This is a genomic window from Streptomyces sp. NPDC053541 (assembly GCF_044544705.1).
Taxonomy (GTDB): Bacteria; Actinomycetota; Actinomycetes; order Streptomycetales; family Streptomycetaceae; genus Streptomyces.
Window position 1 is genome coordinate 219,577 of the sequence record NZ_JBITXM010000001.1, and the last position, 55,697, is coordinate 275,273.

General features: G+C 74.7%; 52 protein-coding genes (2 of these 52 only partly in view). 28 read left to right on the plus strand and 24 right to left on the minus strand.

The window, feature by feature from the left end:
- Positions 1-454 carry the 5' portion of a HelD family protein gene (locus ACIGW2_RS01175; RefSeq protein ID WP_399840471.1) on the minus strand. It extends 1,580 nt beyond the left edge of the window, so 454 of the gene's 2,034 nt are visible here — the first part of the coding sequence; its start codon is at positions 452-454; its stop codon lies off the left edge, out of view.
- 263 nt (positions 455-717) lie between these two features.
- Between ACIGW2_RS01175 and ACIGW2_RS01180 the strand changes: the two genes are divergently transcribed.
- Complete coding sequence (locus ACIGW2_RS01180; RefSeq protein ID WP_399840473.1) at positions 718-957, plus strand: hypothetical protein; 240 nt, start codon at positions 718-720, stop codon at positions 955-957.
- Between the two features lie 64 nt (positions 958-1,021).
- The gene (locus ACIGW2_RS01185) at positions 1,022-2,386 is read left to right on the plus strand and encodes a hypothetical protein (RefSeq protein WP_399840474.1); all 1,365 of its coding nucleotides are present in this window, start codon (positions 1,022-1,024) and stop codon (positions 2,384-2,386) included.
- A gap of 105 nt (positions 2,387-2,491) precedes the next feature.
- Here ACIGW2_RS01185 and ACIGW2_RS01190 read toward each other — a convergent pair whose 3' ends face one another.
- Positions 2,492-4,132 (minus strand): DNA repair helicase XPB, encoded by a 1,641-nt coding sequence (locus ACIGW2_RS01190; RefSeq protein WP_391652752.1) that lies wholly within the window; start codon positions 4,130-4,132, stop codon positions 2,492-2,494.
- Between the two features lie 102 nt (positions 4,133-4,234).
- Positions 4,235-4,975: a GntR family transcriptional regulator gene (locus ACIGW2_RS01195; RefSeq protein ID WP_391652751.1), complete on the minus strand. Its 741-nt coding sequence runs from the start codon at positions 4,973-4,975 to the stop codon at positions 4,235-4,237.
- Between the two features lie 227 nt (positions 4,976-5,202).
- Between ACIGW2_RS01195 and ACIGW2_RS01200 the strand changes: the two genes are divergently transcribed.
- Genes ACIGW2_RS01200 through ACIGW2_RS01220 form a run of 5 tightly spaced genes read left to right on the plus strand, consistent with a single transcriptional unit; the run spans position 5,203 to position 10,736 of the window.
- Positions 5,203-6,363 carry an ABC transporter substrate-binding protein gene (locus tag ACIGW2_RS01200; protein ID WP_392172903.1) on the plus strand — a complete coding sequence of 387 codons (1,161 nt, stop codon included), beginning with the start codon at positions 5,203-5,205 and terminating at the stop codon, positions 6,361-6,363.
- On the plus strand, positions 6,360-7,298 hold the full coding sequence (locus ACIGW2_RS01205) for an ABC transporter permease (protein WP_399840475.1): 939 nt from the start codon (positions 6,360-6,362) through the stop codon (positions 7,296-7,298). The genes ACIGW2_RS01200 and ACIGW2_RS01205 overlap by 4 nt, the downstream gene beginning before the upstream one ends.
- Positions 7,286-8,119 (plus strand): ABC transporter permease, encoded by an 834-nt coding sequence (locus ACIGW2_RS01210; RefSeq protein WP_399840476.1) that lies wholly within the window; start codon positions 7,286-7,288, stop codon positions 8,117-8,119. Before ACIGW2_RS01205 ends, ACIGW2_RS01210 begins: the two co-directional genes overlap by 13 nt.
- Before the next feature lie 2 nt (positions 8,120-8,121).
- Positions 8,122-9,210 carry an ABC transporter ATP-binding protein gene (locus ACIGW2_RS01215; RefSeq protein ID WP_391652747.1) on the plus strand — a complete coding sequence of 363 codons (1,089 nt, stop codon included), beginning with the start codon at positions 8,122-8,124 and terminating at the stop codon, positions 9,208-9,210.
- 38 nt (positions 9,211-9,248) lie between these two features.
- Positions 9,249-10,736: an HAD-IA family hydrolase gene (locus ACIGW2_RS01220; protein ID WP_399840478.1), complete on the plus strand. Its 1,488-nt coding sequence runs from the start codon at positions 9,249-9,251 to the stop codon at positions 10,734-10,736.
- A gap of 45 nt (positions 10,737-10,781) precedes the next feature.
- Here ACIGW2_RS01220 and ACIGW2_RS01225 read toward each other — a convergent pair whose 3' ends face one another.
- Complete coding sequence (locus ACIGW2_RS01225) at positions 10,782-13,313, minus strand: helicase-associated domain-containing protein (RefSeq protein WP_399840479.1); 2,532 nt, start codon at positions 13,311-13,313, stop codon at positions 10,782-10,784.
- A 41-nt stretch (positions 13,314-13,354) separates the two neighbouring features.
- Here ACIGW2_RS01225 and ACIGW2_RS01230 point away from each other — a divergent pair, with 41 nt between their 5' ends.
- Positions 13,355-14,161, plus strand: a complete 807-nt coding sequence (locus tag ACIGW2_RS01230; RefSeq protein WP_399840480.1) for a hypothetical protein — start codon at positions 13,355-13,357, stop codon at positions 14,159-14,161.
- A 659-nt stretch (positions 14,162-14,820) separates the two neighbouring features.
- Here the strand turns inward: ACIGW2_RS01230 and ACIGW2_RS01235 are convergent.
- From ACIGW2_RS01235 to ACIGW2_RS01245, 3 genes are all read right to left on the minus strand, one after another.
- Entirely contained in the window at positions 14,821-15,651 is an 831-nt protein-coding gene (locus ACIGW2_RS01235) for an ABC transporter ATP-binding protein (protein WP_391652743.1), read from the minus strand.
- A complete protein-coding gene (locus tag ACIGW2_RS01240) occupies positions 15,648-16,763 on the minus strand; it encodes a FecCD family ABC transporter permease (protein WP_391652742.1) in 1,116 nt (371 codons plus the stop codon). Before ACIGW2_RS01240 ends, ACIGW2_RS01235 begins: the two co-directional genes overlap by 4 nt.
- 67 nt (positions 16,764-16,830) lie before the next feature.
- Positions 16,831-17,844, minus strand: coding sequence for a FecCD family ABC transporter permease (locus ACIGW2_RS01245; RefSeq protein WP_391652741.1), 1,014 nt, complete (start codon positions 17,842-17,844; stop codon positions 16,831-16,833).
- Positions 17,845-17,923: 79 nt separating this feature from the next.
- Here ACIGW2_RS01245 and ACIGW2_RS01250 point away from each other — a divergent pair, with 79 nt between their 5' ends.
- Positions 17,924-18,634 (plus strand): HAD family hydrolase, encoded by a 711-nt coding sequence (locus ACIGW2_RS01250; protein WP_361574621.1) that lies wholly within the window; start codon positions 17,924-17,926, stop codon positions 18,632-18,634.
- Here ACIGW2_RS01250 and ACIGW2_RS01255 read toward each other — a convergent pair.
- Positions 18,631-18,909, minus strand: a complete 279-nt coding sequence (locus ACIGW2_RS01255) for a hypothetical protein (protein WP_391652739.1) — start codon at positions 18,907-18,909, stop codon at positions 18,631-18,633. The two genes, ACIGW2_RS01250 and ACIGW2_RS01255, sit on opposite strands and share 4 nt — an antisense overlap.
- A gap of 185 nt (positions 18,910-19,094) precedes the next feature.
- Between ACIGW2_RS01255 and ACIGW2_RS01260 the strand changes: the two genes are divergently transcribed.
- Entirely contained in the window at positions 19,095-19,478 is a 384-nt protein-coding gene (locus tag ACIGW2_RS01260) for a cold-shock protein (protein WP_126886708.1), read from the plus strand.
- Positions 19,479-19,492: 14 nt separating this feature from the next.
- Here ACIGW2_RS01260 and ACIGW2_RS01265 read toward each other — a convergent pair whose 3' ends face one another.
- The 4 genes from ACIGW2_RS01265 to ACIGW2_RS01280 all read right to left on the minus strand — a co-directional run bounded on the left by ACIGW2_RS01265 (position 19,493) and on the right by ACIGW2_RS01280 (position 23,001).
- Positions 19,493-20,347: a 1,4-dihydroxy-6-naphthoate synthase gene (locus tag ACIGW2_RS01265; RefSeq protein WP_361574627.1), complete on the minus strand. Its 855-nt coding sequence runs from the start codon at positions 20,345-20,347 to the stop codon at positions 19,493-19,495.
- Positions 20,335-21,051: a futalosine hydrolase gene (locus ACIGW2_RS01270; protein WP_391652946.1), complete on the minus strand. Its 717-nt coding sequence runs from the start codon at positions 21,049-21,051 to the stop codon at positions 20,335-20,337. Before ACIGW2_RS01270 ends, ACIGW2_RS01265 begins: the two co-directional genes overlap by 13 nt.
- Complete coding sequence (locus tag ACIGW2_RS01275) at positions 21,048-21,530, minus strand: DUF2771 domain-containing protein (RefSeq protein ID WP_356061048.1); 483 nt, start codon at positions 21,528-21,530, stop codon at positions 21,048-21,050. The genes ACIGW2_RS01270 and ACIGW2_RS01275 overlap by 4 nt, the downstream gene beginning before the upstream one ends.
- Before the next feature lie 91 nt (positions 21,531-21,621).
- On the minus strand, positions 21,622-23,001 hold the full coding sequence (locus ACIGW2_RS01280; protein ID WP_399840482.1) for an MFS transporter: 1,380 nt from the start codon (positions 22,999-23,001) through the stop codon (positions 21,622-21,624).
- A gap of 356 nt (positions 23,002-23,357) precedes the next feature.
- Here ACIGW2_RS01280 and ACIGW2_RS01285 point away from each other — a divergent pair, with 356 nt between their 5' ends.
- Together ACIGW2_RS01285 and ACIGW2_RS01290 are read left to right on the plus strand one after the other, a co-directional pair.
- Positions 23,358-24,290 carry a DUF3027 domain-containing protein gene (locus ACIGW2_RS01285; RefSeq protein WP_361574633.1) on the plus strand — a complete coding sequence of 311 codons (933 nt, stop codon included), beginning with the start codon at positions 23,358-23,360 and terminating at the stop codon, positions 24,288-24,290.
- A gap of 119 nt (positions 24,291-24,409) precedes the next feature.
- A complete protein-coding gene (locus tag ACIGW2_RS01290) occupies positions 24,410-27,637 on the plus strand; it encodes a sacsin N-terminal ATP-binding-like domain-containing protein (RefSeq protein WP_391652737.1) in 3,228 nt (1,075 codons plus the stop codon).
- Positions 27,638-27,661: 24 nt separating this feature from the next.
- On the opposite strand, the gene ACIGW2_RS01295 is transcribed toward ACIGW2_RS01290, so the two are convergent.
- The 4 genes from ACIGW2_RS01295 to ACIGW2_RS01310 all read right to left on the minus strand — a co-directional run bounded on the left by ACIGW2_RS01295 (position 27,662) and on the right by ACIGW2_RS01310 (position 31,784).
- A complete protein-coding gene (locus ACIGW2_RS01295; protein WP_399840484.1) occupies positions 27,662-28,537 on the minus strand; it encodes a hypothetical protein in 876 nt (291 codons plus the stop codon).
- On the minus strand, positions 28,534-28,842 hold the full coding sequence (locus ACIGW2_RS01300; RefSeq protein WP_391652734.1) for a hypothetical protein: 309 nt from the start codon (positions 28,840-28,842) through the stop codon (positions 28,534-28,536). The genes ACIGW2_RS01295 and ACIGW2_RS01300 overlap by 4 nt, the downstream gene beginning before the upstream one ends.
- Before the next feature lie 92 nt (positions 28,843-28,934).
- Entirely contained in the window at positions 28,935-31,373 is a 2,439-nt protein-coding gene (locus tag ACIGW2_RS01305) for an HAD-IC family P-type ATPase (RefSeq protein WP_399840485.1), read from the minus strand.
- A gap of 138 nt (positions 31,374-31,511) precedes the next feature.
- Positions 31,512-31,784 (minus strand): DUF2530 domain-containing protein, encoded by a 273-nt coding sequence (locus tag ACIGW2_RS01310; protein WP_391653356.1) that lies wholly within the window; start codon positions 31,782-31,784, stop codon positions 31,512-31,514.
- A 150-nt stretch (positions 31,785-31,934) separates the two neighbouring features.
- On the opposite strand from ACIGW2_RS01310, the gene ACIGW2_RS01315 reads away from it, so the two are divergent.
- Positions 31,935-33,392, plus strand: a complete 1,458-nt coding sequence (locus tag ACIGW2_RS01315) for an NCS2 family permease (RefSeq protein WP_391653354.1) — start codon at positions 31,935-31,937, stop codon at positions 33,390-33,392.
- Here the strand turns inward: ACIGW2_RS01315 and ACIGW2_RS01320 are convergent.
- Complete coding sequence (locus ACIGW2_RS01320; protein WP_391653353.1) at positions 33,362-33,613, minus strand: hypothetical protein; 252 nt, start codon at positions 33,611-33,613, stop codon at positions 33,362-33,364. The two genes, ACIGW2_RS01315 and ACIGW2_RS01320, sit on opposite strands and share 31 nt — an antisense overlap.
- 210 nt (positions 33,614-33,823) lie before the next feature.
- Between ACIGW2_RS01320 and ACIGW2_RS01325 the strand changes: the two genes are divergently transcribed.
- Positions 33,824-34,267, plus strand: a complete 444-nt coding sequence (locus ACIGW2_RS01325; protein WP_356061067.1) for a MarR family transcriptional regulator — start codon at positions 33,824-33,826, stop codon at positions 34,265-34,267.
- A 28-nt stretch (positions 34,268-34,295) separates the two neighbouring features.
- Positions 34,296-35,645 carry an MFS transporter gene (locus ACIGW2_RS01330; RefSeq protein WP_391653352.1) on the plus strand — a complete coding sequence of 450 codons (1,350 nt, stop codon included), beginning with the start codon at positions 34,296-34,298 and terminating at the stop codon, positions 35,643-35,645.
- A gap of 136 nt (positions 35,646-35,781) precedes the next feature.
- Here ACIGW2_RS01330 and ACIGW2_RS01335 read toward each other — a convergent pair whose 3' ends face one another.
- Entirely contained in the window at positions 35,782-36,300 is a 519-nt protein-coding gene (locus ACIGW2_RS01335) for a GNAT family N-acetyltransferase (RefSeq protein WP_399840488.1), read from the minus strand.
- Positions 36,301-36,332: 32 nt separating this feature from the next.
- Between ACIGW2_RS01335 and thpR the strand changes: the two genes are divergently transcribed.
- On the plus strand, positions 36,333-36,905 hold the full coding sequence (thpR, locus tag ACIGW2_RS01340) for an RNA 2',3'-cyclic phosphodiesterase (protein WP_391653351.1): 573 nt from the start codon (positions 36,333-36,335) through the stop codon (positions 36,903-36,905).
- 164 nt (positions 36,906-37,069) lie between these two features.
- Entirely contained in the window at positions 37,070-38,062 is a 993-nt protein-coding gene (locus tag ACIGW2_RS01345) for an aldo/keto reductase (RefSeq protein ID WP_356061075.1), read from the plus strand.
- Positions 38,063-38,126: 64 nt separating this feature from the next.
- Here ACIGW2_RS01345 and ACIGW2_RS01350 read toward each other — a convergent pair whose 3' ends face one another.
- Positions 38,127-38,681 carry a MarR family winged helix-turn-helix transcriptional regulator gene (locus ACIGW2_RS01350; protein ID WP_399840491.1) on the minus strand — a complete coding sequence of 185 codons (555 nt, stop codon included), beginning with the start codon at positions 38,679-38,681 and terminating at the stop codon, positions 38,127-38,129.
- A gap of 46 nt (positions 38,682-38,727) precedes the next feature.
- Between ACIGW2_RS01350 and ACIGW2_RS01355 the strand changes: the two genes are divergently transcribed.
- Positions 38,728-39,129 carry a carboxymuconolactone decarboxylase family protein gene (locus tag ACIGW2_RS01355; RefSeq protein ID WP_399840918.1) on the plus strand — a complete coding sequence of 134 codons (402 nt, stop codon included), beginning with the start codon at positions 38,728-38,730 and terminating at the stop codon, positions 39,127-39,129.
- Here ACIGW2_RS01355 and ACIGW2_RS01360 read toward each other — a convergent pair.
- Positions 39,113-39,865: a GDSL-type esterase/lipase family protein gene (locus ACIGW2_RS01360; RefSeq protein ID WP_399840493.1), complete on the minus strand. Its 753-nt coding sequence runs from the start codon at positions 39,863-39,865 to the stop codon at positions 39,113-39,115. The two genes, ACIGW2_RS01355 and ACIGW2_RS01360, sit on opposite strands and share 17 nt — an antisense overlap.
- Positions 39,866-39,965: 100 nt before the next feature.
- Here ACIGW2_RS01360 and ACIGW2_RS01365 point away from each other — a divergent pair, with 100 nt between their 5' ends.
- On the plus strand, positions 39,966-40,955 hold the full coding sequence (locus tag ACIGW2_RS01365; RefSeq protein WP_399840495.1) for a WD40 repeat domain-containing protein: 990 nt from the start codon (positions 39,966-39,968) through the stop codon (positions 40,953-40,955).
- A gap of 112 nt (positions 40,956-41,067) precedes the next feature.
- Here ACIGW2_RS01365 and serC read toward each other — a convergent pair whose 3' ends face one another.
- Positions 41,068-42,186: a phosphoserine transaminase gene (gene serC, locus ACIGW2_RS01370; protein ID WP_361574696.1), complete on the minus strand. Its 1,119-nt coding sequence runs from the start codon at positions 42,184-42,186 to the stop codon at positions 41,068-41,070.
- A gap of 51 nt (positions 42,187-42,237) precedes the next feature.
- On the opposite strand from serC, the gene ACIGW2_RS01375 reads away from it, so the two are divergent.
- The gene (locus tag ACIGW2_RS01375) at positions 42,238-45,093 is read left to right on the plus strand and encodes an FAD-binding and (Fe-S)-binding domain-containing protein (protein WP_399840496.1); all 2,856 of its coding nucleotides are present in this window, start codon (positions 42,238-42,240) and stop codon (positions 45,091-45,093) included.
- A gap of 37 nt (positions 45,094-45,130) precedes the next feature.
- Here the strand turns inward: ACIGW2_RS01375 and ACIGW2_RS01380 are convergent, their stop codons facing one another.
- Positions 45,131-45,799: a DUF4097 family beta strand repeat-containing protein gene (locus ACIGW2_RS01380; protein WP_399840498.1), complete on the minus strand. Its 669-nt coding sequence runs from the start codon at positions 45,797-45,799 to the stop codon at positions 45,131-45,133.
- 294 nt (positions 45,800-46,093) lie between these two features.
- Here ACIGW2_RS01380 and ACIGW2_RS01385 point away from each other — a divergent pair, with 294 nt between their 5' ends.
- A complete protein-coding gene (locus ACIGW2_RS01385; protein ID WP_399840500.1) occupies positions 46,094-46,837 on the plus strand; it encodes a helix-turn-helix domain-containing protein in 744 nt (247 codons plus the stop codon).
- 37 nt (positions 46,838-46,874) lie between these two features.
- Here the strand turns inward: ACIGW2_RS01385 and ACIGW2_RS01390 are convergent, their stop codons facing one another.
- Both ACIGW2_RS01390 and ACIGW2_RS01395 read right to left on the minus strand, forming a co-directional pair.
- A complete protein-coding gene (locus tag ACIGW2_RS01390) occupies positions 46,875-47,582 on the minus strand; it encodes a DNA alkylation repair protein (RefSeq protein ID WP_356061087.1) in 708 nt (235 codons plus the stop codon).
- Positions 47,583-47,630: 48 nt separating this feature from the next.
- Complete coding sequence (locus ACIGW2_RS01395) at positions 47,631-48,572, minus strand: LysR family transcriptional regulator (protein WP_391653342.1); 942 nt, start codon at positions 48,570-48,572, stop codon at positions 47,631-47,633.
- Positions 48,573-48,779: 207 nt separating this feature from the next.
- Here ACIGW2_RS01395 and ACIGW2_RS01400 point away from each other — a divergent pair, with 207 nt between their 5' ends.
- The 7 genes from ACIGW2_RS01400 to ACIGW2_RS01430 form a co-directional block, all read left to right on the plus strand.
- Positions 48,780-49,715 carry an EamA family transporter gene (locus tag ACIGW2_RS01400; RefSeq protein WP_399840920.1) on the plus strand — a complete coding sequence of 312 codons (936 nt, stop codon included), beginning with the start codon at positions 48,780-48,782 and terminating at the stop codon, positions 49,713-49,715.
- 45 nt (positions 49,716-49,760) lie between these two features.
- On the plus strand, positions 49,761-49,943 hold the full coding sequence (locus ACIGW2_RS01405; RefSeq protein ID WP_356061092.1) for a DUF1272 domain-containing protein: 183 nt from the start codon (positions 49,761-49,763) through the stop codon (positions 49,941-49,943).
- Between the two features lie 205 nt (positions 49,944-50,148).
- Positions 50,149-50,661 (plus strand): DinB family protein, encoded by a 513-nt coding sequence (locus ACIGW2_RS01410; protein WP_399840922.1) that lies wholly within the window; start codon positions 50,149-50,151, stop codon positions 50,659-50,661.
- A gap of 191 nt (positions 50,662-50,852) precedes the next feature.
- Positions 50,853-51,650: a TIGR03084 family metal-binding protein gene (locus tag ACIGW2_RS01415; RefSeq protein ID WP_399840502.1), complete on the plus strand. Its 798-nt coding sequence runs from the start codon at positions 50,853-50,855 to the stop codon at positions 51,648-51,650.
- Entirely contained in the window at positions 51,647-53,347 is a 1,701-nt protein-coding gene (locus ACIGW2_RS01420) for an acyclic terpene utilization AtuA family protein (protein ID WP_399840503.1), read from the plus strand. The genes ACIGW2_RS01415 and ACIGW2_RS01420 overlap by 4 nt, the downstream gene beginning before the upstream one ends.
- Positions 53,344-54,948, plus strand: coding sequence for an acyl-CoA carboxylase subunit beta (locus ACIGW2_RS01425; RefSeq protein ID WP_399840505.1), 1,605 nt, complete (start codon positions 53,344-53,346; stop codon positions 54,946-54,948). Before ACIGW2_RS01420 ends, ACIGW2_RS01425 begins: the two co-directional genes overlap by 4 nt.
- Positions 54,949-55,091: 143 nt before the next feature.
- A protein-coding gene (locus ACIGW2_RS01430) for an acetyl/propionyl/methylcrotonyl-CoA carboxylase subunit alpha (RefSeq protein WP_399840506.1) crosses the window boundary here: on the plus strand, positions 55,092-55,697 show its 5' end (the start). The gene runs 1,365 nt beyond the window's last position; only the first 606 of its 1,971 coding nucleotides appear in the window; its start codon is at positions 55,092-55,094; the stop codon falls past the right edge of the window.

A 55,697-nucleotide genomic window follows, 5' to 3' on the forward strand; every position in this document is an offset into this window, starting at 1 on the left:
TGCGCTCCAGTTCGGCGGGGTCGGAGAGGTGCTCGTCCTCGTACGCGGTGAGCTCGCCGCCGGTGTAGCCGAAGCGGCGGCGCAGGCCGACGTCCTGCGGGTCCTTCTTCGAGGCCTGGTAGTACGGCTGGGAGACCGGCGCGCGCCAGTCGATCACCATCGGGTCGCCCTGGGCGTCGTGGACGTGCCGGCGCCCGATATAGAAGCGTTGGCCCTCCTGCGTGGTGTGCAGGTAGTCGAGCCGGCCGAAGAAGAGCGGGGTGTCGGAGAGGTCGGCGAGGGCCTTGATGCGGTCCTCGATCTGGCGGGTCAGGATGACGGCGTTGACCCAGTTCGCGGTGACGTCCTTGATGTCGAGCGACTCCACGTCCTCGCGCATGGCGCGCAGCGCGGCGCGGGACGCGGAGAGGTGGGCGCGCTCGCGCGCGAGCGGATCGTCGACGTCGACGGACATGCTGAGGCCTCCGGAGGGTACGGCGCGGACACATCACGGTGGCCGCCGGTTTCCGACCGGGCGGCGGCGCTCCACGTACGCGTACGGGCGTGACGGGAGGCGGGAAGCTGGCGAGTGTACGCCGTCGCCGGGGCGGACGCGAATGGATTTTCCTCGGGGGCGACCCGTAGGGGGGCCGGTCCGGGCCGGGTCCGACTCGCGGGGGACCCGGGTTCGGCCCTTGGGGTGATGTGTTCGGAATGTCCGTTTCGGATGATGGATGCATGACCGCCACCACCACCCTCGCCCCCGCCCCCTCGTCCGCCGTCCCCCACCGCCTCGGCCTCGTCCTCCGCGCGATACGGGCCTTCGGCGCGGCTGCCGTCGGCGTCGTCCTGCTCGGCTCGTACCAGGAGGGCGCGGAGCGCGACCGGCGCGCGGGCGTGCGCGACCCGCGCCCGGCGCACCTCGGCCACCGCCCGACCACGGACCGCCCGACCACGGACCGCCCGACCTGCGACTGAGCACAACCATCGCCCGCCCTCGCGGGTCTCCTCTTCGCATCGCCGTTCGATGAACGAGGAGATCATGAAGAAGCCTTCCACCGGCCGCGTCGCGCGGCTCGGTGCCTGTGCCGCCGTGGCGGGTCTGGTCACCGTGGGACTGACCGCAGCCCCGGCCCTCGCCGACAGCGACCAGCTGTGGGTCACCGCGACGCCCTGGCAGCTCGTGCTGCCCAAGGCGAGCGAGACGGGACCGCAGCCCGCGCCCACCACCCTCAGCCTCCGCCTCAACCACGACAACGCGGCCAACCAGGTCGTCGACGGCAAGCTCACCGTCGACGTCTCCGGCCTCGCCGGCATCGCCGACGTCACCTGGCCGGAGAACTGTGCCCCGGCCGACGCGACGACCGCCGTCTGCGCCGTCTCCGACATCCCGCTCAGCGGCGAGGACAGCACCGACAAGGTGCGGGTGCAGGTCCGCGCCGCCGTCGGCGCGGCGGTCGGCGCGACCGGCCGCATCAGCTACCGGGCCACGGCCACGACCACCACCGGCGAGCAGCTCACCGCCGGCGAGAACTGGACCGACGTCCGCGTCGCCACCGGCCCCGACCTCGCGCTGGCCCCCGTCCCCGGGTCCACCGGCGTCGCGCCCGGCGCGACCGTGCCCGTGCCGGTCTCCGCCGTCAACCGCGGCGACCAGCCCGCCCGCGGCGTCCGGGTCACGTACTACGTCACCCGCGGCCTCACCCTGAACGGCCTCGCTCCGCAGTGCGTCAGCGCCCCGGCGGGCTGGGGAGAGGGCCCGATCCACCCGGTGACCAAGGTCGACTGCGCGTACGAGGACGTCGTCCAGCCCGGCGGCACGTTCACGCTGCCCTCGCCGGTCACGGCCACCGTCGCCGCGTACGGCCTCCAGGAGCGCGTGGACATCGGCCTGGAGGCGCTCGACGGCGCCGAGGACCTCCAGCCCGAGGACAACGGCGCGATCAAGTCCGTCGGCGTCACCAACACGGCCGACTTCGCGGTGCGCGGCGCCCGGCTGACCGGCGCGGCCGGCGAGACCGTCACCGCCCAGGTCACCTTCCGCAACCGCGGCCCGGCCTGGGTCGCCAACCTCGGCTCCGGCGACCCGGTCGGCCGCGTCGACGTGACGATCCCGCAGGGCGCGACCGCCACCGGCGTGCCGGACACCTGCCAGCCGCGCACGGCGGACGGCGGCTGGTGGGAGGGCGAGGAGCGCACCGGCGCGCCGCGCTACCAGTGCGACCTGCCGATCTGGGTCGCCGAGCAGCAGACCCTGAACCTGCCCTTCCAGCTGCGGATCGACACCGTGGTGACGGGCGCCAAGGGCGCGGTGGTGGTGCGGCCGCCGTACGGGGACGAGCGTCTGCCGTTCGACCCGAAGGCCGCCAACGACAAGGCGAAGATCGTCCTGAACCCGGCGGCCTGATCCGCCCGGCGGTCCGGCCCTCCCGGGGTCTGACCGGCGTACGGGAAGACGTGGGGCCCGGTCCGTGCGGAGACCGCACGGGCCGGGCCCTGTCCGTGGTCCGCCCTACTCCGCGAGCAGCTCGCTCGCGTCGACGATCCGGTAGGCGTAGCCCTGCTCGGCCAGGAAGCGCTGGCGGTGGGCCGCGAAGTCCTGGTCGATGGTGTCGCGGGCGACGACCGAGTAGAAGTGCGCCTGGTGGCCGTCGGCCTTCGGGCGCAGCACCCGGCCGAGGCGCTGGGCCTCCTCCTGGCGCGAGCCGAAGGTGCCGGAGACCTGGATGGCGACGGTGGCCTCGGGCAGGTCGATGGAGAAGTTCGCGACCTTGGAGACGACGAGGACGCTGATCTCGCCGGTGCGGAAGGCGTCGAAGAGCTTCTCGCGCTGCGCGTTCGAGGTCTCGCCCTTGATCACGGGCGCGTCCAGGTGCTCGCCGAGCTCGTCGAGCTGGTCGATGTACTGGCCGATGACGAGGATCTGCTGTCCGGCGAACTTCTTCACCAGCGCCTCGGTGACCCTGCGCTTGGTCGCGGTCGTGGCGCAGAAGCGGTACTTCTCCTCGGCCTCGGCGGTCGCGTACGCCAGCCGCTCGGAGTCGGTGAGGTCGACCCGCACCTCCACGCAGTCGGCGGGGGCGATGTAGCCCTGCGCCTCGATCTCCTTCCAGGGGGCGTCGAAGCGCTTGGGGCCGATGAGCGAGAAGACGTCGGACTCGCGGCCGTCCTCGCGGACGAGGGTGGCGGTGAGGCCGAGGCGGCGGCGGGCCTGGAGGTCGGCGGTGAACTTGAAGACGGGCGCCGGCAGCAGGTGGACCTCGTCGTAGACGATCAGGCCCCAGTCGCGGGAGTCGAAGAGCTCCAGGTGCGGGTAGACGCCCTTCCGGCGGGTGGTCAGCACCTGGTAGGTGGCGATGGTGACCGGCCGGATCTCCTTCTTGGTGCCGCTGTACTCGCCGATCTCGTCCTCGGTCAGCGAGGTGCGCTTGACCAGCTCGTTCTTCCACTGGCGGGCCGAGACGGTGTTGGTGACCAGGATGAGCGTGGTTGCCTTCGCCTGGGCCATGGCCCCGGCGCCGACGAGCGTCTTGCCGGCGCCGCAGGGCAGCACGACGACGCCGGAGCCGCCGTGCCAGAAGCCCTCGACGGCCTGCCGCTGGTACGGGCGCAGGCTCCAGCCGTCCTCGGCGAGGTCGATCCGGTGCGCCTCGCCGTCCACGTACCCGGCGAGGTCCTCGGCCGGCCAGCCCAGCTTCAGCAGGGTCTGCTTGATCTGGCCGCGCTCGGAGGGGTGCACGGCGACGGTGTCGGGGTCGATCCGGGCGCCGACCAGCGGCTGGATCTTCTTCGAGCGGAGGATCTCCTCCAGGACCGGACGGTCGGTGGTGGTGAGCACCAGCCCGTGGGTGGGGTGCTTGCTGAGCGTGAGCCGCCCGTAGCGCGCCATGGTCTCGGCGACGTCCACGAGCAGCGCGTGCGGCACCGGGTACCGCGAGAACTCCACGAGCGCGTCGACGACCTGCTCGGCGTCGTGCCCGGCGGCCCGCGCGTTCCACAGCCCGAGCGGTGTCACCCGGTACGTGTGGATGTGCTCGGGCGCCCGCTCCAGCTCGGCGAACGCCGCGATCGCCCGCCGGCAGGCGTCCGCCTGCTCGTGGTCGACCTCCAGGAGGAGCGTCTTGTCGCTCTGGACGATGAGCGGACCGTTCATCTACGTGCATCCCCTTCCGCACGACCGGACCACCGGACCGGGTGGCCAGGCCAAACATCCAGTCTGCCTGATGCCCGGCCGTCCCGTCCCCGTCCCGCGGGGTCACCCCGCCGTCGTCCGCACCAGCGGGTTGTGGCCGATCGCGTTGTGGACCGTGAAGCTGACCGCGTCCGGGCGGTAGCGGTCGTCGGACCATTCGACCGGGCGGCCGTCGTGGGTGGTGGTGACGCGGCGGACGCGGAGGAGGGGGCTGGTGCGGCGGACGGCGAGGAGGGCGGCGTCGTGGGCGCCGGCCGCGATCGCGTCGATGACGTGCTCGCCGTGGGCGAAGACCAGGCCCGTGTCCTCGTAGAGGCGCTGGGTGACCGAGGCGCAGTCGGGGTCGAGGGCGGCGACGGCGGGGGAGATCCAGTCGGCGTAGACGGTGCGCTCGACGAGCACCGGCTCGCCGTCGAGGCCGCGCAGGCGCAGCACGTTGAGCAGGGGGGTGCCCTGGGGGAGGTGGAGCCGGGTGGCGTCCTCGGCGGTGGCCGGGCGGTGCTCCTGGGCGATCACCCGGCCGGTGGCGGTGCGGCCCATGGCCTGGGCCCACTGGGCGAAGCTGCGCAGCTCGGCGAAGCTCTGGCTGCGGCGCGGGGCCAGGACCACCCGGCGGGCGCCCTGGCGGGAGCCGATGAGGCCCTCGGCGGCGAGCGCGGCGACGGCCTGGCGGACGGTGCCGCGCGAGACGCCGTACCGCGCGGCGAGCTCGGTCTCGGCGGGCAGGTGCGCGCCGACCGGGTACTCCTCGCGGTGGATCGCGCGCCGGAGCTCCGCGGCGATCTGCTCGTGGCGCGCGGTCATCGTTCCCCCAGGTCACATCGGTCGGGCGCGGAAGGTGTGTGCAGCGCGCTCAGCGTAGACCAGCTCCCAACTGGCTGGAAACGCGCGCCAACAGGCCTGATTGTGCAGGGAATCGCGGGGATCCGTTCCGCCCTCGTTCACCTTCAGGTCATCGAAGACCGGCGTACTGAGGCCGACTTGTTCAGACAAGTTCTCGCCTCAGCGCCCCCCGAGCTCCTGGAGAAGCCGTGCCCGTCCCCGCGACCCTCCCGAGAAGCGCCGCCCTCGGCGGCTCCCTCGCCCTCGTCGCCGCGCTCGCCCTCACCGCCTGCGGTGCCGCCCCCGAGGGCACCACCACCGCCGACGGCAAGAGCGCCGCCACCGCCACCTCCGCCGCCGACCTCGGCGGCCTGGACGCCCTCGCCGCGGCCGCGAAGAAGGAGGGCACGCTGCACGCCATCGCGCTCCCGCGCGACTGGGCCAACTACGGCGCCCTCATCGACGGTTTCCAGAAGAAGTACGGCATCAAGGTCGAGGTCGAGAACCCCGACGCCTCCAGCCAGGACGAGATCAACGCCGTCACCTCCCGCAAGGGCCAGGACCGCGCCCCCGACGTCCTCGACCTCGGCAGCTCCTTCGCGCTGAGCGGCGCCCAGCAGGGCCTGTTCGCCCCGTACAAGGTCGCCGCCTGGAACGACATCCCCGAGGGCCAGAAGGACCCCAAGGCCCGCTGGTACAACGACTACGGCGGCTACGTCTCCATCGGCTGCGACGCCAAGCGGGTCAAGAACTGCCCCACCAGCTTCAAGGACCTGCTCAAGCCCGAGTACAAGGGCCAGGTCGCCCTCAACGGCAACCCCACCAAGTCCGGCTCCGCCTTCGGCGGCGTCTACGCGGCCGCCCTCGCCAACGGCGGCTCCTTCGACGACATCCAGCCCGGCCTCGACTTCTTCGCCGAGCTGAAGAAGAACGGCAACTACACGCCCGTCGAGTCCACCCCGGCCACCGTCGAGAAGGGCGAGACGCCCATCTCCATCGACTGGGACTACCTCAACGCCGGCTACGCCGAGGAGTTCAAGTCCAAGGGCCTCGACTGGAAGGTCGCCGTCCCCACCGACGGCCGCTACGCCCAGTACTACTCGCAGGCCATCAACAAGGACGCCCCGCACCCCGCCGCCGCCCGCCTCTGGCAGGAGTACGTCTACAGCGCCGAGGGCCAGAACCTCTGGCTCAAGGGCTTCGCCCGGCCCGTCCTGATGCCCGCCATGGACAAGGCCGGCACCCTCGACCAGGCCGCCGCCCTCAAGCTGCCCGCCGTCTCCGGCGTGCCGTCCTTCCCGACCGAGGCCCAGCAGGCCAAGGCCAAGACGGCCCTCGCCCAGGGCTGGGGCAAGGCCGTCTCCGGATGACGGCCACCGCCCCCGGCAGCACCGCCCGCGGCGCCGCCCCCGGCACCGCCCCAGCCGTCGCCGCCGCCGAGCCCGCCCGGGCCCGGCAGCGGCGGCGCCGCGCCCCCGCCTGGCTCGCCGCCGTCCCGCTGCTCGCCTTCACCGCGATCGCCTTCGGCATTCCCGCCGTCGCCATGCTCGGCGGCGCCCTCACCGTCGACGACCCGGCCACCGGCGTCAGCACGTACGGCACGGAGAACCTCACCGCCTCCCTCCAGGGCGCCTACCGCACCGCCCTGCTCGGCAGCGTCGAGCTCTCCGCCACCGCCGCCGTGCTCGCCGCCCTCCTCGGCCTCCCGCTCGCCCAGGCCATCGTGTCCTCCGGCTCCCGCGCCCTGCGCGAGGCCGTGCTCACCGCCTCCGGCGTGCTCGCCAACTTCGGCGGCGTCCCCCTCGCCTTCGCCTTCGTCGCCACCCTCGGCAACTCCGGCGTGCTCACCCGGCACCTCGGCCTCACCGAGAAGGGCTTCAGCCTCTACAGCTTCTGGGGCCTGGTCCTCGTCTACCTGTACTTCCTGATCCCGCTCATGGTGCTCACCATCACCCCCGCCCTCGACGGACTGCGCACCCAGTGGCGCGAGGCCGCCCGCAACAACGGCGCCACCGCCCTCCAGTACTGGCGGCACGTGGCCCTCCCGGTGCTGCTGCCCAGCCTCCTCGGCGGACTCGTGCTGCTCTTCGGCAGCGCCTTCGCCGCCTACGCCACCGCCGCCGCCATGGTCGGCAGCGCCGTCCCGCTCGTCACCCTGCAGATCTCCGACGCGATCTCCGGCAACGTCCTCGTCGGCCAGGAGAACGTGGCCCTCGCCCTCAGCCTCGACATGGTCGTCATCGCCGGGCTCGTCATGGCGGTCTACCTGCCCCTGCAACGCCGGAGTTCGCGATGGCTCGCCTGAACCGCACGCACCGGGCCTGGCGCCCGCTCGTCCTCGGGCTCGCCGGGCTGTACTTCCTGGTGCCGCTCGCCGCCTCCGTCGTCTTCACGGTCGACGTGCCCGGGCAGGGCCTCACCCTCGACGCGTACACGACGATCATCGGCACCGAGGGCTTCACCACCAGCCTGCTGCTCTCGCTCGGCCTCGCCGCCGTCACCATCGCCGTCGTCCTGCTGCTCATGGTGCCCGCCCTCGTCGCCCTGCGGCTCGGCGCGCCCCGCCTCAAGCCGCTCGTCGAGGCGGTCTGCTCGCTGCCGCTGGTCGTGCCGCCCATCGCGTTCGTCGCCGGCATCGGCACCGTCCTCAAGTGGGGCCCCGAACACCTCGCCCGCACGCCCCTCTTCCAGACCTTCGTCGCCCTGCAGAACCCGGACTTCCCCGTCGTCCTCGTCCTGGCGTACGTGGTGATGGCGCTGCCCTTCACCTACCGCGCCCTCGACGCCGGACTCCAGGCCGTCGACGTCCGCACCCTCGTCGAGGCCGCCCGCAGCTGCGGGGCCAACGGCACCCAGGCGCTGCTCCGCGCCGTGCTGCCCAATCTGCGCGGGGCGCTGATGAACGCGGCCTTCCTCACCCTGGCCCTGGTCCTCGGCGAGTACACCGTCGCCCAGCTGCTCGGCTTCCGGCCCTTCGCCGTGTGGATCGTCAACATCTCCGGCTCCCAGGCCCAGATGTCCGTGGCCGTCTCCGTCCTCAGCCTCCTCGTCACCTGGCTGCTGCTCCTGGCCCTCTCCGGGGCCGGCGGACGCCGTACCCGTACCTCCAAGGCCTCCAAGGGATGACCATGACCGTGACCGCCCCCCTCGCGCCGCGCACGGACCCGGGCGCCGGCGCCGCCACCGTCGAATTCCGCGGCCTGCGCCGGCAGTTCGGCGCCACCACCGCGCTCGACGGACTCGACCTCACCGTCGCCCCCGGCGAACTCCTCGCCCTGCTCGGCCCCTCCGGCTGCGGCAAGACCACCGCCCTGCGCATGCTCGCCGGCTTCGAGCAGCCCGACTCCGGGGCCGTGCTCGTGGACGGCGCCGACATCACCCGGGTGCCCGCCCACCGGCGCGACGCCGGCATGGTCTTCCAGTCGTACAGCCTCTTCCCGCACCTCGACGTGCTCGACAACATCGCCTTCGGGCTGCGCATGCGCAAGGTCGGCAAGGCCGAACGGCGCTCCACCGCCACCGAGTTGCTGGAGCTCGTCGGCCTCGCCGACAAGGGCGGCCGCTACCCCCACCAGCTGTCCGGCGGCCAGCAGCAGCGCGTCGCCCTCGCCCGCGCCCTCGCGCTGCGACCGCGCGTCCTGCTGCTCGACGAACCGCTGTCCGCGCTCGACGCCAAGGTGCGGCTCGGGCTGCGCGAGGAGATCCGCCGCATCCAGCGCGAACTCGGCATCACCACCCTCTTCGTCACCCACGACCAGGAGGAGGCGCTGTCCATGGCCGACCGGGTCGCCGTGATGCGCGCCGGCCGCCTGGAGCAGTGCGCCCCGCCCGCCGAGCTGTACGGCCGGCCCGCGACCCCGTTCGTCGCGGAGTTCGTCGGCACCATGAGCCGGATCCCCGGGGACCTCGACGGCAGCACCGTCGAGGTACTCGGCCGCCGGCTGCCGGTGGACGGCGAGCCACCCGCCGGCGGTACGGGCCGGGTGGACGTGCTCGTACGGCCCGAGGACGTACGGGTCACGACGGAGGGCGCGTGCTCGGCCCGGGTCGTCGCGACCGCCTTCCTCGGCGCCACCACCCGGCTCACCGTCCGGCTCGCCGACACCACCGAGGTCAAGGCCGACCTGCCCACGCACGAGGCGGTCGCGTACGCCGCGGGGGACGCCGTGACGGTGACCCTCCGGGAGCGCCCGGTCCTCGTCGCACCCCGCCCGTGACACCCGCACCAGCAGCACAGAAAGCGACGCCGACCCACGTGAAGCCCGAACTCCCCGTCCAGGCCGTCCTGTTCGACATGGACGGCACGCTCGTCGACACCGAGGGACTGTGGTGGGAGGCGGTGGAACTGGTCGCCGGCCGGCCGCTCACCGACGCCGACCGGCCCGAGGTCCTCGGCCGGCCCGTCGAGCACACCGCGGACTGGCTCGCCGCGGCCACCGGCGCCGACGCGGGCGAACTGGCGGCGGTGCTGCACCGGGAGTTCGCCGACCGGGTGCGGGCCGGCGTCGTGCCCCGGCCCGGCGCGCTCGACCTGCTGGCCGCGCTGGCCGGCGAGGGCGTCCCCACCGCCCTTGTGACCGCCTCGCCCCGGGCCGTCGCCGACACCGTCGTCGCCGCGCTCACCGAACGCGGCGCGCCCCGGTTCGCGGTCACCGTCACCGCCGACGACACCGGCACCACCAAGCCCGAGCCCGAGCCGTACCTCGCGGCCTGCGCCGCGCTCGGCGTCGAGCCCGCGCGCTGCGTGGCCGTCGAGGACACCCCGACCGGCGTCGCCTCGGCGGAGGCGGCGGGCTGCGCGGTGCTCGCGGTCCCCTCCGTCACCCCGATCCCGCCGGGCCCCGGCCGCACCGTCCGGGACACCCTGACCGGCGTCACCCCGGCCCTCCTGGCCGGGCTCGCCGGGCGCACGCTCACCGTCATGAGCTGGAACCTGTGGCTCGGCGGCGGCATGGTCGACGACCACCGGGCCAAGCAGCTCGCCGCCGTCCGCGCGTCCGGCGCCGACGTCGTCGGCCTCCAGGAGACCGGGCGCACCGCCACCCAGGAGCTGGCCGCCGCGCTCGGCTGGCACCACCACGCGGCCGGCGAGAACCTCGGCGTCCTCAGCCGCCACCCGATCGTCGCCCGCCTCGGCGACCCCGGGGTCGGCTTCTACGGGGCGGCCGGCGTCCGCGTCCGGATCGACGGGACCGGTCGCGAGGTCGACGTCTGGACGGCGCACCTCCACTACACCCCGTACGGGCCCTACGAGGCCGACTTCGACGGCCTGCCGGCCGAGGACCTGGCCGCCCACGAGGAGGTCCGCCTCGCCCAGATGCGGGACACCCTGGCCCGGATCCGCGAGGAGGCGGGCGAAGGCACCGACACGGTCCGGCCCGTCGTCCTGACGGGCGACTTCAACGCCCCCTCCCACCTCGACCGGCCCGAGGTCCCCTGGCCGGTGACCCTGGCCGCCGAGGCCGCCGGCCTGCGCGACTCCTTCCGCGAGGCCCACCCCGACCCGGCCCTGACCCCCGGCCCCACCTGGTCCCCGATCCACCCCGTGCATCCCGAGCCCGGCCCCCACGCGGGCGCCCCCGAGCCGCAGGACCGGATCGACTTCGTCCTCCACAACGCCCACGGCCTGCGCGTCCTCGCCTCCCGCACCCTGGTCACGGGCAGCCCGGCCCCGTGGCCGGACGTCGCGGCGAACCAGTGGCCCTCGGACCACGCGGCGGTGGTGACGACGTTCGCGCTGTAGGCGCCCGGGGGTGCGGCGGGACCCGGAGGGGCTCGGGCAGGCGCTCTAGCCTTCCTCCTCCGCCAGTTCCGCCACGCCCGTGATCCGGTGCAGCGGATAGGTGCGGACCTCGTCGGCCGTGTGGTCGTAGCCGGTGACGAAGCCGCCCTCGACGCGGACCGGGGCGATGACCCGCTGGCTGGCCGCGCCCTCCGCGTTGACGTAACCGATCCAGACCGCCGAGCCCGTGAGGGCCGCGGCCTGGACGGTGGCCAGGGTCTCCGCCGGTGAGGTGCGGGGGAGTTCGCCGGGCGCCAGCGGGGCCGCGGTGGACGGTTCCCGGCGGGCCGCCGTCGCCGCGTGGTCGCCCGCGCGGATCGCCCGGACCGCCGCCTTCAGGAGGGTCGCGTCCGGGGCCGGCGGGCCGTCCGGCACGGGCGCCGGGGCGGTACGGGGCGGGGTGCGGTACGCGTCGGCGCGGGTGACCAGGACGTCGCCCTCGGCGGACTCGGCGGCCGGCGCGTAGCCCATCGCCCGCAGGCCCTCCAGGAGCGAGGCCGGGTCCGCCTGCGCGGCCAGGACCGTCGGGGCGAGGCGGCGCAGCCCCAGCGCCGCCGCGCGCCGGTCGGCGAGGATCTCGCCCAGCACGGCGTCGTCGTCGCAGCGCACGTACGCGGACGCCGCCCCGACCCGCAGGTGCCCGTGCCGGCGCGCCACGTCGTCGATGAGGTACGCGAGCGGCTGCGGCACCGGGGTGCGCGAGTGGGCGGTGAGGAAGTCCTTCAGGTCGGAGGCGCTGCGCCCGGCGTCCAGCGCCCGGCGCACCGACCCGGGCGTGAAGCGGTAGACGGTCGCGCCGCCCTTCGACTCGACGTCCGCGAGCACCGCGAGCACGTCCGCGAGCGGTCGGCGCAGCGGCCCCGGCGCCACGGCCGTCAGGTCCGCCTGGAGCAGCACGTGGTCCACGGCCTCCGGGAGCAGCGGCGCGAGCAGGGTCGCCGCGCGGGAGGCGGCGACCGACGGCTCGCAGTCGTGCCCGTGGAAGGCGTCGTCCGAGGCCGCCTCGGCCAGCGGCAGGTTGAGCAGCGCCCGGGCCGGGGTGGCGAGGGCGCCGCGCCCCGTGACGCCCAGCAACTCGGCCTCGTCCAGCGTCCACACGGCGAGCTGTTCGCGCAGGTCGGCGAGCGGCCCGCCGCTGCGCAGCGGCCGGTCCCAGCGCAGCCGGGCGAGCAGCGCGTCCCGGTCGGCGGCGGCCCCCGGCGGCAGCGCCGCCTGGAGCGCGAGGACCCGGCGGCGCACCTCCGGGGCCTGCGCCCGGTCCAGGCCCGGGCCCAGCGCCGACAGGGTGCGGCCCTTGGTGTCCTGCCCGCCGACCACGCCCGCCGTGCGGGTCGCGGCCAGCCAGGCGGCGGCGAGCGCGGCCCAGCGTTCGGCCGGCGGCAGGTCGAGCCAGTCGTCGTAGGCGGGGGTCGGGGCGTAGCGCTCGTCGGCCTCGCCGTCCGAGGCCAGCAGCCCGGCGCCGTGCGCCAGCTCCAGCCAGAACGCGGCGGTCGGCTCGGGCACGTCCAGGGCGGCGGCGGTGCGCTTGAGGTCCCGTACGGACAGACCGCCCGCCCGCAGCACCTGCGGCCCGCCCTGGTCCCAGGACTTGAGCAGCTCCTCGACGGTCGCGAGCGCGGTGTGGGCCTGACCGGCCGCCGCGTTGTCCACCACCTGTGGACGGTACGTGCGGGCCGCCGTCACCTCCGGCGGCACCGGCTCCGGCACCCGGTGCGCCCGCCCGCCGCGCAGGTGCAGCGCCGCCTCCCGGGGCAGCACCACGGTCCGCGTCGAGACCGGCAGCAGCAGGCCCCGGTCGCGCAGCCAGCGCACCGGCGGCGCCGGATCGGCCGTCACCTCCCCGTACGGCGGCCCCCACACCAGCCGGTCCAGGACCGCGAGCGCCTCGGGCGGCGCGGTGTCGAGCAGCGCCGCCATCCTCGTACGGTCCGTGAACAGCTCCGTCAGCGCCGCCACCGCCGACACCGGGTCGTGCGTCGCGGGCAGCCCGGCGGCCGCGATGATCTCCTGGAGGCGACCCGGTGACATCCCGGCCGTGGCCTCGGCGACGCTCGGACCGAGCCCGGTGGGGGAGGGGTGCTGTGCCGAGGGCGCGAGCAGCTCGCGCGCCGTGCGCACCAGCCGCAGCCGCTCGTCGTCGCCCCACACCAGCGCCTGCTCGCGCAGCACCCCGACCGCGCGCGGCAGCGCCGCCTCGATCTCCGGGTCGGCGCCGTCCCCGGCGAGCAGCCCGAGGAGCACGGAGTACGGGGCGGGGTCGGGGGCCACCGCGAGCGCCTCGGCCGTCTGGAGCGCGAACCGGTCGAGCCGCTCCAGGGCCCGCACGACGGAACCGCGCGTGCCGGCCCGGGTCGCGAGCTGCGTCAGGTCGTTCGGCACCGGCGAGAGCAGATCGGGCCGCGCCCGCAGCAGCGCGGCGAGCCCTTCGTCCCCACCCGCGCGGAGCGCCTCCGCGAGCGTCCGCGGCGCCGCCCCGGCGCCGGTCTCCTTGGGCACGTGCGCCTCCCGGTCGAGCTCACCGATCCCACCGATCCCCATCCGCACCACGTTAGCCCCTGTCCAGGCGCTACCGTCGTGCCGTGGGGATCGAGAACGACCGGTTGGTCTTCGACTATCTGAGCCGAATCGGGGATCTGGCGCAGCAGCGGCGGGTCCCGGCGGCCGAGCGCCGCGAGCTGGTCTCGGGCCTGCGCGACGAGATCGAGCGCCGGCGCGCCGTGAAGGGCGAGGCGGTCCCGGGCATCCTCGGCGACCTCGGTACGCCCGACGAGGTGGTGGACCGGCTGACCCCCGGCGCCGGCGCGCCCGAGGTGCCCGTCGCTTCCGAGGCGCCCGTCGAGGACTCCGTCCCGGCACCGCGGGCGGCGGACTGGTGGCAGGGCGACGCCCCGGACGCGGCCGACCCCACCGGCCGGGTCCCCGGCTTCCTGGGCGGCGTGGAGATCCCGGAGCTCCTGAAGCCCCCGCCGGAGGAGGACGAGGCGGAGCCGGAGGAGGCCGGGGCCCCGGAGGACGGGGCCGAGGACGGGGCGGAGGACGGGAAGCGGGGCCGGCGCCTTCCGCGCCTCGGCAGCCCGCTGCTCCTGGCCGCCGCCGTCCTCCTGCTCGGCGGCGCCGCCGTCGGCTCCGTCCTGCCCGTCGCCGCCGGCTGGTTGCTCGCCTACCTCTCCCGCGAGCGCCGGATGGCCGCCCTCGCCCTGCCGGGCGCCACCTTCGCCGCCGGCGCGCTCTGGCTCTGGGGCCGCGTCGAGGGCCGCTGGGGCACCCCGATACCCCCGGGCGAGGCGGCCATGGGCGCCGCCCTCTCCGCCACCTGGCCCTGGGCCCTCCGCACCGCCGCGATCGTCTCGGCCCTCTACCTCCTCTGGCGGTCGCGCAAACCCTGAACCCGCCGCGGCCCGCCGCCCCGGAGGCCCTGGGTGGGTTTGCCCCCGGGCGCAGCCCCCGCCGCGTCGCGTCTGCCCCCTCGGCCTGGCGGCCGGGAGGTGGCCCACCTCCGCTTGCGATCCTTCTCCCGGGCCATGGCGGGCGCGGGGAGGCCCCGCCCCTGGGGCTTCGCGGGCCGGGCGAGGTTCCGACCTGGGCCCTTGGCGGGCCCAGGGGCCCCAGCCCTGGGTCCTGGCGGGCCTGGGAGGCCCGACCCTGGTCCTGCGGGCCGGCGGAGGTCCTGCCCCCGGGCCGTGGGCGAGGGCCCGGAGAGGCCCTGGGGTGGGGGCGCCCCGGCTGAGCCCCCACCGCTCGTCTCTGCCCCCTCGGCCCGGCGGCCGGGAGGTGGCCCACCTCCGCTTGCGATCCTTCTCCCGGGCCATGGCGGGCGCGGGGAGGCCCCGCCCCTGGGGCTTCGCGGGCCGGGCGAGGTTCCGACCTGGGCCCTTGGCGGGCCCAGGGGCCCCAGCCCTCAGCCCTGGCGGGCCCGGGGCCCCAGCCCCAGCCCCGGCCCCGTGCGCGGGGTGCCGCTCTCGCCCGTAGCCCTTCGGGCACGGGAGGCGGCCCCCCCAGACCCGGCCTGTTCCGGCCTCACCCGGCCTGGTCCGAAGGAGACGCCCTACCCCCGTACCCCTGCGCCCTCCTCCGTCACGTCGTCATCGTCGTCACCCCACGGCGCGCCCGGGACCACCAGCGGGGAGCCGGTCACCGGGTCGGGGACGACCACCGCTTCGAGGCCGAAGACGTCGTGGACGAGGTCGGCCGTGACGACGTCGGCGGGGGCGCCCTCGGCGACGACCCGGCCGGACTTCATCGCGACGAGGTGGTCGGCGTAACGGGCGGCCTGGTTGAGGTCGTGCAGGACGAGGACGACCGTGCGGCCGCGGGCCCGGTTGAGGCGGCGGACCAGGTCCAGGACCTCGACCTGGTGGGCGATGTCCAGGTACGTGGTGGGCTCGTCGAGCAGCAGCAGGTCGGTCTCCTGGGCGAGCGCCATCGCGATCCACACGCGCTGGCGCTGCCCGCCCGACAGCTCGTCCACGGAACGCTCGGCGAGGGCCGTCACGTCCGTGCGCGCCATCGCGTCCACGACCGCCCGCTCGTCCTCCTCCGACCACTGCTTCCACCACGCCTGGTGCGGCTGCCGGCCGCGCGCCACCAGGTCGCCGACCGTGATCGCCTCGGGCGCGACCGGGGTCTGCGGGAGCAGGCCGATCTTCCGGGCGACGTGCTTGGTCGGCAGCTTCGCCAGCTCCTCGCCGTCGAGCAGGACGGCCCCGCCCTGCGGCCTGAGCAGCCGGCCGAGCGCGCGCAGCGTGGTCGACTTGCCGCACGCGTTCGGGCCGACGATCACGGTGACCCGGCCGTCGGGGATCGCCAGGTCCAGCTCGTGGACGACGGTCCGCTCCTCGTACGCGAGGGTCAGCCCGCGGGTCCTCAGCCTGCTCAACGCCCACCTCCGGTGCGCGCGGCGCGCACGATCAGCCAGATCAGATACGGGGCGCCCACCGCCGCCGTCAGGACGCCCACCGGGAGTTCGGTGGGCGCGAAGAGCCGCCGGCCGAGCACGTCGGCGGCGACCACGATCAGCGCGCCGAGCAGGGCCGAGCACAGCAGCGGGATCTGCGCCGTGCGGGTCACCCGGCGCGCGATCTGCGGCGCGAGCAGCGCCACGAAGTCGACCGGCCCGGCCACGCCCGTGGCGACCGAGGCCAGCACCACGCCCACCGTCACCAGCCCCAGCCGCACCCGCCCCAGGCGCACGCCGAGGGCCGTCGCCGTGTCGTCGTCCAGCGACACCGTGCGCTGCGCCCGCGCCGCCCACAGCACCGCGGGCAGCATCACGAGCAGCGTCCAGCGCAGCGGCGCCGCCTCGTCCCAGCCGCGCCCGTTGAGCGAGCCGGTCATCCAGATCTGCGCCTGCTGGGCGACCAGGTAGTCGCCCTTCGTCATGAAGAGGTGGGTCAGCGAGCGCAGCGCGATGGCGAAGCCGATGCCGATCAGCACGAAGCGGGTCGCGTGCAGCCCGCCGCGCCACGCGAACACGTAGACGAGCCCGGCGGCGAGCAGCCCGCCCGCGATCGACACGTACGGAACCAGCTCGTACGAGGCGAGCCCGAAGGTCATCGCGGCCACGGTGACCGCCCCGGCGCCCTGGCTGATGCCGATGACGTCGGGGCTGGCCAGCGGGTTGCGGGCGACGGTCTGGATCAGGGCGCCGGCGACGCCGAAGGCCGCGCCGACCATCAGGCCGGTCTCCAGGCGCGGCAGCCGCAGCTCCTCGACGATCAGCGACTCCTCGGGGCCGAGGAGCACCCGCAGCACCTCGCCGGGGCCGATGAACCGCTCGCCCACGCACAGCGACACCACCGCGACCGCGGCGAGCAGCACCAGCAGGACGACGGCGACGACGGCGGAGCGCCGGTGCACCAGGAAGGAGGCGCGGCCGGCGCGCGCGAGCCCGTAGCCGTGCGGCCGGACCCGGCCCGCGCCCAGGACCGGCACCCGGGGCCCGCCCGCGCCCGCGCCCGAACCCGTACGCGTGTCCGTACCCGCGCTCATGCCGGCACCGCCTTCCGGCGCACCAGCGTCACCAGGTCCGAACCCGTACGCGTGTCCGTACCCGCGCTCATGCCGGCACCGCCTTCCGGCGCACCAGCGTCACCAGGAACGGCACGCCGATCAGCGCGGTCATCACGCCCGCCGGGACCTCGCCCGGCGGGAACAGGATCCGTCCGATCACGTCCGACACGAGCAGCATCACCGGGCCGATCAGCGCCGCCATCGGCAGCAGCCAGCGGTGGTCGGTGCCGACCACGGCGCGCGCGATGTGCGGCACGGCCAGGCCCACGAAGGCGATCGGTCCGGCGGCCGCGACGCCGGCGCCGGTCAGCACGGTCGCGCCGACGCCGCCGACGATCCGCACGGTCGCCACGCGCTGGCCGAGGCCCTTGGCGACGTCCTCGCCGAGCGCGAGCGCGTCCAGACCGCGTGCCACGGCCACCACGAGCACCGCCCCGAGCAGCAGGAAGGGCCAGATCCGGGCCACCACCTCGGCGTCCCGGCCGTCCAGCGAGCCGATCTGCCAGAACCGGAACTCGTCGAGCGCGGAGGCCCGTGTGGTCAGGACGCCGGTGGTCACCGAGAGCAGCAGCGCGTTGACGGCCGCGCCGCCGAGCGCCAGCTTCACCGGCGTCGCCCCGCCCCGGCCGCGCGAGGCGATCGCGTAGACCGCGACGGACGCGAGCGCGGCGCCGGCGAAGGCGAACCACACGTACCCGGTGAGGGTGTGCACCCCGGCGAGGGCGATGGCGAGGACCACGCCGACCGAGGCGCCCTGGCTGATGCCGAGGATGCCGGGGTCGGCGATCGGATTGCGGGTGATGCCCTGCAGGGCGGTGCCGGCCAGTGCGAGGGCCGCGCCGACCATCAGGCCGATCAGCGTGCGCGGCAGCCGCAGCTGCCGCACCACCTCGGCGTCGTCGCCCGTGGCGCCGTGCAGGAGCGCGTCGATCACGGTGGCGGGCGGGACGGCACGGGCGCCGACCGCCAGGCTGAGCAGGACGGCGACGAGCAGGGCGACGACGGCCGCCGTGATCGCGACGACGCGCCGGCCGGCGCGTCGGGAACGTGGGGCGGACATGGGCACGAGGTTAGCCAAGGCTTCGCTAAGTCAAGACGGCGGGCCGGGGTGATTCGAACATACGGGCACAATGGCCGGCATGGACATCTCCGGTGAGGCACCCACGGACGCCGCCCCGACCTCCGCGGACGCCACGGCCCCTCTGGCCCCGAACGGCGCCACCGCCCCCACGGTCGGCTTCGACCTCGATCTGACCCTGCTCGACACCCGCCCGGGCATCAAGGCCGCCTTCCAGGCCTTCTCCGCCGACGTCGGCGTCCCGATCGACGCCGACCTGGTCGTCTCCCGGCTCGGCCCGCCGCTGGCGCACGAGCTCGCCCACTGGTTCCCCGAGGAGCGCGTCCCGGAGATGGTGAAGCGGTACCGCGCGTTCTACGGGGTGCACGCCATCGAGCCGACCGTCCCGATGCCCGGCGCGCGGGATGCGATTCAAGCCGTATCCGAGGCGGGCGGCCGGACCCTCGTGGTCACCGCCAAGAACGAGCCGCACGCCAAGCTGCACCTCGCCCACCTCGGCATGGAGCCGGACGCCGTCGTCGGCGACCTGTGGGCCGAGGGCAAGGCGGAGGCGCTGCGCGCGCACGGCGCGACCGTGTACGTCGGCGACCACGTGGGCGACGTGCGCGGGGCGCGCACCGCCGGCGCGCTCTCGGTCGCCGTGGCCACCGGCCCGTGCGCCCCGGAGGAGCTGCGCGCCGCCGGCGCGGACGTGGTCCTCGCCGACCTGACGGACTTCCGCCCCTGGTGGGAGGGGTACCTGCGGGGTCTGCGGGGCGGCGGGGCCGCCTAGCGGGACTGTCCGGTCGCCGCCTGCACGGCCCGCGCGCGGCGCCGGCCGGCGGCGATCGAGCGCAGCACTCCGGCGCCGGCGACGAGGAATCCGACGCCCATCAGCATCGACACCAGATAGGCGACGGTCGGGAACGGATCGGTGCCCAGGAACAGCGGGGCCACCGTGACCAGGGTCGCGACCGCGCCGACGAGGAAGAGGATCGCACCGGCCCGGACCAGGCCGTCGCCGGGCGCGCTGTCGTGCGCCGGGTCCGTGGGGGTTTCACTACGCATTCGGCCAGGGTAGTTCCCAGGCCGGGGGGAACGGACCGGAGACGTCTTGTCACCGGGCCACATCCCATTAGCCTGGGTGCCGGCGGGTCGGTGACCCGCTGTAATTCTTTCCAGAATTCTTCTCAGAGTTTTCCACAGGGCCGGGACCCCGGCGCACCCATCGAGTACGAGGACGAGGAACGGACGTGCCTACCGGCAAGGTCAAATGGTTCAACAGCGAGAAGGGCTTCGGCTTTCTCTCCCGCGACGACGGCGGCGACGTCTTCGTGCACTCGTCGGTGCTGCCCGCCGGAGTCGACGCCCTGAAGCCGGGTCAGCGCGTGGAGTTCGGCGTGGTCGCCGGACAGCGCGGCGACCAGGCGCTCTCCGTCACGGTCCTCGACCCGACCCCGTCCGTCGCCGCGGCGCAGCGCCGTAAGCCCGACGAACTGGCGTCCATCGTGCAGGACCTCACCACGCTCCTGGAGAACATCACGCCGATGCTGGAGCGCGGCCGCTACCCCGACAAGGCGCACGGCAAGAAGATCGCCGGCCTGCTCCGGGCGGTCGCCGACCAGCTCGACGTGTAGGTCCCCCCGCGCGCCTAGGGGAAGCGCAGCGCGTCCGGGCCGAGGGGCGGCACGAGTCCCTCGGCCGCGGCGCGGGTGAGCAGGCCGCGGACCGCCGCGTAGCCGTGCTCGCCGAGGTCCGCGGTGAACTCGTTGACGTAGAGGCCGATGTGCTGGTCGGCCACCTTCGGGTCCATCTCCTGCGCGTGTTCGAGGACGTACGGGCGGGAGGCGGACGGGTCGTCCCAGGCCATCCGCACCGAGGCGCGGGCCGACTCGGCCAGCCGCCGCAGCATGTCCTCGCCCAGCGAGCGCCTGGCGACGATCGCGCCCAGCGGGATCGGAAGCCCGGTGGTCCGCTCCCAGTGCTCGCCCATGTCGGCGAGCGCGTGCAGCCCGTAGTTCCGGTAGGTGAAGCGGGCCTCGTGGATGACGAGCCCGGCGTCCACCTTGCCGTCCCGCACCGCGGGCATGATCTCGTGGAAGGGCAGCACGACCACCTCGCCGACCCCGCCGGGCACGCTGTCCGCGGCCCACAGCCGGAACAGCAGATAGGCCGTCGAACGCTCGCTCGGCACGGCGACCGTCTTCCCCGCGAGGTCCGCCGGGTCGCCCGCCTCCCGGGTCAGCACCAGCGGCCCGCAGCCGCGCCCCAGGGCGCCGCCGCAGGGCAGCAGGGCGTACTCGTCGAGGATCCACGGCAACACCGCGTACGAGACCTTCAGGACGTCGTACGGGGCGTCGCCGGCCTCCGCCCAGCCGTTGGTCAGGTCGATGTCGGCGAAGGTCACGTCGAGGCGCGGGGCACCGGGGACCCGGCCGTGCGCCCAGGCGTCGAAGACGAAGGTGTCGTTCGGGCAGGGCGAGTAGGCGATCTTCAGCTTGGGCACGAGGGGAACTCCTCCGGCTCCACGAGGGCGGTCACGAAGACGGTGCTGCCGAGCCGCCCGAAGGCCTCGCGCAGCGCGGCCAGGGCTTCGCCGATGCGCCAGGCGGCGCGGTCGCGCGGGCCGACGGCGTTGGACACGGCCCGCACCTCGACCGCCGGCAGGCCGAACGCGGCGGCCGCCTCGGCCACTCCGAAGCCCTCCATCGCCTCGGCGACGGCGCCCGGGTGACGGGCCGCCAGCTCGGCGGCGCGCGCGGCGGTGCCGGTCGCGGTCGAGACGGTGAGCACCGGGCCGACGACGGCGCCCGGCAGGGCGCCCGCGATCCGTCCGGTGAGGGAGGCGGGCACGGGGTGCGCGGAGCGGCCGAAGCCGAGCTCCTCGACGGAGAGGTAGCCGCCGGGCGTGCCGGGGCTCTGCGCGCCGAGGTCGGCGGCGACGAGGGCGTCGGACACGACGACGGTGCCGATCGGGGCGTGCGGGAGGAAACCGCCGGCGATCCCGGCGGAGACGACGAGGCCGTACGGGCGGCCCGCGGCCTCGGCCCGGCCCAGCGCGGCGGCGGTGGCCGCGGCGACGGCCGCGGGCCCGACACCGCCCACCAGGACGTCCACGTGCCCCGGTCCGGCGGTGGGTGTCGCGAGGCCGGCGGCGACGGAGTCCGCCTCCGCCGCCACGGCCGTCACGACGAGGATCCGGTGGATCAGGAGTCCTTCTTCTTCAGCTCGAAGTGCCAGATGCCGGTCACCGACTTGCCGGTGTTCTCGACGATCGTGACCTGCGTCTGGCTGGTCGCCTCGCCCGTCTGGGTGGAGAAGAAGGCGCTGGCCGGGATGGTCCGGTACGTCTTCGTGTACGGCTCCGGCTCGGCCGCCTGGCCGCCCAGGAAGATCGTCCAGCCGTGGTCGGCGATCTCCGGGTCGACGCCGAAGCGCACCTTGTCCGTCGGGTCGACGGAGATGGTGTGCTCGGACTTCTTGTTCAGGCAGGAGGCGATCTGCTTCTCCGCGATGGGGTCGCCGTCGTTGTAGCAGGCGGCCTCGGAGTTCACCGACGAGGACCCGACCGTCACGGTCGCAACCGGGGTCGGCTTGTCACAGGCGGAGAGGACGAGGAGCCCCGCGGAGACGGCCCCGAGGGCCACGGCGGCCCGGCGGCGCTTACGGGTCAGGAACGCAACGGTCATGAGCCGAAGGCTATCGGGCCCCCGCGTCCCCGCCACTAGGGGGTACGGCGTGCCGCGCGCGAGGCCACCCTCGGGGCCCCCGGGGGCCCCGTCACGCCACCTTCTCCTTGTCGGCCCCGCTCCTGCGCCCGGGCCGGCGGGCCGCCGCCAGCAGGCCCCGCACGGCCAGCAGCCAGCCGAGGCCGAGGATGCCCGCGGCCACCGCCATGCCGACCGTGCCGTTCAGCGGCAGCGAGATGCCGATCGCGCCGCCCACCACCCAGGCCATCTGCAGCGCCGTCTCCGAGCGGGCGAAGGCCGAGGTGCGCACCGACTCCGGGACGTCGCGCTGGATCAGCGCGTCCAGGGACAGCTTCGACAGGGCCTGGGTCAGGCCCGCGACCGCGCCGAGCACCGCGACCATCGGGCCGCCGAAGAAGACGGCGGCGAGCACCGCCGTCCCGAGGACGCAGGACAGCATCGTGGCGATGATCACCTCGGGCCCGTGGCCCCGGTCCCGCAGCAGCGAGCCGACCGCCGTCCCGCACGCGTTCCCGATGCCCGCCGCCACCGCCACCATGCCGAGCGACACCGCCGCGCTCTGCCCCGGCAGCGGGTGCACCCGCAGCAGGAAGGCCAGGAAGAAGATCAGGAAACCCGACAGCATGCGCTGCGACGCGTTCGCCTGGAGCCCGTGCAGGACCGCCGGGCCGACCGTGCGCAGGCTGGGCTTCTTCTCGCCGTGGGTGAGCAGGTGGGCCCGCCGCTCGCCCTTCGCCGAGTCCACCTTGTGCGGCATCCGCAGCGCCCAGTACGTACCGAGCAGGAACAGCGCGCACGCCCCGTACAGCGGCCAGCCCGGCCCCACCGTCTGCAGCCCGGCGCCGATCGGCGCGGCGATGCCGGTGGCGAGCAGGCCCGCGAGGGTGACCCGCGAGTTGGCCTTCACGAGGGAGAAGTTCGGCGGCAGCAGCCGGGGCACGACGGCGCTGCGCACCACCCCGTACGCCTTCGAGGCCACCAGGACGCCCAGCGCCGCCGGATAGAGCTGGAGCCCGCCGGTCGCGACCGCGCCGGACATCAGGACGGCGAGCACCGCCCGGGTCACCATCGCGCCCGCCATCGCCGCCCGCCGGCCGTGCGGGATCCGGTCCAGGAGCGGGCCGATCACCGGGGCGAGCAGGGTGAAGGGGGCCATCGTGATGGCCAGGTAGAGCGCGACCCGGCCGCGGGCCTCGTCGGTCGGCACCGAGAAGAAGACCGTGGAGGCGAGCGCGACGGTGATCATGACGTCGCCCGCGCCGTTCACGGCGTGCAGCTCGATCAGCTTGCCGAGCCCCGACTCGCCGGCCCCGTGGGCGTGCGTCGCCTTCCTGATGCCCTTCGCGGTGCCCGTGAAGGGCAGGTGCAGGGCGCGGCCCACCGCCCGGCCCGCTCGGCTGAGCGGCCCGGCATGATCGTGGGATCGTGCGGAAGACCGTGCGGCTGCCACTCCGTCATAGTGCCCCACGCGCCGGTCGTACGAACCGTTGACAGGGCCCGGCGGCCCCGGCGCGCGGTCCGCGATGCGGGCCACTTGGGGCGCGCAGGTGGGCTGAGCGCTGCGAACGGGGTAGCGTGCGTAGCGCGCCACCGGCGGATGTCCTCGGCCGCGCGCCTCTTCGGCATCCCGCAGAATGGATGACGATAGGTGTGCCCGAGACACGCGAGAAGCACGAGAGACATGTCGGGCGTGGACGTCGATGCGGCCCTCTGGTCCGCTCCGCCCGCGGCCCCGTAGCTGCTCCCGTCCGCTCCCGCCCCTCGGCCGGCGCACCCGTGAGACGGCGTAGGAGAGAAGCGAGACCTGTGAGTGCTGCGACGAGTGCCGCGACGACGCGAAGCCGTGCCGGGCGAGCCGCGCGTACCCCTGACCGTCTGTGCGCCGAGGCGGTAGACCTCGCCAGGGAGGCCGCCGACGAGGCCGCCGCGCCGGGCGTGGTCGGCGAGCACGTGGGCGTCGTCGCCGAGGGCGACCGGGTCGTCACGCACTTCTTCGAGGCGAAGGAGCCCGGCTACCGCGGCTGGCGGTGGGCCGTCACCGTGACCCGCGCCTCCCGCGCCAAGAACGTCACGCTTGACGAAACCGTCCTGCTGCCCGGCCCCGACGCCCTCCTCGCGCCCGAATGGGTGCCGTGGAGCGAGCGGCTGCGGCCCGGCGACATGGGCCCCGGCGACCTGCTCCCCACCGAGCAGGACGACCTGCGCCTGGAGCCCGGCTACTCCGGCGAGGACGCGCCGCCGCCGAACTCGGCCGTCTCCGAGGAGATGACGGAGCACCTCGACGAGGAGGACGCCGAGCTGACCTCGCGCACCACCTCGCGGGGCGCGATCGCGGCCGTCGCCGAGGAGCTCGGCATGCGCCGCGCCCGGGTGCTGTCCCGCTACGGCCTGCACGTGGCCGCCGACCGCTGGGACGAGGCCTTCGGCGCCAAGACCCCGATGGCCCAGGCGGCCCCCGCGTCCTGCGTCACCTGCGCCTTCCTGGTGCCGATGGCCGGCTCCCTGAAGCAGGCGTTCGGCGTCTGCGCCAACGAGTTCTCCCCGGCCGACGGCCGGGTCGTCTCCCTCGCGTACGGCTGCGGCGGCCACTCCGAGGCCGCCGTCATGCCGAAGCCCCCGCGCCCGGCCCCGCCGGTCCTCGACTCGATGGCCGCCGACGAGTTCCCGCTCCGCCCGGCCCGCGACTCGGGCTCCACGACGGAGGCGGACGAGTCCTCGGAGGACCTGGGCCACTCGTAACGGCCCCGCGCCCTCGCGCGCGGGCGCCCCGCCGCGCGCACATCGCTCCACGCGGTACCTTCGGGCACCGGCCGGGATTCGGAACCGGTCGGTACCCCGAGAACGAACCGTCCCGCAGAGTGGAGTCAGACGTGAGCGTCAGCGTCAGGACGTCGACCGACGGAACCGATCCCTTCGGTACCGCACGGCTCCGCAGGAGCGTGCTCGACGCGTGGGCGGCCGGCGGGGCCCGCTTCCGGGAGGACGCCAACGCCGAGGAGGACCTGGTCCTCGGCGGCTACCGCGACCGCCTCGTCGTCGAACTGGCCCAGAACGCCTCCGACGCCGCCCGCCGCGCCGGCGTCCCCGGCCGGCTCCGGCTCACCCTGCACCCGGCCGGCGCCGACGGCCCGGCCGTCCTCGCCGCCGCCAACACCGGCGCCCCGCTCGACGCCACCGGCGTCGAGTCGCTGTCCACCCTGCGCGCCTCCGCCAAGCGCTCCGAGCCCGACACCGCCGCCGGCACCGGCGCCGTCGGCCGCTTCGGCGTCGGCTTCGCCGCCGTCCTCGCCGTCACCGACGAACCCGCCGTCCTCGGCCGCCACGGCGGCGTCCGCTGGTCCCTCGCCGAGGCCCGCGAGCTGGCCGCCGACGTGGCCCGGCACAGCCCGGGCCTCGGCGACGAGCTGCGCCGCCGCGACGGCCACGTACCGCTCCTGCGCCTCCCGCTGCCCGCCGAGGGCACCGCCCCCGACCCGTACGACACGGTCGTCGTCCTGCCGCTGCGGGACGGCGCCGCCGAGGTCCTGGCCCAGCGGCTGCTCGACGCCGTCGACGACGCCCTGCTGCTCACGCTGCCCGGCCTCACCGAGGTCGTCGTCGAGACCGCCGACGGCACCCGCACCCTCACCCGCGCCGACCACGACGGCTACACCCACATCACGGAGACCGACACCGCCGCGGCCGCCGCCGACTCCCCGACCGTCACCCGCCGCTGGCGCACCGTCAGCCACGCCGGGCCGCTCGACCCGGCGCTCCTCAAGGACCGCCCCACCGAGGAGCGGCTGCGCCCGCACTGGGCGGTCACCTGGGCCGTACCGGTCGACGCGGACGGCGCGCCGCAGCCCCCGCGCACCGCGCCGGTCGTGCACGCGCCGACCCCCACCGACGAGCCGCTCGGCATCCCGGCGCTGCTCATCGCCTCCTTCCCGCTCGACACCGCCCGCCGGCACCCGGCGCCCGGACCGCTCACCGACTTCCTCGTGCACAAGGCGGGCGAGGCGTACGCGGAGCTGCTCGCCGACTGGCAGCCGGTGGCCACCGGCACGCTCGACCTCGTCCCGGGCCCGCTCGGCAAGGGTGCGCTCGACGGGGCGCTGCGCGCCGCCGTCCTGGAGCGCCTGCCCCGGGTCGCGTTCCTCGCGCCGGCCGTCGCCTCGGAGGAGCTGCCCGCGCTGCGGCCGATCGAGGCGGAGGTCGTGGAGGGCGCGGGCGCCGAGACCGTCGCCGTGCTGGCCGAGGTGTTCCCGACCCTGCTGCCGGCGGGCCTGGAGCGCCGGACCGAGCTGCGCACGCTCGGGGTGGGCCGGCTGCCGCTCACGGAGGCGATCGACCGGCTCGCGGGCGTCGACCGGGCGCCGGAGTGGTGGTGGCGGCTGTACGACTCGCTGGCCGGCGTCGACCCGGACCGGCTGACCGGCCTGCCGGTGCCGCTGATGGGCCCGGCGCACGAGCCCCCGCCGGTCGCCGCCGACGGGGACGAGCCCCCGCAGCCGGCCCGCGTCCGCACCACCATCGGCCCCCGCCAGGTCCTCCTGCCGCAGGAGCACACCCCCGTCGACCTGGTCCGGCTCGGCCTGAAGGTCGCCCACCCGGACGCCGCCCACCCGGTCCTGGAGAAGCTCGGCGCCGTGCCGGCGACCCCGCGCGCGGTGCTCACCACCCCGCAGGTGCGGGCGGCGGTCGCCGCCTCGCTCGACGCGGGCGAGATCTGGGACGAGGACGCCGACACCCCGGACGCGGACGAGCTCGCCGAGACGGTGCTCTCCCTCGTACGGGACGCGGACCTGGCGCCCGGCGACGAGCCGTGGCTCGGCGCGCTCGCGCTGCCCGACGAGGACGGGGAGCTGGCCCCGGCCGGCGAACTCGTCCTGCCCGGCTCGGACTTCGCGTCCGTCATGCGCGAGGGCGAACTCGCCTTCGTGGACGCCGAGCTGGCCGAGCGCTGGGGCGAGCAGCCGCTCGCCGCGTGCGGGGTGCTGGCCGGCTTCCAGCTGGTGCGGACCACCGACCTGGTCCTCGACCCGGACGAACTGGAGCCGCGCGAGGGCGACTTCGCGGAGCCGGACGACGCCGGGCTGCTCGACGCGGTCGACGTGTGGTGCGAGGACGTCCTCGACCGGCTGCCCGAGACGCCGGTGCCGCCGGTGGCCACCGAGATCGTGGCCGTACGGGACCTGGACCTGGTCGACGACGACGCCTGGCCGCGGGCGCTCGCGCTCCTCGCGCGGCCGCCGCTGCGGGACGCGCTCACCCAGCCCGTACGGGTGCTGCTGCCGGACGGCACGACGGAGACCGTCCGCTCGTACACGGCCTGGTGGCTGCGCGACCACCCCGTGCTCGACGGGCGCCGCCCGGCCGGCCTGCGGGCCGCCGGCACCGACCCGCTCCTCGCCGGGCTGTACGACGCGGCCGACGCGACCGGCTTCGAGGACGAGCAGGTGCTGCGGGCCCTCGGGGTGCGCACCTCGGTGGCCGCGCTGCTCGACGAGCCGGGCGGCGCCGCCGAACTGCTCGGCCGGCTCGCCGACCCGTCCCGCGAGGTCACCGGCGCCCAACTGCACGCCCTCTACACGGCCCTGGCCGACCTCGACCCCGAGCAGGTGACGCTGCCGGACGAGCTGCGGGCGGTCGTCGACGGCGAACTCGTCGTGGTCGACGCGGCCGACGCGCTGGTCGCCGACGCCCCCGACCTGCTCCCGCTCACCGCCGGCCTGCCGCTGCTCCCGGTCGCCCCGGCGCGGGCGGCGGAACTCGCCGAGCTGTTCCAGGTGCGCCGGCTGAGCGAGGCCGTCGAGGCCGAGGTCACGACGACCGGCGAGGAGCACGAGGTCCCGCGCTCGGTGCACGCCCTGCTGGGCCCGCGCACCCCGGCCAGCTACGTCGAGCACGAGGAGCTCCGCGCCGCCGGCACCGAACTCGACTGGCGCCGCACCCCGGACGGCGTCGTCCACGCCGCCACCCTGGAGGGCGTCGCCGCCGGCCTGGCCTGGGCGGCCGGCCAGTGGCCCCGCCGCTTCGAGGTCGCGGCCCTCCTGGAGGACCCGTCCCGCACGGCGGAGCTGGCCCGGGACCGCTGGTTCGACTGACGCCGCACCCGGAAACAGGCCCTGTTACTCCCGCGCCGGCAGCCCCATCGGGTTCGGGAAGGGCAGCGTGCCCGAGGCGAGGATGTCGGCGGTCACGGGGGTCAGCAGGGTCAGCATGCGGGCGGCCTCCGTGGGGGTGAGGGCCGTCGTGTACGGGCGGGCCGCCAGGGTGTCCGTGCGGGACTCGACGTGGGTGCGCAGGGTGCGGGCCGTCGGGGTCGGGCGGGCGTCCGGGGTGAGGAGGCCGCGGGTGGTGAGGCGGGTGGTGGCGGAGCGCCAGTCGTCCTCGGACCAGCCGCGGTTGGCGCGGAGGGTCTCCGGCGGCACGCCCTCCGCCGCCGCGAAGAGGACATGGGCCTCGCAGCCGTCCAGGCCCTCCGCCGCGAGGACCGCCACGTGGCCGTCGCCGCGGTGTTCGCGCAGCGCGGTCGCGGCCTGCCACAGCGCGGCCACCGGGTCCTCGGGCGCGGGCACGTCGCGGTTGGCGGCGAAGAGCGGGCGGCCGGCGGCGTCCGCGGCCGCCACCACGCGGGTAAGCAGCGGCAGCAGCTCGGCCGCCGCCCCGGTCGCCGACGGCGCCGTGCGCCGCAGCGCCGCCGCCGCGCCCGCGGCCCGGGCGCGCAGCACCGCCTCCGGCGCGGCGAAGCTCCAGGCGTCCGGCACGGCCCGCCGCACCATCGCCGGGTGGAAGTTGTAGAAGGCGGCCTCCACCACCGCCGCCGGCACCGGCCCCAGCGGCGCGGCCCGCGCGCCGAAGTAGCCCATCCAGAAGCCCCGCAGCCCGACCTCGCGGTGCGCCGCCAGGCACTCGGGGGCGAAGTACGTCACCGCGTGCACCGGCTCCAGGGCCTGCCAGGCCCGCCGGGCGAAGGCGGCGCCGTCCGAACCGCCCGTGTTCACCGGGCCTCCTGCCTCATCCGGCGCAGTGCCGCGCGCGTGCGCGGCCGCGGCGACGGGGTGCGGTCGCAGCCGCAGGGGGAGTGCCCGTCATACGTGAGGCCGGCGGCGAGCACCGCGGCCACCACCGACCAGGCGGCCCGGTCGCGCCGCGGCGGTGCGGCGAAGTCGCGGCCCGCGCGGGCGAGCGGCCCGCCGCAGCCGGGGCAGGGCGCCGGCCGGTCGAGGCGGACGAAGCGCTTGAAGGAGAGCCGGCAGGAGACGCACACGTAGTGCGGCTTGTAGGTCTTCTCCGCGTAGAAGCACATGCGCCAGACGCTAACTCCCGTACGTCACCCGGGGAAGCGGCACCTTCCTCCCCCCCCCCCCCCACGCGGGCAGGCGCCGGGCGCCCGCCCCTTCACGCGGGGAAGCGCCGCCCCACCCACCGCCACGCGAACTCCAGCACCGCCGCGCCCGCCGCCGCGATCGCCACCGCCGTCCACGGCAGCGTCACGCCCACCAGCTTCAGCGCGAAGAAGTCCTGCAGCCAGGGCACCATCAGGACCAGCAGGAAGGCGCCGCCCATGGCCGCGACCAGGGCGATCCGCCACCAGGTGTAGGGGCGGGCGATGATCGCGAGGACCCACATGGAGACCAGGAAGAGGGTGAGCGTCGCCGCGCTCGTCTCCGCTTCGAGGGCGCCCGGGCCGGTGTAGTGGTGCCGGGCCAGCAGATAGGTGGCGAAGGTGGCCGCCGCCGCGATCACGCCCGCCGGGATCGCGTACCGCATCACCCGCCGTACGAAGTGCGGCCTGGCCCGCTCCTTGTTGGGCGCGAGCGCGAGGAAGAAGGCCGGGACGCCGATGGTGAGCGTGGACAGCAGGGTCAGGTGCCGGGGCAGGAAGGGGTACTCCACCTGGCTGACCACCACCAGGATCGCCAGCAGCACCGAGTAGACCGTCTTCGTGAGGAACAGGGTCGCCACCCGGGTGATGTTGCCGATCACCCGCCGCCCCTCCGCGACCACCGACGGCAGCGTGGAGAAGGAGTTGTTGAGCAGCACGATCTGCGCCACCGCCCGGGTCGCCTCCGAGCCGGAGCCCATGGACACGCCGATGTCGGCGTCCTTGAGCGCGAGGACGTCGTTGACGCCGTCGCCCGTCATCGCGACCGTGTGCCCGCGCGACTGGAGCGCCGCGACCATGTCCCGCTTCTGCTGCGGGGTGACCCGGCCGAAGACGGCGCCCTCGTCGAGGACCTCCGCCATCGCGTCGCGGTCGGCGGGCAGCGTGCGCGCGTCCACGGTGCGCTCCGCGCCGGGCAGGCCGAGCTTGCCGGCGACGGCGCCGACGGAGACCGCGTTGTCGCCGGAGATCACCTTGGCGGCGACGTTCTGCTCGGCGAAGTACGCGAGCGTGTCGGCCGCGTCCGGCCGCAGCCGCTGCTCCAGGACGACCAGCGCGGTCGCCCGCGCGTCCTTCGCCACGTCCGGCGCGTCGAGCTCGCGCTCCGTACGGGCGAGCAGCAGCACCCGCAGTCCCTGCTCGTTGAGCCGGTCGGCCTCCGCGAGGGAGGGGTCCCCGGCCGGCAGGAGCACGTCGGGCGCGCCGAGCAGCCAGCTGGAGTTCTCGCCGTCGCCCTCGCTGAACGCCGCCCCGCTGTACTTCCGCGCCGACGAGAACGGCAGCGACTCCGTGCACCGCCAGTCCACCGAGTCCGGGTAGGCGTCCACGATGGCCTGGAGGGAGGCGTTGGGCCGCGGGTCGGACTCGCCGAGCGCGCCGAGCACCTTCCGTACGTACGCCTCGTCCGCACCGTTCAGCAGGTGCAGCCCGGTCACGTCCATGCCGCCCTCGGTGAGGGTGCCGGTCTTGTCGAGGCAGACGACGTCGACCCGGGCCAGGCCCTCGATCGCGGGCAGCTCCTGCACCAGGCACTGTTTGCGGCCGAGCCGGATCACGCCGATGGCGAAGGCGACGGAGGTGAGGAGGACGAGTCCCTCCGGGATCATCGGGACGATGCCGCCGACGGTGCGGGCGATCGAGTTCTTGAAGTCGTTGTCCTTGACGACCAGCTGGCTGATGACGAGCCCGAGCGCGGTCGGGACCATCATCCACGTCACGTACTTGAGGATGGTGGAGATGCCGCTGCGCAGCTCGGAGTGGACCAGGGTGAAGCGGGACGCCTCCTCGGCGAGCTGGGCGGCGTAGGCCTCGCGGCCGACCTTGGTGGCGGTGAAGGCGCCGCCGCCGGCGACGACGAAGGAGCCGGACATCATCCGGTCGCCGGGCTTCTTCACGACCGGATCGGCCTCGCCGGTGAGCAGCGACTCGTCGACCTCCAGGCTGTCCGCCTCGGCCACCTCGCCGTCGACGACGACCTTGTCGCCGGGCCCGAGCTCGATGAGGTCGCCGAGGACGATCTCGGAGGTGGAGATCCCGGCGGAGACGCCGTCCCGGCGGACCGTCGGCTTGGCCTCGCCGATGACGGCGAGTCCGTCGAGGGTCTTCTTGGCGCGCAGCTCCTGGATGATGCCGATGCCGGTGTTGGCGATGATCACGAAGCCGAAGAGGCTGTCCTGGATCGGCGCGACGAAGAGCATGATCACCCACAGCACGCCGATGATCGCGTTGAAGCGGGTGAAGACGTTGGCGCGGACGATGTCGGCGGTGGAGCGGGAGCTGCGGACGGGGACGTCGTTGACCTCCCCGCGCGCGACCCGCTCGGCGACCTCGGCGGCGGTCAGCCCGTGTGGCCGGTGGACGACGGGCGCGGCCTCGGCCTCCGCCCCGGCCTTCGCCCCGGCCTCCGCCCGGGCGTCGCTGCCGTAGGGGTCGATCTTCGCCTGCTGCGTCATGTTTTCGACGGTACGACCGGACGCGGCCGCCCACCCGCCGAGAAGGCCCAGGATCAGACCGGGGGAGGACGGAAATCCTGCCCTGGTGCTACGGCGCTCCCTAGGGGACGGATCGGCCTCGGGCTGGTGCTCCGGGGGTCAGCCCCGCTCGGCGTCCGCCGTCTGCCGCGCCGCGTGCCGCTTGATCGCCGCGTCGCGCTTGCGCACGTACCAGATGCCGATCAGGCCGAGCCCGGCCCCGGCCAGGCAGGTCCACACCCACCAGGTGAGGTCGCGGTCGTCGAACCAGCCGTAGAAGGGGAGCTGGACGAGGAACAGGACGAACCAGAGGATCGTGCCGCCCGTGATGGTGGCGACGACGGGCCCCTCCAGGGGCTCGGGTGCCTCGTGCTTCGGTGTCCACTTCGCCATGGGCTCAGTCTAGGCCGCCGCTCTTGGGCCCTCCGTGGGGTCTACGCGCGGAGATGGACTCCTCCTCGTTCATGTGTTCATACTGAAACGGTTTGCCTCTGGACGGTTCCCTTCGTATGAACCGCCAAATTGACCATACGAGGACAACCCATGAGCACCACGGCCGCCCCCGAGGCCACGTCTTCCCCCGAGCCCTCCGCGCCGCCGCAGCGGCCCGCCTCCGGGCTCGACCGCTTCTTCCGGATCTCCGAGCGCGGCTCCACCGTGGGCCGCGAGGTCCGCGGTGGTTTCGCCACCTTCTTCGCGATGGCCTACATCATCGTGCTGAACCCGATCATCCTCGGCAGCGCCAAGGACATGTACGGGCACCAGCTCGACGGCGGCCAGCTCGTGACCGCGACCGTCGTGACCGCGGCCTTCTCGACCCTCCTCATGGGCGTCATCGGCAACGTGCCGATCGCGCTCGCCGCCGGTCTCGGCGTGAACACGGTCGTCGCGCTCCAGCTGGCGCCGAAGATGTCCTGGCCGGACGCCATGGGCATGGTCGTGCTCGCCGGCATCGTCGTGATGCTGCTCGTCGCGACCGGTCTGCGCGAGCGCGTGATGAACGCCGTCCCGGTCGGCCTGCGCAAGGGCATCGCGATCGGCATCGGCCTCTTCATCATGCTGATCGGCCTGGTCGACTCCGGCTTCGTCTCGCGCATCCCGGACGCCGCCCACACCACCGTCCCGCTGCAGCTCGGCGGCACCGGGCACCTCACCGGCTGGCCGGTGCTCGTCTTCATCCTGGGCACCCTGCTCACCCTCGCGCTGATCGTGCGCAAGGTGCCGGGCGCCATCCTCATCTCGATCGTCGTGATGACGGTGGTCGCGATGGTGGTCAACGCCGTCGCCGACATCCCGTCCTGGGGCCTGACCACCCCGGAGTGGCCCGGCAACCCGGTGGCGACCCCCGACTTCGGCCTGGTCGGTCAGTTCAGCCTGTTCGGCGGCTTCCACAAGGTCGGCGTGCTGACCGGCGTGCTCTTCGTCTTCACGGTGCTGCTGTCCTGCTTCTTCGACGCCATGGGCACGATCCTCGGCGTCGGCGACGAGGCGAAACTCATGGACGAGAAGGGCAACTTCCCGGGCATCAACAAGGTCCTGCTGGTCGACGGCCTCGCGGTCGCCTCCGGCGGTGCCACCTCGTCCTCGGCCACCACCTGCTTCGTGGAGTCCACCGCCGGTGTCGGCGAGGGGGCCAGGACGGGCCTCGCCTCGGTGGTGACGGGTGCGCTGTTCTCCGTCGCGCTGTTCCTCACGCCGCTCGCCACGATGGTGCCCTCGCAGGCGGCGACCCCCGCCCTGCTGGCGGTGGGCTTCCTGATCCTGGCCGGGTCGATCAAGGAGATCGACTGGAGCGACCACACCATCGCGATGCCGGCCTTCCTGGCGATGGTGATGATGCCGTTCACCTACTCGATCACCAACGGCATCGGCATCGGCTTCATCGCCTTCAGCGTGCTGCGGCTCGCGGCCGGCCGCGGCCGGGAGGTCCCGGTGGCGATGTACGTGGTCTCGGCGGTCTTCGTCTTCTACTACGCGATGCCGGCGCTGGGCCTGACCTGATCGCGGGCGCGGTCGGGGGCGGGCGGGTCGGCCGATCCGTCCCCCGGACCGTAGAACTTCTCCGTCTCCTCGACGGCGGACTTGAACCGCTCGTCGAAGTCCTCACGAATGAGCGTCCGGACGACATAGTCCTGGACGCTCATTCCTCTTTTTGCGGCGTGTCCGCGGAGCCGTTCGAGCAGCTCTCCGTCGATGCGCAGGCTGAGCACGGTCGAATCCATGCCCGTCAGGTTCGCGCCACGGAAGGGCCCCGTGCGTCACTTTCCGGATCCATCTCACTCGTTTGGGTGACAGATTGCGACGGATGGTTTTCGATCCCGACCCCTTCGGTTCGCGCGGGGGATCGGGGGGCGCGGGGCGGCCGGCCGGGACCGGTGGGGCGCGCGTGGGGCGATTGGTCTTTAGCGAGAGTAATGAGTTACGCTAAGGACATGCCTGACCTGTCCCACGGCACCGCCGACGACGCCGCGGCCGTGAACGCACTCCGCAGCGCCGTCATGCGCCTCGGCCGACGCCTCAAGCACCAGCGCGTCGACGAATCGCTGAGCCCCACCGAGATGTCGGTGCTCGGCACCCTGTCGCTCTGCGGCTCGGCCACCCCCGGTGAGCTGGCCCGCAAGGAGCACGTCCAGCCCCCGTCGATGACCCGCATCGTGGCGCTGCTCGAAGCCAAGGGCCTGGTCAGGCTGGAGCCGCATCCCGACGACCGCCGGCAGAAGGTGGTCAGCCAGACCGAGCGGGCCGAGGCCATGCTCGAAGAGTCCCGCCGCAAGCGGAACGCCTGGCTGGCCTCCCTCGCCGAGGGTCTGGACGAGGACGAATGGGCGAAGCTGCGCGCCGCCGCCCCGGTCCTGGAGAAGCTCGCGCACCTGTAGACCCGAGGCGCCGAGGAGGCGACGCACTTTGAGTACGGGACCCGGAGCAGACTCCGCACCCGTCCACAAACCCACCACCGACACCACCCGCCCGGGCAAGGGGACCTTCTCCTCGCTCAGGATCCGGAACTACCGGCTGTTCTTCACCGGAGCGATCGTCTCCAACACCGGTACGTGGATGGCCCGGATCACCCAGGACTGGCTGGTCCTGAGCCTCACCGGCTCCGCCGCCGCCGTCGGCGTCACCACGGCCCTGCAGTTCCTGCCGATGCTGCTGTTCGGTCTGTACGGCGGCGTCATCGCCGACCGCTACCCGAAGCGGCGCCTGCTCCTGGTCAGCCAGGCCGCGCTCGGCCTGTGCGGACTGACCCTCGCCGTACTGACCCTGAGCGGACACGTCCAGGTCTGGCACGTCTATCTGATCGCCTTCCTGCTCGGCATGGTCACCGTGGTCGACAACCCGACCCGGCAGTCCTTCGTCTCCGAGCTGGTCGGACCGGCGCAGCTGCGCAACGCGGTCTCGCTGAACTCCGCGAACTTCCAGTCCGCGCGGCTGATCGGCCCCGCCGTCGCCGGCGTCATGATCGCCTCGATCGGCAGCGGCTGGGCCTTCCTCCTCAACGGCCTGTCCTTCCTCGCGCCGGTCGCCGCCCTGCTGCTGATGCGCACGAGCGAGCTCCACAAGGTGGAGCGCGCCCCGCGCGGCAAGGGCCAGCTGCGCGAGGGCCTGCGGTACGTGGCGGGCCGGCCGGACCTGATCTGGCCGATCGTCCTCGTCGGCTTCATCGGCACCTTCGGCTTCAACTTCCCGATCTGGCTGACCGCCTTCTCCGAGGAGATCTTCCACGTCGGCGCCGGTACGTACGGCTTCCTCAACACCCTCATGGCGGCCGGCTCGCTCGTGGGCGCCCTGCTCGCGGCCCGGCGCGGCTCGACCCGGCTGCGGATGCTGGTGATCGCGGCGGGCGTGTTCGGCGTCCTGGAGGTCGCGGCGGCCCTGTCGCCGTCCTTCTGGCTGTTCGCGCTGCTCCTGGTGCCGATCGGCATGATCGGCCTGACGGTCAACATCAGCGCCAACTCGGCCGTCCAGATGGCGACGGACCCGGTCATGCGGGGCCGGGTGATGAGCCTCTACATGATGGTCTTCGCCGGCGGCACCCCGATCGGCGCGCCGCTGCTCGGCTGGGTCACCGACACCTTCGGCCCGCGCGTCGGCTTCGCCACCGGCGGCCTGGTCTCGCTCGCCGCGGCGGCCGCGATCGGCCTGATCCTGGCCCGCGTCGGCGGCCTGCGCCTCGCGATGCGCTGGCACCACGGCCACCCGACCCTCCGCTTCGTGCCGCAGGAGCGCCGGGAGAGCCTGGCGACGGCGGCGTGACGGGCTGACGCGTGCGGGTGCGCGTACGGGGCGGGTGGTCCTCCGGGCCCCCGCCCCGTGTCGTACCCGACCCGTCCCGTACCCCGCCCCGATGCGCACGACGGTCCCGATGCGCACGACGTCGGGGGAGCCTCCGTCAGACCCGGCGCTCCAGGACCTGGCCCGGCCAGTCGCCGACCGTGAAGGCGTCCGTGGGGGTGAAGCCCTGGCGTTCGTAGTAGCGGACCAGGCGGCCCTCGCTGCCCGCGTAGCAGTCGACGCGCAGGAGGGAGACGCCCGCCCGGCGGGTCTCCTCGGCGGCGTGGGCGAGGAGGGCGGCGCCGACGCCGTGGCCGTGGCGGCGCCCGTCGGTGGCCAGATAGCGCACGTACCGCTCCGGCTCGGCCGCCGGCGGCACGTAGGCGCCCGGCTGCGGGGTGAGGGTGAGCGTGCCGACCGGCACGCCGTCGATCTCCGCGAGCCACGGCTCGCCCTCGGCCACCAGCTCCTCGATCGCCTCCACCGTCTTCGGCCGGGCGCTGAACGGCTCCGTGCCCCACTGTGCGGTGATCCCCCGCTCGTTGAGCCAGACCACCGCGCTGTCGAATATCGCCAGCATCGCGGGCACGTCCGCCGGCCCGGCCCGCCTGATGTCGATCATGTTCCCGGTATCCATCCCGCGAGGATAGGCGGTGTCACACTCGGGGCATGAGGCTCTTCGCCGCCGTCCTGCCCCCGCCCGCCCAGCTCGCCGAGCTCGCCCGCGAGGTCGACCGGCTCGCCCACCTGCCCGGCGCCGGCCGGCTGCGCTGGACCTCGCGGCCCGGCTGGCACTTCACGCTCGCCTTCATGGGCGAGGTCGACGACGCCCTGCTCCCCGACCTCCACGCCCGGCTCGCCCGCGCCGCCCACCGCACCGCGCCCTTCCCGCTGCGGCTGCACGGCGGCGGGCACTTCGGGCGCGCGGTGCTGTGGACCGGCGCGGCGGGCGGCCTCGACCAGCTGCGGCTGCTCGCCGACCGCGCCGAGGCCGCCGCGCGCCGGGCCGGCGTCCCGATGGACGAGCACCGCGCCTACCACCCGCACCTCACCGTCGCCCGCTCCCGCGCGCAGGACGTCGACCTGCGCCCGCTCGTCGCCGCGCTCGCGCCCTTCGAGGGCAGCCGCTGGGAGGTCGCCGAGCTGGCCCTGGTCCGCAGCCATCTGCCCGCCGGCGGCCGGCCCGGTGAGCAGCCCCGCTACGAGACGGTCGCCGCATGGGCGCTCGGCGGCGCGGGTTAACCTCGAAGGGTGGACCCGAAGACCCGTAACCGGATCATGGCCGGTGTGCTCGTCCTGATGTTCGCGATCATCGCGGTGACCTCGTTGGTGGGCGGCCAGTAGCGCAGGCGGCACCTCCGTCACCCCTTGCTTCGAGTGGACTCCAGGCAGTTGGCTTGGACGCCATGGAGTACACGCAGCTCGGACGCACGGGACTCACGGTCGGCCGGATCGTCCTCGGGACGATGAACTTCGGACCACAGACGGACGAGTCCACCAGCCACGCGATCATGGACGCCGCGCTCGACGCCGGCCTCAACCTCTTCGACACCGCCAACGTCTACGGCCAGACGGCCGGCAAGGGCCGCACCGAGGAGATCATCGGCTCCTGGTTCGCCAAGGACCCGGCGCACCGCGACAAGGTGGTGCTCGCCACCAAGGTGTACGGGAACATGGCCGAGGGCTCCGGCCCGGTCTGGCCCAACCACGACCGGCTGTCGGCCGTGAACATCCGGCGGGCCGTCGAGGCCAGCCTGAAGCGCCTCGGCACCGACTACATCGACGTCTACCAGTTCCACCACATCGACCGGCGCACCCCCTTCGACGAGATCTGGCAGGCCGTCGACACCCTGATCCAGCAGGGCAAGATCCTCTACGCCGGCTCCTCCAACTTCCCCGGCTACAAGATCGCCCAGGCGAACGAGGCCGCCGCCCGCCGCGGGATGGTCGGCCTGGTCAGCGAGCAGTGCCACTACAACCTCTACGAGCGGCGCGCCGAGATGGAGGTGATCCCGGCCGCCCAGGAGTACGGGCTGGGCGTCATCCCGTGGTCCCCGCTGGCCGGCGGTCTGCTCGGCGGCGTGCTCGGCAAGGAGGTACGGGGCGGGCGCCGGGCCGGCGGGCGCACCGCCGAGCGGCTCGCCGACCCGGTGGAGCGCGCCCGCGTCCAGGCGTACGAGGACCTGCTCGCCAAGCACGGCCTGGACCCGGCGGAGACGGCGCTGGCCTGGCTGCTCACCCGCCCGGGCGTGACGGGCCCGATCGTCGGCCCGCGCACCCCGGAGCAGCTCGCGGGTGCCCTGCGGGCGCTGGAGGTCGAGCTGAGCGAGGAGGTCCTGACCGCACTCGACGAGATCTTCCCGGGCCCGGGCCCGGCCCCGGAGGCCTTCGCCTGGTGAGCGCGTCGCCCTGACGGAGGGCCCCTCTGCCCCCGCCCGGCCCTGAGGGCCCCTCAGGGCCGGGTCAGGCCCCGCCGAGCCAGCTCGTCGCGTCGAGGCGGAAGGTGGTCTCGGCGGGGACGACCGCGCGCAGGGCGGCTTCCAGGTCGCGGACGCGGTCGGGGCCGAGGCGCGCGGCCCAGTCGGCGCGCAGCTCGTCGAAGACGGCGGCCGAGCGGCTGAGGGCGTCGATGCCGTGCGGGGTGAGCCGGACGAGCTTGCGGCGGGCGTCGGCCGGGTCGTCGGCGCGGGCCGCGTAGCCGAGGGCGAGCAGCCGGTCGACGGTCTTGCCCGCCGCCTGCTTGGAGACCCCGAGGCGCCGCCCGATGTCGCTGGCGGTCGCCCCGTAGGGGCTGGCGGCGATCGCCTGGAGGGCGAAGCCGTGCGCCGGGCGCATGTCGGGGTGCCCCTGCCGGGCCAGCTCGGCGTGCAGGCGCTCGATCAGGGTGCGGAAGCCGGCGAAGAGGAGCAGCGGCAGCTCGAAGCCGGGGGTCGCGTCCTCGTTCGAGGGAACCCCCTTGCCCGGATCGACAACCTGGTTTACGTTTTCCTCGTCGACATGGTCAACCATGTTGTCCATCCTATCCGGGGGAGTCACCTTGCCGCAGACAGCCGGGACCGCCGACATGTCCGCCCGTACCGCCCGCGCCGTCGCGCTCCTGAAGGAGTCGCCGCACACCCTCGACGGCTTCCTCAAGCTCAGCGAGATCTTCGAGTCCACCACCCTGGACCCGCACTCCCGCGAGACCGTCGTCCTCACCGTCGCCGAGCGCAACCAGTGCCACCTGTGCGTCGACATGCACGAGGGCAAGCTCGCCGCCCTCGGTCCGGCGCCCGCGCCCGAACGGCTCGCCGCCGTACGCCGGTTCACGCTCCAGGTGCTCGCCGCCTCGGGCGCGGTCTCCGACGCCGACCTCGACGCCTTCCTCGCCCACGGCTACACCCGGCAGAACGCCCTGGAGGTCGTCCTCGGCATCGGCACCTACACCGTCTCGACCTTCGCCAACCGCCTCACCCGCGCCGCCTGAGGCCCATCCCGTCGGCTGAGCCCTGTCCGGCCTGTCCGGCCTGTCCGGCCTGGCCGGCGTACGGTCCGCCCACGCCCCAGGCCTGGTGCAGCGCGTCCGCGAAGGCCGCCGCCAGCTTGTGCTCGCCGCTCGGGCCGGGGTGGGTGCCGTCGTAGGTGTCGGCGTGGATGTCGTACGACTCCGGGACCGTCCCGAGGAGCAGCGGCGAGGCCGCCGAGTCCAGGTCGGCGACCGTCTTCGCGAGGAGTTCGTTGAAGCGCTCGCACTCGGCGGCGAAGGGCGCGTCGTACTCGGCCCGCACGTTCGGGATGACCGGCAGCATGACCACCCGGACGTGCGGGTTCGCGGCCCGCGCGGCGGCCAGGAAGGCGCGCACGTTCCCGGCCGTCTGCTCGCTGTTGGTGTAGAAGCCGAGGTCGATCAGGCCCAGCGAGACGAGCAGCACGTCGGCGCGGGTCCGCGCCACCGTCTCCCCGATCAGCGGCGCCATGTGCAGCCAGCCCTCGCCCCAGCCGGCCAGGTGGCGGCGGGCGCCGGCCGGGAAGGCCGGGTCGGCGTAGGCCTCGGAGGTCGCGGCGTCGTCGGCCGGCTCGTACAGCGCGGTCCGCGGGCCGGTGATCTCGTACGCGCCGGGCCCGGGCAGCACCGATTCCAGGTGCCGCCACATCCGGTACCGCCAGGTGAAGTCGCCGGCGCGTCCGATGGTCATGCTGTCGCCGACGAACAGAAAACGCATGGTCGACATCATCACCGACGCCCCGGCGGGCGACAGCCGCCCGGCGACGTGATCCCGGACACCAGCCGGCCCGCGCCGCCACCATGGCAGGCTGGAGGGCATGCGATCACTGCTCGTCCTGCCCGGGGCCGCCGCCCTCGTCCTCCTCGCGGGGCCCGTCGCCGGCGCCGCGGAGCCGGCCGACCGGGACTTCGTCATCGAGGACCCCCGGATCACCGAGTCCAGCGGTCTCGCCGCCAGCCGCGTCCACCCCGGCGTCTACTGGACGCACAACGACCAGGACGCGCCCCTGATCTACGGCATCGACTCCCGTACGGGAAAGACCGTCGCGACCCTCACCATGAAGGGCGTCGGCAAGCCCCGCGACATGGAGGCGATCTCCGTCGGCCCCGACGGGGCCGTCTACGTAGGGGACATCGGGGACAACCTCGACGGCTCCTGGGACCACGTCTGGATCTACCGCTTCCCCGAGCCGAAGGAGCTGCGCGACCAGACCGTCCGCGCCACCCAGTTCGACGTGAAGTACGCCGACGGGGCCCGCAACGCCGAGGCCCTGATGGTCCATCCGAAGACCGGCCGGGTCTACATCGCCAGCAAGAACGAGGACGGCGGCGGCCTCTACGCCGGCCCCGAACGCCTCGACCCGTCCCGTACCAACGTCTTCCGGCGCATCGGGGACGTCCCCTGGGTGACCGACGGCGCCTTCTCGCCCGACGGCGAGCGGCTCGTGCTGCGCGGCTATCTGACGGCCCGGGAGTACGCGTGGAAGGACGGGCGCCTCGCCGACGACGGCACCCCCGTCGGCGCCCCCTTCCAGGGACAGGCCGAATCGGTCACGTACACCCCGGACGGCTCGGCCCTCCTCTTCGGCTCGGAGGGCAGGAACAGCCGCGTCGTCCGGGTGGAGCGTCCGTCCGGGGGCGGTTCGGCCCCGTCGGCGAGGCCGACCGGAGCCGCGCCGGGCGGCACGCCCGAGTCGCCGTCGGCCGCCGCCCCCGGCGAGCAGGGGAACTTCACCGTCGGCGTGATCGTGCTCGGCCTGGCGACCCTCGTCGTCGTCGGCCTCAAGCGCCTCTTCAAGAAGGGCTGACGCACGCGGGCCCGGACGTGCGGGCCCGGACGTGCGAGGCCCGGACGCGCGAGGGCCCCGCACCGGACACGGCCGGTGCGGGGCCCTCGTACGGCCCTTACGGGCAGGGGCGTTACAGCTGACCGATCACGTGGTCGATGCAGGCCGTCAGCGCGCGCACGTCCGCCGGGTCGATCGCCGGGAACATCGCGATGCGCAGCTGGTTGCGGCCCAGCTTGCGGTACGGCTCGGTGTCCACGATGCCGTTGGCGCGCAGCGCCTTGGCGACCGCGGCCGCGTCGATCTCCTCCGCGAAGTCGATCGTGCCGATGACCTGCGAGCGCTTCGCCGGGTCCGTGACGAACGGGGTCGCGTACTTGGACTCCTCGGCCCAGCCGTACAGCGCGTCCGAGGACTCCTTCGTCCGGGCCACGGCCCAGTCGAGACCGCCCTGGCCGTTGATCCACTTCAGCTGCTCGTTGAGCAGGAAGAGGGTCGCGAGCGCGGGGGTGTTGTACGTCTGGTTCTTCAGCGAGTTGTCGATCGCCGTCGGCAGGCTGAAGAACTCCGGGACGTGCCGGCCGGACGCGTGGACGCGGGCGGCGCGCTCCAGGGCGGCCGGCGAGAAGGCCGCGAGCCACAGGCCGCCGTCGGCGGCGAAGGACTTCTGCGGGGCGAAGTAGTAGACGTCGGTCTCGGCGATGTCGACCGGCAGGCCGCCGGCGCCCGAGGTCGCGTCCACGAGCACGAGCGCACCCTCGTCGGCGCCCTCGACCCGCTTCAGCGGGGCGGCGACACCGGTGGAGGTCTCGTTGTGGGTGAAGGCGTAGACGTCGACGCCGGCCTCGGCCACCGCCTCCGGGTGGGTGCCCGGGTCGGAGGAGATCACGGTCGGCTCGGCCAGCCACGGGGCCAGCTTCGCGGCCTTCGCGAACTTCGAGGAGAACTCGCCGAAGGTGAGGTGCTGCGACTTGTTCTCGATGAGACCGTGCGTCGCGATGTCCCAGAAGGCGGTGGAGCCGCCGTTGCCCAGGATCACCTCGTAGCCCTCGGGCAGCGAGAAGAGGTCACGGATCCCGGCACGCACCTCGCCGACCAGGTTCTTGACCGGAGCCTGGCGGTGGGAGGTACCGAGGAGCGAGGTGCCGGTGGCGGCCAGGGCGTCCAGCGCCTCCGTACGCACCTTGGAGGGGCCCGCGCCGAAACGGCCATCGGCGGGCTTCATGTCAGCGGGAATCTGGATATCGGCCACGAGGCGGAGCGTATCGGGTCGTGGCGGCCGGGGAAGACGCTTGTCCGCCGGATGAGACGAAGGCTGAGACACTGGGTAGTCGTGGGATCACACGAAGCACACAGTGACGCGGGACGGGGCACGGGGCGGGGCACGGCACCGGGTGCGGCGCGGCGCGCGAGCGACGGGGCGCGGGGCGCGGCCGGGGAGCTGGCGGCGGCGCTGCGCGCGGCCGTCGCCGGTGACGTGGACTTCTCCGTCACCGCCCGCGCGCTGACCACCATGGACGCCTCCAACTACCGGCGCGTCCCGCTCGGCGTCGTCGCCCCGCGCGACGCCGACGACGTGGCCGCCGCGCTGGCCGTGTGCCGCGAGCACGGCGTGCCCGTGGTCGCCCGCGGCGGCGGCACCTCGATCGGCGGACAGTCCACCGGAACGGGTGTCGTGCTCGACCTGACCCGCCACCTGGACGCGCTGGTCTCGCTCGACCCGGAGGCGCGGACCGCCGTCGTGCGGCCCGGGCTCGTCCTGGACCGGCTGCGGGCCGCCGCCCGCCCCCACGGCCTGACCTTCGGCCCCGACCCGTCCACCCACGCCCGCTGCACCCTCGGCGGCATGATCGGCAACAACGCGTGCGGCGCGCACTCCGTCGCCTGGGGCACCACCGCCGACAACGTGCGCTCCCTCGACGTCCTCACCTACGACGGGCGGCGGCTCCGCCCCGGCCCGGAGGGGAGGGGCGCGCCCGCCGGACTGACCGAGCTGGTCGGCCGGCACCTCGCCGAGCTGCGCACCGGCTACCCGGCGGGACTGCCGCGCCGCATCTCCGGCTACGCCCTGGACGCGCTGCTGCCGGAGCGCGGGGTGGACGTGGCCCGCTCCTTCTGCGGCAGCGAGGGCACCCTCGGCATCGTCACGGAGGCCGAGCTGCGGCTCGTGCCGCTGCCCGCCGAGCCGGTGCTCGTCGTGCTCGGGTACGCGGACGAGACCGCCGCGGCCGACGCGGCGGCCGGCCTGCTCCCGTACCGGCCGCTGACCGTCGAGGGCATGGCCGCCGATCTCGTACGGGGCGCGGGCGCGGCGGCCGGGGGGCTGCCGCGCGGCGGGGCGTGGCTGTTCTGCGAGGCGGACGGGGCGGGCGCGGCGGAGGCGCTGGTGCGGGCGGCGGACGCCGTCGACGCGCTCGTGGTGGCGGACCCGGCCGGGCAGCGGGCGCTGTGGCGGATCCGCGAGGACGCGGCCGGCACGGCGACCCGGCTGCCCGGCGGCGGCGACGCCTGGCCGGGCTGGGAGGACTGCGCGGTGCCGCCGGCCCGGCTCGGCGCCTATCTGCGGGACTTCCGCGCCCTGCTGGCCGGATTCGGCCTCCGGGGCATCCCGTACGGGCACTTCGGCGACGGCTGTGTGCACGTGAGGGTCGACTTCGACCTGTGGACGCGCGAAGGCACCGCCCGCTTCCGGGAGTTCTCGGAGGCGGTCGCCGACCTCGTGGTCGCCCACGGCGGCTCGCTCTCCGGCGAGCACGGCGACGGCAAGGCGCGGGCCGAGCTGCTGCCGCGCATGTACGGGGAGCGGCTGGTCGCCCTGTTCGGCGAGGTCAAGGACCTGTGGGACCCGGACGGCGGCCTCAACCCCGGGATGCTGGTGCGCCCCGAGCCGCTCGACTCCGGGCTGCGCTTCGAGAACCTTCCCCTGCTGGGCCCGGCCGCCGGCCTCGGGCGGGAGGCGGCGCGGTGCGTCGGCGTCGCCAAGTGCCGGGTGGCGGGCCCGGCCCCGGGGGCGGACGTGATGTGCCCCTCGTACCGGGCGACCGGCGAGGAGGAGCACTCCACCCGCGGCCGGGCCCGGCTGCTGCACGAGATGGCGCTCGGCGAGGTGATCACGGACGGGCTGCGCTCGGCGGAGGTGCGCGAGGCGCTCGACCTGTGCCTGTCCTGCAAGGGCTGCCGCAGCGACTGCCCGGTCGGCGTCGACATGGCCGCCTACAAGTCCCGCTTCCTGGAAGGGCATTACGCGGGCCGCCCGTGGCGCCGGCCGCGCGCGCACTGGACGCTGGGCGGGCTGCCGCGGCTGCTCGACCGGTTCGGGGCGGGGCTCGACACGGCGCGCCGGTTGCCGTTCGCGGCCCGGCTCGCGGGGCTGACCCCGGAGCGGGAGCTGCCGCGGGTCGCCGAGCGCTCGTTCGTGGCCTGGTTCGGCGAGCGCGCCTCGGACCGCCCGCCGGCGCTCACCCTGTGGCCGGACACCTTCACCGACCACCTCGCCCCGCAGGTCGGGGCCGCCGCCGTCCGGGTCCTGGAGGCGGCCGGCCTCGGCGTGGCGCTGCCGCCGGGCCGGGTGTGCTGCGGACTGACCTATGTCTCGACCGGCCGGCTCGGCGCGGCGCGCCGGGTGATGCGGCGCACCCTGGACGTGATGGCCGGGGCTCCGGAGGCGCTGCCGGTGGTGGTCCTGGAGCCGTCCTGCGCGGCGGCGCTGCGCACCGACCTGTCCGAGCTGCTGCCGGACGACCCGCGGGCCGCGCGGCTCGCCCGCTCCGTACGGACCTTCGCGGAGGCCCTGGAGGAGCTGGCCCCGGACTGGGACCCGCCCCGGGCGGACCGCCCGGTCACCGGCCAGACCCACTGCCACCAGCACGCGGTCCTGGGTGACGCGGCCGACCGGCGGCTGAGGGAGCGGGCCGGTCTCACCGGGGAGCTGGTGGGCGGCTGCTGCGGGCTCGCCGGCAACTTCGGCTTCGAGCCCGGGCACTACGAGGTGTCGGTGGCCTGCGCCGAGGACCGGCTGCTGCCGGCGCTGCGGTCGGCGCCGGAGGGCGCGGCGGTCCTGGCGGACGGTTTCTCCTGCCGTACGCAGATGGCGCACCTGGTACCGGAGTACCACGTGCGCCATCTGGCGGAGCTGCTCGCGGAGGAGCTGGACCGGTGAGGGCCCGTGCTCGCGGGCATCCCGGGGGCGCCGCGGGTTACAGGCTGCGGGCGGTGACGTCGCCGTGGGCCGTGGTGGCGCGGACGGTCAGCGCGGAGTCGGCGCCGGCGTCGTTCTTCAGGGAGTTGTGGATCCGGCCGTAGGTGGTGCCGGCGTCCAGGGCGGCGGAGACGCCGCGGGCGGCGCCGATCGTGATGTCGCCCGCGGTGGTGTTCAGCGCGACGGTGCCGCGGACGGCCTCGTCGATCCGCAGGTCGCCCTTCTGGGCGCTGATCTCGGCGGGGCCGCCGAGGCGTCCGACGGTGACGTCACCGGCCTGGAGGGTGATCCGCGCGCTCGCGGCCTCGTCGAGCTTGACCGGGCCCTCGGCGGCCTCGCACACGACCTCGCCGAGGCGCCCGACACCGCGCAGGTCGAGGGCGGCGCCCCGGGCGTCGACGCGGGAGCCGGCCGGCAGCTGGACCGTGATCTCGACCGCGCCGGACGGGCCGAAGGCCTGGTTGCCCTTGGGGGCGGCGATCCGCAGGACGTCGTCCGCGAAGGCGATCTCGGTCTGCTCGGCGGCCTTCACGTCGCGGCTCTTGCCGGCGTTCGCGGGGAGCACCTCGACGGTGGCGTCGGCGCGGTCGGCGGCGATGAGGCGGACGTGCCCGGCGGGGACGTCGAGGAGGACGGACAGGGCGGCGGTGGCGGCGAACTTCTGCATGGTGGGCTCCTTGGTGTCCGGGTGGGTCCCGGGTCTGTCCCGGGTCTGCGCCCGGGCTGTCGTGGGTGTTTCCGACATGGAAAAAGCTACGTTGCGTTCACAGGTCTGGCAACAAGCTGGTCCCGTAAGAATTCCGTTATTGCAGGCCAGTGCGGTGAAATCATTGCAACGAGGATGGCGTCTAATGCAACGTCAGGGGTGAGCTGCGTTGCAATGGGATGAGGGCGAACGCTAAGCTGGGCCCACCACGCGCCCGGCGGAGGCGCGGGCGCCCGCAGCACGAAGGAGACCGCGATGCCCGGCGGCAGGCTCACCCCGCAGGAACGCCAGCAGATCGCCCAGGGCCTCGCCGACGGCCTCGCCTACGCGGAGATCGCCCGGCGTCTCGACCGCCCCACCTCGACCGTCACCCGCGAGGTCATGCGCAACGGCGGCCCCACCGGCTACCGCGCCGACCGCGCCCAGCGCGCCACCGGCCTGCGCGCCCAGCGGCGCCACCGCCCGGCCGCGCCCGGCGACGCCGGGGCCGTGCCCGAGCAGCCGTACGGCCGCGACGCGACGGAGGTGCGCGCGTACGAGGAGGCCTTCACCGGCGTCCTGATGTCCTCCGGCATGAACCGGATGTCGGCCCAGGTGCTGGGCCAGCTGCTGCTCAGTGACGCGGAGGGCGTCACCGCCGCCGAACTCGTCCGGCACCTCGGGGTCAGCCCGGCCTCCGTCTCCAAGGCCGTCGCCTTCCTGGAGGAGCAGGGGCTCGTGCGGCGCGAGCGCGACGAACGGCGCCGCGACCGCTACTTCGTGGATGCCGACGTCTGGTACGAGTCGACCCTCGCCAGCGCCCGCGCCAACACCCGGCTCGCCGAGACCGCGCGGCGGGGCGTCGGCGTCCTCGGGGCCGGCACCCCGGCCGCCGTGCGCCTGGAGAACGTCGCGCGCTTCCTCGACTTCATCTCGGAGAGCATCACGCGCGCGGCCGAGCAGGCCCGGGACATCCTGCACGTCCGGCCGCCGGAGACACCGCCCCGCGAGGCCGAGTGAGGCGCGCGGGGGCGGCGCGGGGCCGGGCGGCCGGGGGTCAGGCGGACGCGGCCGCCCCGGCCTCCTTGCGGCGCACCATCTCGCCGATCCACACCGGCGCGTAGGGGGAGGTGCAGCCGGGCGAGGTCGGATAGTCCCTGAGCACCCCGAGCCGCTCGCCGATCCCGACGGCCCGGTCCCGCAGCCCGGGGTGCTCGATGCCGATCTGCGCGAGACAGGTGTTCATGGCCCACTGCAGGCGGTCCGGGGCGTCCTTCATCTCCGCCTCGATGACGTCGAGCAGCCCCGGCAGGTCGAGCCCGGCCGGCCGGCGCACCACCCGGTCGGCGGTCAGCGCCCAGCCGGCGCTCGCCACCGCCGGGTCCGGGTCGGCCGTCCACGCCACCCGCAGCTCCTCGGCGTGCGGGCTCTTCTTCACCACGTACCCGACGAGCCAGTCCCGCACCTTCGGCGTCCGCGCCGAGCGCAGCATCGCGTCCAGCTCGTCCCGGCCGAAGTCCTTCGGCCGGCAGATCAGCAGCGCGAGCAGCCGCGCGGCGGTGTCGTCCGTGGCCCACAGCTCGCGCGCCAGCTCCTGCTGGGTCTTCAGGCGCTTCGCCAGCGCGCGCAGCTTGCCGAGGTTCACCCCGTGGTCGTCGCCGTGCCGCTCGTTCACGGCCCGCGCTCTGGGGTCCTCCAGGGCGGCCAGCTCGGCCCGCACCTCGTCCAGCGTCACGCCGGTCCCCCGCGCGCCGGTCTCCGCCATGCCGACCTCCTCCGTCTCGCCCCCCAGCGTACGGAAGGGCGCCGACGGTCACCCCTTCCCGCGTCCCTCCCCGCGCCCTTCCCCGGGGGGCTCCGGGGCGTGCGCGATCTCGCGCGCGAGGGCGAGCAGGGCCGGGGTCGCCGGGTGCGGGGCCGAGGGGCGCCAGGTGAGCAGGACGGGCAGGGGCGGGGCGTCGGACAGCGGGCGGTAGGCGACGCCCGGGTGCGGGTGGAGCGCCGCGGTCGAGGCGGAGGAGACGCCGATGCCGTGGCCCGCCGCGATGGCCGCGAGCCAGTCGTCGGTGTTGGCGACGGTGAGGGTCGCGCGGGGCCGGCGGTCCGCGGGCCACAGGTCGAGCGTGGTGGTGCCCGAGACGGTGTTGAGGACGGCGGTCCGGTCCGCCAGGTCCGCGAGCGTCAGCTCGGTCCGCGCGGCGAGCTCGCCGTCCGCGGGAAGCGCCGCCACCCGGGGCTCGCGCAGCAGCTCCTCCGTCGCCAGGCCCGGCACGTCGACCGGACCGCGCAGCAGCGCCGCGTCGACCTCGCCGCGCAGCAGCCCGGCGGTGCGGTCGTCGATCCGCCGGAGTTCGAGCGGGGTCTCGGGGTGTTCGCGCTGCCAGCGGCGCAGCAGGGGAGTGGTGTACGGGCCGAAGGCCGACCAGGCGTGGCCGAGCCGGAGCGGGCGGTGCGGCGGGCGGTCCGGGGCCACGGCCGCGTCGAACGCGGCGACCGCCGCCGCGGCCCGCTCGCGGAAGTCCCGCCCGTCCGCCGTGAGGGCCAGGTGGTGGGTCGAGCGCTCCACGAGCCGGACGCCGAGGTGCTTCTCCAGGGCCGCGAGGGTGCGGGAGACGGCGGGCTGGGTCAGGTGCAGCCGGGCGGCGGCCCGGGTCAGGTTGCCCTCCTCGGCGATGGCGAGGAAGCAGCGCAGATGGCGGAGCTCGATGTGCGTACGGCTCATGCGTGCGGAGCATAACCGCAGCGCAATCGGCATTTCCGGTACCGCGCGGAGGCTCGTAGCGTGAAAGCGGAGGCTTTCGTACCGAGAGGCCGGGTTCCGCATCGAGGGGACCGGCTTCCGGGCCCACCCCGTCAGTCCATTACTCTGAACCACGCAGTGCATCACTATGGACTCATCCTGGTGCGGGCCCCCGCAGACAGCAAGGCAAGGAGTACGCCGGTGGACAGCCCGGTCAAGGACATCGCCGCCACCCCGGCGGCACCCCCCGCCCCCGCTTCCTCGGCCGTCCCCGTCGCCGGTGCCGGTGCCGGGCGGTCCGCGCGCCGCCTCGGGCCGGTCGCGCTCGTCGTCGCCGGCGGGCTCTCCGTACAGTTCGGCTCCGCCGTCGCCGTGCTGCTCATGCCCCGGGCCGGCGCCCTCGGCGTGGTCACCCTGCGGCTCATCCTGGCCGCCGCCGTGCTCCTGATCGCCTGCCGGCCCAAGGTGCGCGGCTACGGCCGCGCCGACTGGGGCACCGTGCTCGCCTTCGGCGCCGCCATGTCCGGCATGAACATCCTCTTCTACCTCTCCGTCGCCCGGATCCCGCTCGGCGCCGCCGTCACCCTCGAAGTGCTCGGCCCGCTCGCGCTCTCCGTCCTCGCCTCCCGGCGCCTGGTGAACCTGCTGTGGGCCGGACTCGCGCTCGGCGGCGTCTTCCTGCTCAGCGGCCTCGGCAGCGGCGGCCTCGGCCGGCTCGACCCGCTCGGCGCGGCCTTCGCACTCGCCGCCGGCGCCATGTGGGCCACCTACATCGTCTTCAGCGCCCGCACCGGCCGCCGCTTCCCGCAGGCCGACGGGCTGGCCCTCGCGATGGCCGTGGGCGCGGTCATCAGCCTGCCGTTCGGCATCGTCTCGGCGGGCGACCGGCTGCTCGTGCCCTCGACCATCGGCCTCGGCCTCGCGGTCGCCCTGATGTCCTCCGTGCTGCCCTACACCCTCGAACTCCTCGCCCTGCGCCGCCTTCCCGCGCCCACCTTCGCCATCCTGATGAGCCTGGAACCGGCCATCGCCGCCACCGCCGGCTTCCTCGTCCTGCACCAGTCCCTCGGCCTGACCGACGCGCTCGCCATCGCCCTCGTCATCGCGGCCAGCATGGGCGCCGTCCGCACCCAGGTCGGCGCCCGCGCCGCCTCCTGACCCCCGCCCGACCGCCCGCGTCCGGCCATGGGCCAGGATGGCGCCATGGCCCTTGAGATGCGCGAGCGTTGCGAACGCTGCGAGACGACCACCTTCGCCCTCGACGATCCCGCCCGGATCTGCTCGTACGAGTGCACCTTCTGCGTCCCGTGCGCGGACGCGATGCACGACGTGTGCCCCAACTGCGGCGGCGAACTGGTCGCCCGGCCCCGCCGCGCCACCGCCTGACCGCGCCCGCCTGGACCGGCCCCGCGCCCCGCGCCCGTCACCGTGAACAACTCGGTGGCGGGCGCACCCCTTCGCGCACCACGATGCGGGGGTGACCGGACACGCATACGAACCCAGCGGCACCCCCGAGGGCCTCGACGGACTCGGCACCCCCGACGGCCCCGAGATCCCCGAGCGGTGGACCACCGCGACCGTCTACCCCGACATGTGGGCCGACCCCGACGACGACCCCCGCAACAAGCAGGGCCCCGGCCCCGACGGCGAGCTCGCCACCCTGCAGGACTTCCTCCGCGACTACCGCCTCACCCTGCGCATGAAGTGCGAGGGCCTGGACGCCGAGCAGCTCGCCCGCCGCTCCGTGCCGCCGTCCACCATGTCGCTGCTCGGTCTGGTGCGGCACCTCGCCGAGGTCGAGCGGGACTGGCGCGGCTGGCTCGGCCCGGAGCACCGGCGGCCGAAGCTGTACGGGGCGCGGGACGCCGACTTCCACGGCGCCGTCGCCGACCCCGAGGTGGTCGCGGGGGCCTTCCGCGACCTGGAGCGCGAACAGGCGGAGACGGACGCCGCGCTCGCCGCGTACGCCGACCTGGGCGAGCGGGTCGGCCCCGACGAGATCGCGATCCGCGAGCTGCTCGTGCACCGCATCGACGAGTACGCCCGCCACTGCGGGCACGCCGACCTGCTGCGCGAGTGCGTCGACGGGCGCGTCGGTCAGTAGGGGCCGCCCCCAGGGGCGCGCGGGAAGGGCCGGGGGCCGCAGCCCCGGCCCTTTCGCGTGCCCGGATCCGGCCGCACCTCCGCGCCCCGGGCGCCCGAAAAACTAAAGCAAGCACGCTTGATTGTTTCTGGCCCGGCTGCCATGCTCCTCACGCACGTCCGTGACCCGCCCGTCCCCGAGGGGAGCGCACCGTGTCCGACCCCGCCGAGGTCCTCGCCGACCTGCGTGCCGAGAGTGCCGAAGTCGACGCCCTGGTCGCCGGGTTGACCGAGGAGCAGTGGGCGCTTCCCACCCCCGCCGCGGGCTGGACGGTCGCCCACCAGATCGCCCACCTGGCCTGGACCGACGCCGCCGCGCTGCTCGCCGCGACCGACCCCGATGCCTTCGCCGCCGAGACCGCGAAGGCACTCGCCGCGCCCGAGCGCTTCGTCGACGAGGGCGCGGAGGAGGGCGCGAAGCTGCCGCCCGCCGAACTGCTCGCCGGCTGGCGGGCGGGCCGCGAGCGCCTGCACCGGGTCCTGGCCGACGCGCCGCCCGGGACGCGGTTCCCCTGGTACGGGCCGGCGATGAGCGCCGCCTCGCTCGCCACCGCCCGGCTGATGGAGACCTGGGCGCACGGCCAGGACGTGGCCGACGCCCTCGGAGCCGTACGCGAGCCGACCGCGCGGCTGCGGCACGTGGCCTGGATCGGGCTGCGGGCCCGGGACTACGCCTACCTCGTGCGCGGCCTCACCCCGCCCGCCGAACCCTTCCGGGTCGAACTCACCGCCCCCGGCGGGGAGTCGTGGGTCTACGGGCCCGAGGACGCACCGCAGCGGATCACCGGCCCCGCCCTCGACTTCTGTCTGCTCGTCACCCAGCGCGTGCACCGCGACGACACCGCCCTGGTCGCCGAGGGCACGGACGCCGCCCACTGGCTGACCATCGCCCAGGCCTTCGCGGGCCCGGCGGGCACCGGCCGGGCCGCCACGGGGGAGGGGGCCGCGTGAAGGACGTCCTGCGGATCGGCAACGCCTCCGGCTTCTACGGCGACCGCTTCGACGCGGTGAAGGAGATGCTCACCGGCGGCGAACTCGACGTCCTCACCGGCGACTACCTCGCCGAACTCACCCTGCTCATCCTCGGCCGCGACCGGCTGAAGGACCCGTCCGCCGGGTACGCGAAGACCTTCCTGCGCCAGATGGAGGAGGGCCTCGGGCTCGCCCACGAACGCGGGGTGAGGATCGTCGCCAACGCGGGCGGCCTCAACCCCGCCGGGCTCGCCGACGCCCTGCGCGCCCTCGCCGGCCGGCTCGGCCTGCCGGTCCGGATCGCACACGTCGAGGGCGACCGGCTGCCCGCCCGGGACGGCGCCCTCGCCGCGAACGCCTACCTCGGCGGCGCCGGCATCGCCGCGTGCCTGGCCGCCGGGGCCGACGTCGTCGTCACCGGCCGGGTCACCGACGCGGCCCTCGTCACCGGCCCCGCCCAGTGGCACTTCGGCTGGGGCCCGGAGGCGTACGACGAACTGGCGGGCGCGGTCGTCGCCGGGCACGTCCTGGAGTGCGGCACCCAGGCCACCGGCGGCAACTACGCCTTCTTCACCGCCCACGACCCCCGCCTCTTCCGCCGCCCCGGCTTCCCCGTCGCCGAACTGCACGCCGACGGCAGCTCGGTCATCACCAAGCACCCCGGCACCGGCGGCCTCGTCGACACCGGCACGGTCACCGCCCAGTTGCTCTACGAGACGGCCGGCGCCCGCTACCCCGGCCCCGACGTGACCGCCCGCCTCGACACCGTGCGGCTCACCCAGGACGGCCCCGACCGGGTCAGGATCGACGGCGTACGGGGCGAGGCGCCGCCGCCCACCCTCAAGGTCGGGCTCAACCGGCTCGGCGGCTTCCGCAACGAGGTCGTCTTCGTCCTCACCGGCCTCGACGTCGAGGCGAAGGCCGCGCTCGTGCGCGAGCAGCTCCACGACGCCCTCGCGAAGCACCCGCCCGCCGAGATCCGCTGGGACCTCGCCCGCACCGACCACCCCGACGCCGCCACCGAGGAGACGGCCAGCGCCCTGCTCCGGCTCGTCGTCCGCGACCCCGACCCCGAGAAGGTCGGCCGCGCCCTGACGGGGGCCGCGATCGAACTCGCCCTCGCCAGCTACCCCGGCTTCCACGTCACCGCCCCGCCCGGCAAGGGCGCCCCCTACGGGGTCTTCGCGAGCACCTCCGTCCCCGTCGGGGAGGTCCCGCACACGGCGGTGCTGCCCGACGGGACCCGCAGGGAGATCCCCGTACCGCCGAGGACCGCCGACCTCGCCCCCGTACCGGAGCCGCCGCTGCCCGAACCGCCGCCCCGGCACGCCCCCACCCGCAGGGCGCCCCTCGGCCGGATCGCCGGGGCCCGCAGCGGCGACAAGGGCGGCGACGCCAACGTCGGCGTGTGGGTGCGCACCGAGGCCGAGTGGCGCTGGCTCGCGCACACCCTCACCGTCGAGCGGCTGAAGGAACTCCTGCCGGAAACCGCCGGGTTGGCCGTCACCCGGCACGTCCTGCCCCGGCTGCGCGCGCTCAACTTCACGATCGCCGGCATCCTCGGCGCCGGCGTCGCCTCCCAGGCCCGGTTCGACCCGCAGGCCAAGGCCCTCGGCGAATGGCTCCGCTCCCGTCACCTCGACATCCCGGCCGCCCTCCTGGAGGAAGCCCCGTGACCGTCCTCGCCTCCGCCCTCGACACCGGCGGACCGGACCACGCGGCGCACCGCGCCGCCATGCTCGACAAACTCGCCGCCCTCGACGCCGAGCACGCCAAGGCGCTCGCGGGCGGCGGCGAGAAGTACACCGAACGCCACCGGCGGCGCGGCAAGCTCCTCGCCCGCGAGCGGATCGAGCTCCTGGTCGACCCCGACTCGCCCTTCCTGGAGCTGTCCCCGCTCGCCGCCTGGGGCAGCGACTATCCCGTAGGGGCGTCCCTGGTCACCGGCATCGGGGTGGTCGAGGGCGTCGAGTGCCTGATCACCGCCAACGACCCCACCGTGCGCGGCGGCGCCTCCAACCCGTGGACCCTGAAGAAGGCGCTGCGGGCCAACGAGATCGCCTTCGCCAACCGCCTCCCCGTGATCTCGCTCGTCGAGTCCGGCGGCGCCGACCTGCCCTCGCAGAAGGAGATCTTCATCCCCGGCGGGGCGCTCTTCCGCGACCTCACCCGGCTCTCCGCCGCCGGCATCCCCACCATCGCCGTGGTCTTCGGCAACTCGACCGCCGGCGGCGCCTACGTTCCCGGCATGTCCGACCACACCGTGATGATCAAGGAGCGTTCGAAGGTCTTCCTCGGCGGCCCGCCGCTGGTCAAGATGGCCACCGGCGAGGAGAGCGACGACGAGTCCCTCGGCGGCGCCGAGATGCACGCCCGCACCAGCGGCCTCGCCGACCACTACGCCCTCGACGAACCCGACGCGCTGCGCCAGGCCCGCCGGATCGTCGCCCGCCTCAACCACCGCAAGGCGCACCCCGATCCCGACCCGCTCGCCGTCGAGCCGCCGAAGTACGACCCCGAGGACCTGCTCGGGATCGTGCCCGGTGAACTGAAGACCCCCTTCGACCCGCGCGAGGTGATCGCCCGGATCGTCGACGGCAGCGACTTCGACGAGTTCAAGCCGCTCTACGGGACGAGCCTGGTGACCGGCTGGGCCCGGCTGCACGGCTACCCGGTGGGCATCCTCGCCAACGCGCAGGGCGTGCTGTTCTCCGCCGAGTCGCAGAAGGCCGCCCAGTTCATCCAGCTGGCCAACCAGCGCGACGTCCCGCTGCTCTTCCTGCACAACACCACCGGCTACATGGTCGGCAAGGAGTACGAGCAGGGCGGCATCATCAAGCACGGCGCGATGATGATCAACGCGGTGTCGAACTCGAAGGTCCCCCACCTGTCCGTCCTCATGGGCGCCTCCTACGGCGCCGGGCACTACGGCATGTGCGGCCGCGCCTACGACCCGCGCTTCCTCTTCGCCTGGCCCAGCGCCAAGTCGGCCGTCATGGGCCCGCAGCAGCTCGCCGGCGTCCTGTCCATCGTCGCGCGGGCCAGCGCCGCCGCGAAGGGACAGCCGTACGACGAGGAGGCGGACGCGGGCCTGCGCGCCCTTGTCGAGGCGCAGATCGAGAGCGAGTCGCTGCCGATGTTCCTCTCGGGGCGGCTCTACGACGACGGGGTCATCGACCCGCGCGACACGCGCACGGTCCTCGGACTGTGCCTCTCCGCGATCCACACGGCACCGGTCGAGGGCGCGCGCGGCGGCTTCGGCGTCTTCCGAATGTGAGGCCTGCGCTGATGACCGATCCGACAACCGAGCCGACGGCCGAGACGACGGCCGGGCCGGCGCCCGCGCCGACGACCGGACCGCACTCCACGGGACCGATGTCCACGGGACCGATGTCCACGGGACCGATGCCCACGGGACCGATGCCCACCGGACCGATCTCCTCCGTCCTGGTCGCCAACCGCGGCGAGATCGCCTGCCGCGTCTTCCGCACCTGCCGCGCCCTGGGCATCTCCACCGTCGCCGTGTACTCCGACGCCGACGCCGGCGCGCTGCACGTCCGCGAGGCCGACGCGGCGGTGCGGCTGCCCGGCGCCGCGCCCGCGGAGACGTATCTGCGCGCCGACCTGGTGGTGGCCGCCGCGCTCGCGGCCGGCGCCGACGCCGTGCACCCCGGCTACGGCTTCCTCTCCGAGAACGCCGCCTTCGCGCGGGCCGTGACCGAGGCCGGCCTGGTGTGGATCGGGCCGCCGCCCGAGGCCATCGAGGCGATGGCCTCCAAGACCCGCGCCAAGGAACTCCTCGGCATCGCGCCCCTCACCGACGTGACCGAGGCCGACCTGCCCGTCCTGGTCAAGGCGGCGGCGGGCGGCGGCGGCCGGGGCATGCGGATCGTCCGCGAACTGGCGGACCTGGAGCCGGAGTTGCGGGCCGCGTCCGCCGAGGCGGCGAGCGCCTTCGGGGACGGCGAGGTGTTCGTCGAACCGTACGTCGAGGACGGCCGGCACGTCGAGGTGCAGGTCCTCGCC

What these genes read in the sequence shown, in the direction of transcription:
- ACIGW2_RS01275 (WP_356061048.1), bottom strand. Translation starts at nt 21,530, where the DNA reads ATGACCGTTGCGTTCCTGACCCGTAAGCGCCGCCGGGCCGCCGTGGCC.
- ACIGW2_RS01395 (WP_391653342.1), bottom strand. Translation starts at nt 48,572, where the DNA reads ATGCCGATTGCGCTGCGGTTATGCTCCGCACGCATGAGCCGTACGCAC.
- ACIGW2_RS01375 (WP_399840496.1), top strand. Translation starts at nt 42,238, where the DNA reads ATGAGACGAAGGCTGAGACACTGGGTAGTCGTGGGATCACACGAAGCA.
- ACIGW2_RS01365 (WP_399840495.1), top strand. Translation starts at nt 39,966, where the DNA reads ATGCGATCACTGCTCGTCCTGCCCGGGGCCGCCGCCCTCGTCCTCCTC.
- ACIGW2_RS01410 (WP_399840922.1), top strand. Translation starts at nt 50,149, where the DNA reads ATGTGGGCCGACCCCGACGACGACCCCCGCAACAAGCAGGGCCCCGGC.
- ACIGW2_RS01405 (WP_356061092.1), top strand. Translation starts at nt 49,761, where the DNA reads ATGGCCCTTGAGATGCGCGAGCGTTGCGAACGCTGCGAGACGACCACC.
- ACIGW2_RS01225 (WP_399840479.1), bottom strand. Translation starts at nt 13,313, where the DNA reads ATGGGGATCGGTGGGATCGGTGAGCTCGACCGGGAGGCGCACGTGCCC.
- ACIGW2_RS01195 (WP_391652751.1), bottom strand. Translation starts at nt 4,975, where the DNA reads ATGACCGCGCGCCACGAGCAGATCGCCGCGGAGCTCCGGCGCGCGATC.
- ACIGW2_RS01300 (WP_391652734.1), bottom strand. Translation starts at nt 28,842, where the DNA reads ATGTGCTTCTACGCGGAGAAGACCTACAAGCCGCACTACGTGTGCGTC.
- ACIGW2_RS01255 (WP_391652739.1), bottom strand. Translation starts at nt 18,909, where the DNA reads ATGCGTAGTGAAACCCCCACGGACCCGGCGCACGACAGCGCGCCCGGC.
- ACIGW2_RS01385 (WP_399840500.1), top strand. Translation starts at nt 46,094, where the DNA reads ATGCCCGGCGGCAGGCTCACCCCGCAGGAACGCCAGCAGATCGCCCAG.
- ACIGW2_RS01210 (WP_399840476.1), top strand. Translation starts at nt 7,286, where the DNA reads ATGGCTCGCCTGAACCGCACGCACCGGGCCTGGCGCCCGCTCGTCCTC.
- ACIGW2_RS01315 (WP_391653354.1), top strand. Translation starts at nt 31,935, where the DNA reads ATGAGCACCACGGCCGCCCCCGAGGCCACGTCTTCCCCCGAGCCCTCC.
- ACIGW2_RS01250 (WP_361574621.1), top strand. Translation starts at nt 17,924, where the DNA reads ATGGACATCTCCGGTGAGGCACCCACGGACGCCGCCCCGACCTCCGCG.
- ACIGW2_RS01320 (WP_391653353.1), bottom strand. Translation starts at nt 33,613, where the DNA reads ATGGATTCGACCGTGCTCAGCCTGCGCATCGACGGAGAGCTGCTCGAA.
- ACIGW2_RS01215 (WP_391652747.1), top strand. Translation starts at nt 8,122, where the DNA reads ATGACCGTGACCGCCCCCCTCGCGCCGCGCACGGACCCGGGCGCCGGC.
- ACIGW2_RS01380 (WP_399840498.1), bottom strand. Translation starts at nt 45,799, where the DNA reads ATGCAGAAGTTCGCCGCCACCGCCGCCCTGTCCGTCCTCCTCGACGTC.
- ACIGW2_RS01355 (WP_399840918.1), top strand. Translation starts at nt 38,728, where the DNA reads ATGTCCGCCCGTACCGCCCGCGCCGTCGCGCTCCTGAAGGAGTCGCCG.
- ACIGW2_RS01240 (WP_391652742.1), bottom strand. Translation starts at nt 16,763, where the DNA reads ATGAGCGCGGGTACGGACACGCGTACGGGTTCGGGCGCGGGCGCGGGC.
- ACIGW2_RS01245 (WP_391652741.1), bottom strand. Translation starts at nt 17,844, where the DNA reads ATGTCCGCCCCACGTTCCCGACGCGCCGGCCGGCGCGTCGTCGCGATC.
- ACIGW2_RS01335 (WP_399840488.1), bottom strand. Translation starts at nt 36,300, where the DNA reads ATGGATACCGGGAACATGATCGACATCAGGCGGGCCGGGCCGGCGGAC.
- ACIGW2_RS01360 (WP_399840493.1), bottom strand. Translation starts at nt 39,865, where the DNA reads ATGCGTTTTCTGTTCGTCGGCGACAGCATGACCATCGGACGCGCCGGC.
- ACIGW2_RS01205 (WP_399840475.1), top strand. Translation starts at nt 6,360, where the DNA reads ATGACGGCCACCGCCCCCGGCAGCACCGCCCGCGGCGCCGCCCCCGGC.
- ACIGW2_RS01185 (WP_399840474.1), top strand. Translation starts at nt 1,022, where the DNA reads ATGAAGAAGCCTTCCACCGGCCGCGTCGCGCGGCTCGGTGCCTGTGCC.
- thpR (WP_391653351.1), top strand. Translation starts at nt 36,333, where the DNA reads ATGAGGCTCTTCGCCGCCGTCCTGCCCCCGCCCGCCCAGCTCGCCGAG.
- ACIGW2_RS01305 (WP_399840485.1), bottom strand. Translation starts at nt 31,373, where the DNA reads ATGACGCAGCAGGCGAAGATCGACCCCTACGGCAGCGACGCCCGGGCG.
- ACIGW2_RS01310 (WP_391653356.1), bottom strand. Translation starts at nt 31,784, where the DNA reads ATGGCGAAGTGGACACCGAAGCACGAGGCACCCGAGCCCCTGGAGGGG.
- ACIGW2_RS01190 (WP_391652752.1), bottom strand. Translation starts at nt 4,132, where the DNA reads ATGAACGGTCCGCTCATCGTCCAGAGCGACAAGACGCTCCTCCTGGAG.
- ACIGW2_RS01390 (WP_356061087.1), bottom strand. Translation starts at nt 47,582, where the DNA reads ATGGCGGAGACCGGCGCGCGGGGGACCGGCGTGACGCTGGACGAGGTG.
- ACIGW2_RS01345 (WP_356061075.1), top strand. Translation starts at nt 37,070, where the DNA reads ATGGAGTACACGCAGCTCGGACGCACGGGACTCACGGTCGGCCGGATC.
- ACIGW2_RS01325 (WP_356061067.1), top strand. Translation starts at nt 33,824, where the DNA reads ATGCCTGACCTGTCCCACGGCACCGCCGACGACGCCGCGGCCGTGAAC.
- ACIGW2_RS01180 (WP_399840473.1), top strand. Translation starts at nt 718, where the DNA reads ATGACCGCCACCACCACCCTCGCCCCCGCCCCCTCGTCCGCCGTCCCC.
- ACIGW2_RS01350 (WP_399840491.1), bottom strand. Translation starts at nt 38,681, where the DNA reads ATGGACAACATGGTTGACCATGTCGACGAGGAAAACGTAAACCAGGTT.